A 57,671-nucleotide genomic window follows, 5' to 3' on the forward strand; every position below is an offset into this window, starting at 1 on the left:
CGGCCGTGGATGCCGACGACAAGGTGCAGCTCTATCGCAACTGGCTCGGTCTGATGAACGGCGATCTGACCGAAGAGGTCACGAAGAACGGCAAGACCTTCACGCGCCGACTGAACGAGGACCGCGTGTATGTCGCCGCGAACGGCACGGCGCCGGTCGTGCTGCATGGCCGCTCGCTGCTGTTCATCCGCAACGTCGGCCACCTGATGACCAACCCGGCGGTGCTGACTAAAGACGGTCACGAGATTCCGGAAGGCATTCTCGACGCGGTGATCACCACGTTGTGCGCACTGCGCGACCGCAAGAACCAGTTGAATTCGCGCACCGGCTCGATCTACATCGTCAAGCCGAAGATGCACGGGCCGGCCGAAGTCGCGTTCGCGAGCGAACTGTTCGCGCGCGTCGAAGACCTGCTGAAGCTGCCGCGCAACACCATCAAGATGGGCATCATGGACGAGGAGCGCCGCACCAGCGTGAACCTGCTCGCCTGTATCGCCGAAGCGTCGGAGCGGGTGGCGTTCATCAACACGGGCTTCCTCGACCGCACCGGCGACGAGATGCACTCGGCGATGGAAGCCGGCCCGATGATGCGCAAGGGCGACATGAAGTCGAGCACCTGGATTGCCGCGTATGAGCGCAGCAACGTGCTGGTCGGATTGAGCGCGGGCCTGCGCGGGCGCGCGCAGATCGGCAAGGGGATGTGGGCGATGCCCGACCTGATGCACGCGATGCTCGAACAGAAGATCGCGCATCCGAAGGCCGGCGCGAACACCGCATGGGTGCCCTCGCCGACCGCCGCGGCGCTGCACGCGCTGCACTATCACCAGGTCGACGTGCAGGCGGTCCAGCAGGACCTGGAGCGCACCGACTATGCGAAGGTGCGCGACGAATTGCTCGACGGCCTGCTGACGATTCCGGTGGTCGAATCCGCGAAGTGGAGCGACGACGAGATCCGCAGCGAAATCGACAACAACGCGCAAGGCATTCTCGGCTACGTGGTGCGCTGGATCGACCAGGGTGTCGGCTGCTCGAAGGTGCCGGACATTCATAACGTCGGCTTGATGGAAGACCGCGCGACGCTGCGTATTTCGAGCCAGCACATCGCCAACTGGCTGCATCACGGCGTGGTGAAGCGCGAACTCGTCGAAGAGACGTTCAAGCGGATGGCGCAGGTGGTGGACGAACAGAACGCGGGTGACCCGAACTACACGCCGATGGCGCCGGGCTTCGACACGATCGCGTTCAAGGCCGCGCTGGCGCTGGTGTTCGAAGGCCGCCAGCAGCCGAGTGGCTATACGGAACCGTTGCTGCACAAGTTCCGGCTGGAAGTGAAGACGCAGGGTTGAGGCTGCTTCTTGCCGGACCGCTTCGCGTGTGACGAACGCGCGCAGCGGTTGAAACAAAAAAACGGGCGCCGTGTGTGATACGGCGCCCGTTTCTATTCAGGCGGGGTTTTCGCGCGGTAACTCTACGCTGTGGCTGCGCGCCGCGCTCAATCCCTCACGCCGCTTCAGCCGTATACTGAGCCTGCGCGTTGTTCTGCATATACGCGTGCAGATACGCTTCGAAATCCGCCTTCACTTCCGGATGGCGCAGCGCGAACTCCACCGTCGCCTTCAGATAGCCGAGCTTGCTGCCGCAGTCGAAACGCGTGCCGAAGTAGCGATATGCGAGCACCTGTTCTTCGGTCAGCAGCGATTGCACCGCATCGGTCAGCTGCAGTTCGCCGCCCGCGCCCGGCTTCAACGCGCGGATGTGCTTGAAGATGGTCGGCATCAGCACATAGCGGCCGACCACGCCGAGGTTCGACGGCGCATTGTCCGGCGCCGGCTTCTCGACGATGCCCGACAGCTTGATTACATTGTCTTCCCACTCGCGGCCGTCGACCACGCCGTACGAACGGCTGTCCTCGCGCGCGATGGTTTCGACGCCGATCACCGAGCTGTGATAGTGGTTGAAGGTGTCGACGAGCTGGCTCATCACCGGCTTCGAGCTGTGCAGCAGGTCGTCGGCGAGAATCACGGCGAACGGGCTGTCGCCCACCAGTTTCTCGGCGCACAGGACCGCATGGCCGAGACCCAGCGCTTCGGCCTGGCGCACGTAGAAGCAGTCCACGTTGGCGGGCTTGATGCTGCGTACCAGATCGAGCAGCTTCTGCTTGTTGCGCGCCTCGAGTTCGGCCTCGATCTCATAGGACTTGTCGAAATGATCTTCGATCGCGCGCTTGCTGCGGCCCGTCACGAAGATCATTTCGGTGATGCCGGCGGCGATCGCTTCCTCGACCGCGTACTGGATCAGCGGCTTGTCGACGATCGGCAGCATTTCCTTGGGACTTGCTTTGGTAGCCGGCAGGAATCGTGTCCCGAGGCCCGCTACGGGAAACACGGCTTTGGTGACTTTCAGCATGGTAGGCATTCCCACATCGGTTAGAAATTAGTGTGTCCGCGGACCTGGCGGCCAATGGGTGACTATTGGATATCGCCGCAAAGACTAGCAAAAAAACCCGTTTCTTTCACGCGCGAATTTCTCTCAGCCGAATTAAAAAAATCGATTCGCTTTCGCCATGCCAGATAGTGGAAAATAACAGGCAATAATGACATATTCCAATTGAATTATTTTTCGGCAATTCCGAAAATTTTACGGGCCCCGCTGCCGGTCCGCAAAGGGCGAGAGTTGCCGCGATTATAAATCGGCAGTGTGAATCGTGGCGCGGCGCGGGCACTGCCGCCCCCGCGTCAGTCGTTTTCGTCGACGGGCGGCAGCTTGCCCGGATTCATCCGGTAACGGCGGATAGGCTCGTTGCGCAGCGCCTCCCGGTACGCGGAGGCGGCGACTAGGATCAGCAGCACGGCGATGCCGGCGAGTATATGCAGGTTCATGACTTCACCTCTGGTCAGGAAAATCCGTGCTTTAAATTAGCACGACAAAAGCGGCAAATAATTCAATGCCGCATCTGCTTATGCGAAATTACAATTCGTCACAAAGTCATTATTCAATTCAAATGCGGAGGCCAATTTTTTAGCGTTTTTTTGCGGCTTGCGTGCTCTAGCATGTGATGCATCGCGGGCGCGCACGGCGCCCGGCAATCCGCTTTTTTTCCGTTCAGAATAAGGACCGCGCATGAGCGACTCAGCACTGGATGCCGCCGGCTCATCCCTGCCCCTCTCCCCGCCCCGCCCGCTCGAAGCTTCACGTATGCGAGACGAAGCACGCGCCGACAGCGCCGGCAAGGAGCATGTGATCGACGCGATGCGAGGCTTCGCCGCGCTGCTGGTCGCGTATTTTCATTGCCGCCAGGTCGCCTGGGTCGGCATGCAGGCTTTTCACCAGAGCGAGGGCCATGCGTTCAGTCTGAGCGCGATCGCCGCTTATCTGACGTTCCCGATTGCGTGGGGCTCGGCGGGCGTGCCGATTTTCTTCGTGATCAGCGGCTATTGCATTCATCGCGGCGGCGCGCTGCGTCTTGCCGGCAATCCCGGTTACCGGCTCGACACCGCGAATTTCTGGGTGCGCCGCTTAACCCGCATTTATCCGGTGCTGCTGGCGGCGCTGCTGCTGACTTTCGCGCTCGACCGGTTCAGCCTGCAATTGCCGCCGGTGAGCCACAAGATCCGCGAGATCGGCTTGCACGCGTTCCTCGTCAACCTGTTTTCGCTGCAAGGGGTGGCAGGCAAAACGTATGGTTCGAACGGCGCGCTGTGGACGCTGTCGCTCGAAGTGCAGTTCTACGCGATCTATCCGCTGCTGTTCGCGCTGCGCCGGCGCATCGGCATGACGCCCGTGCTCGCGCTCGTCGCGGTGGTCAACGTGGTGTCCGCGTATGCGCTCGAACGCCACGACATCCAGTTCTTCACGTCGTACTGGTTCTCCTGGACGCTCGGCGCGTGGATCGCGGATGCGAGGGCCCGCAGCACGACGCAAACGGGTTCGTCGCTGTGGCTGTATGTGCTGGCCGGGGGCTTCATCGCGCTTGGCTGCGTGGCGTTTCATTTCGGCCAGTACGGCGCGTTCCAGTTGTGGGCGCTCGGCTTCGCTTTCTATCTGTACAAGGCGCTCGAACGTCCCAGCGGCGCGCGGCGCGAAACCTTCGGGATGCGCGTGCTGTCCCGCTTCGGCGACTTCAGCTTCTCGCTGTACCTGATCCATCTGCCGATCTTCGTGCTGCTGTCGTCGCTGCTGTTCCGCTCGTCGCTGCAGATGTCGATCTGGCCGTCGTTCGGCTACATGCTGGTGGCGGTGCCGGCCGCCTATGTGTTCTACCGGCTGGTCGAATTGCCCGCGATGAAGTGGTCGGCCAGCTTCAAACCCAAGACCGCGCGGGTTTCGCGATGAGCACTTCGCGATAAAAAAAACGGAGCGAAGGTCCGGGGACTTTCGCTCCGCTGCGCCAACGACAAGGACGGCCGTGTCCTTGCCTAACCACGCGTCAAACCTGTATGCGCCGAACTCGCGCCGGTCAGTCTGAGGAGTGCACTTGCATCCCCAGGCTGTCCGGCGCTTTTCAACGCCGCGCCACGCGCTTGAGAATCCGCGCGACACCCTCCACATAGGTCGCCGTGCCGAACCGGCTCAGCGCCGTCTGATAGCCGTTGCTGACCAGCTTGTTGCGCAGCTCGTCGTTCGAGCGCAATTCGGCGAGCGTGTCGGCCAGACCGTGCGCATCGCCCGGCGTGCACAGCATGCCGTTTTCGTGGTCGTCGATGATCTCCAGCACGCCGCCCGCGCGCGCGGCCACCACCGGCCGCTGCGCGAGCATCCCTTCGACGATCACGCGGCCGAACGGCTCCGGCGTGATCGACGTATGGACGACCGCGTCGACCGCGCACATGCAGGCCGGAATGTCATGCTGGAAGCCGAGGAAATGCACCCGGTCGGCCAGATCGTGCGCGGCGACGAACGCGTGCAGTTCGCTCTCGTACTGGTCCTCGCCGAACAGCGGCGCGCCCACCAGCACCGCGTGCATCTGCGGATTTAGCACCATCGCTTCGAGCAGCACGTGCTGCCCTTTCCAGCGCGCGAGGCGGCTGAACGAACCGACCAGGAACGCGTCGCGCGGCAGGTTCAGGCGCTCGCGCAACGTCGCTTGCGGCACCGTGCGCAACGCGTCGAACGGCTCGGCCGAAATGCCGTTGAAAACCACCTCGACGCGCTTGTCCTCGAACTGCGCAAGCTCGGTGAACGCGCGCGCCGACGCAGCCGAATTGGCGATCACATGTGTGAGGCCGAGCCGCGCGCACCACTTGATGATCGCCAGTTGCTTGCCGCCGAAATGCTCGGGGCTCACGATGTCGCGCAGATGCCAGACCACCGGACGCCGCGCCAGCTTGCCGGCAAGCGCGCCGATCACCATCGCGCGCTGGGTGTTCGCGTAGATCACGTCGGCGGCGCGCGCGCGCTTCGCGGTGGCGCGCACGAGCGACAGCAGACCCTTGAGCGCCTGGCCCTTCGGCAACGAGCCGCCCTGCTTGCGCACATGGCGCAGCGCGCCGGCATCCAGCACGTCGACCGTGACGCCGGCGTCGGCCAGCGCGGTGCGGAACGGGCCGTCGTCGAACAGCACGACCTCGACACGCGAGCGCAGCGCCTTGACGATCTCCAGCAGCGACAGCTCGGCGCCGCCCAGCACGCCGCTCTGATCGACGGCGAGAATGCGCGGCGCGCTGGCCGCCGCGCCCGCCTTGTACGGGACGTAGGGCGGCAGCTTCGCCGCGCGCAACGCCGGCACCGCAGCACGCACATGCGCGAAGAAGCGCTCGCGGAAATGCGCGGCGGAAAACTGCTCGGCGTTGGCCCGGCAATCCGCCGCCGACACGCGCGCGATGTGCTCGTCGAAACGGCGCACCGCCGCAATGATCGATTCGGCGTCCTGCTCATCGAAGAACATGCCGGTGGGCCGCGGCTCCGACAGATCGCGCACGGTTTCGAGCGCCCCGCCCTTGCCGTAGGCGATCACCGGCGTGCCGCACGCCTGCGCCTCGACCACCGAGATGCCGAAGTCTTCCTCGGCGGCGAACACGAAGGCCTTCGCGCGGCTCATCCGGTCCTTGAGCACCTTGAACGGCTGGTAGCCCATGATCTCCACGTTCGGGCCCGCCTTCGCGCGGATCTTCTCCATGTCGGGGCCGTCGCCGATCACGACCAGCTTGCGCTCGGGCATGCGCGCGAACGCTTCGACGATCAGGTCGATCTTCTTGTACGGCACCATCCGCGACGCGGTCAGATAGAAGTCTTCCTTCTCGGTGCACAGCGAAAACGCTTCGATATCGACCGGCGGAAAGATCACCTGCGCGTCGCGCTGATAGACCTTCTTGATGCGCCGCGCGATGAAGTCGGAGTTCGCGACGAACCCATCCACCGAGTTCGACGTGCGGATATCCCAGTTGCGGATGTAATGCAGAATCAGCCGCGCGAGCGCCGACTTCGGGCCGTTGGTCAGCTTCGACTGCCGCAGGTACTGGTGCTGCAGATCCCACGCGTAGCGGATCGGCGAATGCACGTAGCTGATATGCACCTGGTCGGGGCCGGTCAGAATGCCCTTCGCCACCGCGTGGCTGCTGGAAATCACCACGTCGTACGCGGACACGTCGAGCTGCTCGATCGCGAGCGGCATCAACGGCAGATACGAGCGGTACTTGCTGCGCGCGAGCGGCAGCTTCTGGATGAACGAGGTCGTCACGGACTTGCCGCGCAGGAAGCTGCGGTCGTCGAGAAAGTCGACAAGACTGAACAGGTCGGCGTCCGGAAAACACGCGACGATCTGCTCGAGCACTTTCTCCGCGCCCGCATAGGTGACGAGCCAGTCATGCACGATCGCGATGCGCACGGTCTTGCCGGCGCGCAACGCCGTGCGGCGCGGCGTGGCCGGCACGCCGGGCACGCTCGTGAGTTCGGCCAGCGCGCTGCGTGTCGCGGGTCGCAGCGCGGGTTCTTCAAGGACTTCCTGGTTCATGCGCTTTTCCTCGGATTCAGTCGCAACAGCAGTGAGCGCGCAAGATTGCGCAAGGCGGGAGTCATCGTGATCGACCAGGCGATGTTCGCGCCGACCATCAGGACGCCGGCGGCGATCGCCAGCGCGAGACCCGGCAGGAAGCCCGCGAGCCACAGGCTCGCGAGCAGGAAGGCGAGATGGGCGAGCATGTCGAGCGCGATCTGGCGCGCGCGGATCGCCGAAAAGTGCAGCAGCACCGCGTAGTCGAACAGCGCGCGGCCAGCCACCGCCACCGCCGCACCGGTCAGGCCGAAGTGCGTGATGCCGAGCCACAACGCCCCTGCAAACAGCGGCAATTCGACGAGGCCGACGCGCGCGGCGGTGGCCGGATTGACCTGCGACTGGATCAGAATCCGCGTGACGTTCGCCTGACCGACCAGCCACACGGCGATGATCATGATGCGGCCCACGGGTGCCGCCACCGTGGCGATCTCATTGCCGACCCACAGATGCAGGAACGGTTCGAGCACCAGCATCGCGACCAGCGCGACCGGCGTGAACACGCCGTTGAGAAATTCGAGCGACTGCTGCGTAATGGTGTCGGCATCCGCGCGGCCGACCGCGGACAAGCGCGGAAACAGCGTGCGCACCAGCGCGGTCGGCACGATGTTCAGACGCGTGACGAGGTTTTGCGGCACCGTGTAGTACGTGACGAAACGCGCGCCGAGGCTCGTGCCGAGCATCACGCGGTCGAGCGAGTCGGCCACCATCGTGGTGATGCTGGCAATCAGCATCCAGCCGCCGAAGTTGAAGAGCCCCTTCGCCACGCCGAACTGCGGCGGCAGAATCCGGCGGATTTCCAGCACCTTCAACGCGGAGCGGCCGAGCAGCAGCGCGGCCAGAATCCGCGCGAACACCGCCGCCGCGAGCACGTTCTGCAACGTCGCCCCCAGCCACAGCGCGGCGCCGAGCGGCAGCAACTGGAACAGGAAGGTGCCGAGCGTCTGATTGGTGTTGTAGACGCCGAAGCGTTCCGCGCCGTTGATCGCGCCGGCGAACACCCACGACACGTTGGCGATCGGAATCGCCACCGCGAGCCACGGCAGCGCCATATACACCTCATGCTGAAGCTCGGGCGACACCTTGGTGAAATACGCGGTGTAGAGAAACGCGCCGAAGTAGATGATCAGGCCGCCGATCACACCGGTCGCGAGATTGAGCCACGTCGCGCTCCAGAACACGCGCGCGCTTTCGTCCTTGTCACCGGATGCGCGCGCCTTCGAGATGTGGTTCTGCGCGGCCATGCTCATGCCGAGATCGAGAATCCCGAAGTAGCCGATCAGCGTCCACACGAGACTGATCACGCCGTAGCGCTCGACGCCGAGCAGCTTGATATACGACGGCACGGTCACGAGCGAGACGAAGGTCGGCAGCACCAGCCCGAAGAAATTGATCGCTACGTTCCTGAGAATGCCTTTGTCCATCGGATGCCTTGGGGTTGACTGCGATTGCGATTGCGTTTGCGTTTGCGGTTTCGCTTGCGATTGCTTTTGCGTTAGGGTTGCCCGGGCTCTGCTTCAATTGGCAATAGTGCGAATGAAGCCTTCACGCCGCCCGCTTCATCAAGGTTTCCAGCGATACATCAGCACCTTGCCGCGCGCGTCTTCCTCGACGAACACCAGGTACTCGCCGTTCGCGCGCTTCGCCGCGCTGATGCCGTTGGGCACATCCACCCAGCCCGACGCACGCCCCACTTCCGGGCCCGGACGGATCACGCCCAGTTCCTTGCCACTGTCCTTGTCCCACACGTGCACCGCGCCGACCGGTTCGACGCCGAAGATGTATTGCCCCTCGACGGTCAGGCCGATGATCGTCGCGATGGGTTTGCTCTGCGTCTGCCACGGCAGCGTGATCGCGTAGCGCTGCACCGGATTGCCGCTCGACCATTTGTCGTAGCGCACCAGCACGCGTCCCACTTCTTTCCAGAAGCCGCGATCGACTGGCGTGTCGGGCGTATAGCCGCTCACGTACAGCGAATCGGTGGCGGGATCGTAGATCGCCCGATGCAGTTCGGAGAACGGTTGCGGCACCGGGTACTGCGTCAGGTCCGAGTACGAATAGACCGGATTGCCCTTCGCATCCAGCCCGCCGAAACGGAAGCGGTAGATGCCCTTGGTGTCGCGCGTGCGCCAGATGTCGCCGTTGGTATCGACCCACCAGCCCCAGCCGCCCGCGAGCTTCGTGCCGCTCGTGTTGAGCGTGAATTCGTCGCTGTTGAAGCGGCCGTCGCCGTTCGTATCGCGCCAGATCCAGTCGCCGCCCGGCGGCGCGTTCGGCACCTTCGCGACCGCGCGCTCGCGGCCCGCGATGAAGCCCGACGGAATCGCCGTTTCGCCGTCATGCTGCGGATCGAAGCGATAGATCTTCAGATGGTCCGCATACATGTCCGTCAGGTACAGGAACGTGCGGCCCTTCAGCTTGCGGGCGATCGGCAGGCCCGGATACTGGTCGGTATGAAAGACCGGGTCGTCGGGATATCTGAAGCGATTCGACAGGAATCCCGCGTATTTCCAGTCCTGTCCGGCGGGCTTCGTCAGATCGAGTTCGAAGCGCTTGTTGCCGGTATAGACGCTGTCCGGCCGCGACGGATCGATCCACGCGCCGTCGACGAACAGCAGCCCCTGCACCTGCCAGTTCTGTCTGCCGTCGCGCGCATAGCTCTCCAGCGTCGCGCCGAGGCCCGCGCCGATTGGCTCGTAGCGCGGACCGATGCCGTTGGTCGACACATAGACGTTGCCGCGCCCATCCACGCCGACGCCCGTCAGTCCGTTAAAGCGCCGCGGTCCCGGCTTGCCCGCGATGCCGCTGAAGATGCCGCCTTTCTCGCCGAGCGTGCCGGACTCCGTGTAGCGGCCATCGCTCTTCGTGAAGAACAGCACCTGCTGGCGCGGGCCGTTGTCGGCGATCAGGATGCGGCCTTGCGCGTCGATGGCGAGATCGACCGCCACCGTGTCCGGCGGCAGCGCGAAGTTTTCGTCGATGCGCTGGCCCGTCGCCGTGTAGTGCTCGACGCGCGGCGCGCGATCGCTGCGCGTGCCGCTCAGCACCCACAGCGAGCCGTCGGGCGCGAGCGCGATGCGGCCGGGTTCGTGCACGCTCCATGCGGCCTTCTTCTGCATCGACTCGGCGTCGTACACCTCGATGCGATCGCGCGCGGTGTTCGACGCGTACAGCGTAGTGTCGTTCGCCGCCAGGCCGCCGATTTCGGCGCTCGTGCCGGTCGGCACTTCGTTCATCATCAGGAAACCCGCCGCCAGTTGCGCGTGCGGGTCCGCGCTTTTCGCGGCCGGCTGGAACGGCGCGGCGCGTTTCGGATCGGCGATCTCGCGGCGCGAAATGCCGAACCATTGCTTGCCCTTCTCCGGCCACACGCCCTGCTCGACGAGCCGCCCCTTTTCGTTGCCGACCGCGATCGCCACGAACGCATACTTGCGATTCAGCGCGATCGCGTTGCCGCCGCTATTGCCCCAGCCATGCGTGCCGCCCGCGAAGCCGAGCATCTTGCCGTTCTGATAGACGCTGGCTTCGGCGCCGCTCTCGTCCCAAGGGGCGTTGGTGTACACCTTGCCGTCGGGCGCCACCGCAATCGCAGTGATGTTGATCTGTGCCCAGGTGCCGTCGCCGAAACCGAAGCTGTTGCCGATCCACGAGGTCTTCGCGTTCAACGCTGTCTGCGCGCAGGCCGTGAAACTGACTGAGCCCGCAGCCAGTCCGGCGGCGCACGCCGATACGGCGAGCCAGCTTTTGAACGTGAAACGGGACAAGGTAGATCCTCCAGTCAGCGCCGCGCTCGGGCACGAGCCCGCGCGGTAATTTCAAATTGATGTAGCGGGCAAGGCCACCGGAAACCACGCAAGAAAAACGTGCGGCTGAGTCGTGCAGGAAGGACGGATGCGTTGCCGCACGGTGAGACGATGTTCGTGGCCGGGGCCGTCATTTCACGGCATGGTCGTGGCCGCGCCACGCATCCCTGCCGGCGCGTGCCGTGCGCTGTCCACGCACGGTCCCGGACATGCCAATCCGCACGGCTCACATTACGCGGGAAAAATGCCGCAACGAAAATCGAAAATAATTCAAAAATATTCGACGCTTTAAGCGTGACGAAAGAAAGTTATTTAAAAATCAATTAAATTGAAAATGCGTTACAGCGCATAATGCGCCGAGCCTGCCATGCACCCGCGTGGCGCGTTTTAACCCATTTTTACCGAGACCGCAGCCTCATGCTGGCAGTTATTACGCATTACGCAAACCTCTACGCACAAGCATATAAATCCATTTCTAATGGATAACGAAACACCCTGTTTCAATCTGATTCACTTCTCTCATTCATTACCGTTTTTTCGCGATTTTCTTTTCCCTAGAATCGACTGCACTTCCGTTGCGACGCGAAGCGCTCACGCGTGTCCCGTGTGGAATCACGCGCGACGCTTCGCCCGACCCATCCGCTTCACACCATGGACGGTTCATGACAGCCAGCGCATTGCCCCTCGCGCCTACCCACTCCCGCATCGTGCAGCTCGACGGCCTGCGCGCCATCGCCGTGCTCGCGGTCTTCGCGCAGCACGCGCTGAAGGCGCCGCTGTGGATGGGCGTCGATCTGTTTTTTGTTTTGAGCGGCTTTCTGATCAGCGGCATCCTGCTTGATCGCAAGGAACGGCAGCTACCGTATTTCAGCTACTTTTACGCGCGCCGCGCACGGCGCATCCTGCCGCCGTATGCGCTGCTGATGGCGGTCTCGTCGCTGCTATTCGGCCTCGCGTGGGCGCAGCACTGGTACTGGTACACGTTCTTCGCGACCAATATCGGCGACGCGCTCAATCAGAGCGGTCACGACAGCCTGAATGTGCTGTGGTCGCTCGCCGTCGAGGAGCAGTTCTATATTTTCTGGCCGTTCGTGATCCTGCTGGTGCCCGAGCGTCTGCTCGGCTACGTGGCGGCCGCGCTGATCGTGCTGGTGCCGGTGCTGCGCGCAGTCGCCACGCCGTGGTTCGATTCGTTCTGGCCGATCTATTACCTGACGCCGTTCCGCATGGACCTGCTCGCGGCCGGCGCGCTGCTGGCGGTCGCGGTGCGGCGCGACCGCGACGCGCTTGAGCCGTTCAAGGGGCTCGCGGTGCTCGGTTTTTTCGCCGCGCTGGCCGTGCTCGCATGGCTGCATCTGCACTTCCCGCGTTTTCGCGCGGCCAATACGCCGCTGTCGAACGCGGGGCTGTATAGCGTTTCGTTGGTGCTGTGTACTTCGGTCGTGGTCATCGCCCTGCAAAGCAAGGGCATTGTCAAACGGCTGCTGTGCAATCCGGTGCTGGTCTATATCGGCACCATCAGCTACACGATTTACCTGATCCATCTGAGCGTGCTTTACATGCTGTGGCCGCTGCATCTGAACCGCTATCTGACGGCGGCGCTCGCACTCGCGATCACGCTCGGCTACGCGAGCATCACGTGGTTCGCGTTCGAGAAGCGGTTGATCTTCGGCGCGCGCGGCAAGGTGCAGGCGCAGACGCACGCGCATGCGCCAGGCGGCGGTGTCGCCGGGGCGCGCGCTGCGCGGCAAGCACCGCAGAGCCGCGCATGAGCCGCCGTGAATGGGTCGGCGCAAGCGTGAACGCGGGGGCGTCGGCGCCTCGTGCGCTTGGGCGGGTGCGTGTGAATCCGCTCGTGGGTGCCTTGATGAGCGCGCTTGTGTTCGCACTAGCGCCTGCGGCGTTCTCCGTCCGTGCCGATGCAGCGCAAAAACCTCAAGCACCGCAGCCGCGAGCACAAACGCAAATCCTGATCGACGCATACGGCGATTCGACCACGCTCGGCATCACGTGCAGCGAAGGCCACTGCGGCCCGCAGCCGCAAAACGCCGTGTCTTATCTGCAAGAGGACTTGCACGCGCATTACGGCGATCGCGTGCGCGTCGCGAACCTCGGCGTGGGCGGCACGATGGCCACGCAACTGCGCGACGGCACCGGCAACCGCCGCGCCGGCCCGAGCGCCGGTCTGCCCTGGCAGGAACGCCTCGCGGCGTCGCCCGCGCAGACCGTGTTGATCAACTACGGCATCAACGAAGTGATGCAGAACCAGACGCCCGAACAGTTCTACGCCGCCGAAACAGCGCTCGTGAAAACCGCTCGCGCGCTCGGCAAGCAGCCGGTTCTGCAGACCTCGAACCCGATGCCCGACAACCGGCTCAACACGCGGCTCGCCGCGATGGTCGCGATGACGCGCCGCGTGGCCGCCGAACAGCAGGTGCCGCTCGTCGACCAGTTCGCCTACATCAGCCGTTTGCCGGACTGGCAGACGCTGATGTCCGACGGCGCGCATCCGAAGCCGGGCCTGTACCGGCTCAAGGCCGAACAGGACTATCAGGTCGTCGGACCGCTGGTGCGGCGGCTGTTGGACGGCTCGCTCTGAAGCGCTTTTTCAAGCGCGCTTCGCGAGATTCCGCTGGCGAGTCCCACCAGCGGCTCTCGCGGATCGCGCTTCTGAAATGCGCTTCCGACGGTACCGATGAAATGCGCCCTGACCGGCGCGAATGCTTCTTCCTTTTTTCTTTTAACAATCTAGAAGGCAAGCTATGAGCCAACCACGCAAAGCGATCATCACCGGCGTATCCGGACAGGACGGCGCCTATCTGACCAAACTGCTGCTCGAAAAGGGCTATCACGTGACCGGCACGTACCGGCGCACCAGTTCGGTCAATTTCTGGCGCATGCGTGAGCTCGGCGTGCTCGATCATCCGAATCTGCGGCTGGTCGAACACGACCTGACCGATCTCGGCTCGACGCTGCGCCTGCTCGAAGGCGCACAGGCCGACGAACTGTACAACCTCGCCGCGCAAAGCTTCGTCGGCGTGTCGTTCGATCAGCCCGTGACCACCGCCGAAGTGACCGGCGTCGGCGCGCTGAATCTGCTCGAGGGCCTGCGCATTCTGAGCCCGAAGACGCGCTTCTACCAGGCGTCGACCTCGGAGATGTTCGGTCTCGTGCAGGCAGTGCCGCAACGCGAGAGCACGCCCTTCTATCCGCGCAGCCCGTATGGCGTCGCCAAGCTGTTCGCGCACTGGTCGACCATCAACTATCGCGAGTCGTACAACCTGTTCGCGAGCAGCGGGATTCTGTTCAATCACGAATCGCCGCTGCGTGGCCGCGAATTCGTCACCCGCAAGATCACCGACACGGTCGCGAAGATCAAGCTCGGCAAGCAGGACGTGCTGGAGTTGGGCAACCTGAGCGCGCAGCGCGACTGGGGCTTCGCCCTCGAATACGTCGAAGGGATGTGGCGCATGCTGCAAGCCGATACGCCGGACACCTTCGTGCTCGCCACTGGCCGCACCGAGACGGTCCGTGATTTCGTGCGCATGGCGTTCGCCGCCGCGGGTTATCAGATCGAATGGTCGGGCAAGGACGAGCGCGAAACCGGCATCGATGTCGCCACCGGCAAGACGCTGGTACGCGTGAATCCGAAGTTCTACCGGCCGGCCGAAGTGGATCTGCTGATCGGCTGCGCGGACAAGGCGCGCGACACGCTCGGCTGGCAGCCGCAAACCACGCTCGAACAGTTGTGCCACATGATGGTTCACGCGGACATCGGTCGCAACGAGCATCACGAGACGTTCTGATTTCGGAGTCCTGCGGGAACAAACGCGGCCGGTTGGCCGCGTTTTTTCGCGCTGCAGGTTGTGCCGCCACACGCGGGCGGCAACCGGCAAACTCAGTGCACCCCACCCGCCGCGATCGCCTCGCTATACACCGACGCGACCCGCTTCGCGATCACCGCGTTGTCGAAGTTCTCACGCGCATAGCGGCGGCACGCGTGCGCATCCGGCAGCTTCAGCGAGCCGTTCAACGCCCCCGCGAGGCCGTCCGCGATCGCCTTCGCGCCCGTCTCCGGCAACACCAGATTCGGCGACAAGCCCGCCACTGCTTCCGGCAGCCCGCCCACGGGCGTCACCAGCACCGGCGTGCCCGACGCGAGCGATTCGACGGTGATGAGGCCGAAGCCTTCGAGCGCGACCGTCGGCACCACACTGATATTCGCCGCGCGATACAACGCCGCCAGATGCTGGTCGGGCACGAAACCCAGCAGCTTCACGTTGTCCTCCAGACCCGCTTCGCTGATGCGCGCCTGCAACTCGCCTTCGAGCCGTCCCTTGCCCGCGATCAGCAACAGCACGTCGGGCGCGCTGCGCTTGAGCAGCTTCACCGCGTCGATCAGATCTTCGAGGCCCATGCGGCGCACCAGACGCCGCACCGCCAGCACGATCGGCCGGTCCTGCGGCAATTGCAGCTTCAGACGCGCCTCGGCCGGCGTGATCGGCAGATTGAACTGCTCGACATCGACACAGCCTGGCACCACGCGCACGCGGTCCGGCGCGATCCGGTAGCGCGAAGTCAGAATCTTGCCGAACGCATCCGACAGCACGATCAGCCGCGACGAGCGCGCATACACCGACTGCTCCAGATAGCGCTTGGCGCGCTGGCCGAGCGAGTCCGCGCCTTCGACGTGGCTCTCGTCGGCCCACGGCCCCTGAAAATGCGAGACCTGCGGGATGCCGCGCGTCACGTCGAGCCCGGGAAACGTGTACAGCGCGAAGTGCGACGAGATCACGTCCGGCCGCGACCTGCTGATTTCCTGGCGCAGCGCGCGGCGTGCCGCCATTAGCCGCAACGGCAGCGATTGCGCGGCCGAACCGAAGCCGTTGATGGCGCCGCCGGTGTCCGCGGCCACTTTCGGCGAGCCGGCTACCACGCCGCGCACCGCGACGCCCGCGCCCGGCAGCGCGCCGACCAGCGAGTAGTACATGCGGTCGAGGCCGCCCGCGCGTTCGGGAAACCAGTGCATCCCGATCTGCAGCGATTTGATTGAGCTCGTCGTCATGGTTGTTGCCCCTGTGCGTTCTGAGAGTTGTGTTGATGAGGCGCCGCGTGAATGCGCGGCGCGGCACGTCGCAGCGAGCTGACGCGCCCTGCGCGTAGCGTCATTCCGCGCTCTTGTGTCCGGCCAGCGTGTTCAGTGTCAGCGCGTCGGTCTTGGCGACCGCCGACGCTTCCGCCTCGCTGCGCCGGCGGTTTTTCTGCTGCCCGGCCAACTGCCGGTACAGCGCGATGTACTGCGCGGCCATCCGCGCCCAGCCGAAGCCGGTGGCGAGCTGATTGGCGGCGATGCCCATCGCGCGGCGCGCGTCGTCGTTGCCCGCGAGGCGCGCGACCGCGCCCGCGAGCGCCTTGGGATCGTCCGGATCGTCGAGCACGATGCCGCACTCCGGCGTGATGATCTCGGCGCCCCCCGCGGTGCGCGCGGTGACCACCGGCAAGCCGGCCGCCATCGCTTCGAGCAGCGACAGGCTCATCGCTTCGTAACGCGACGGGAACACGAACGCGTCGACCGAATGCATCAGCACCGGCATCTCCTTCACCAGCCCGAGAAAATGCACACGATGCGCGATGCCGAGCGCCTTCGCCTCTTCCGGATACGGGCTGCCCGGCAGAAAGCCCGCCACCGCGATCTGCACGTGCTCCGGCAGATGCTTGAGCGCGGCCAGCACGGTGCCGAGATTCTTGCGCGGCGTGCGCAGGTCGCCGACGAACAGCAGCAGGAACGCGTCCTTCGGCAAGCCGAATTTCTCGCGATTGCCCGTGGCCGCCGCGAAGCCTTGCGTGTCCACCCCGTTGTAGATCACGTCCACCCGGTTGTGCGGCGTCAGCCCGATCGCGCGGATTTCGTCGGCGACCTTCTGCGACACCGCCGTGATCACTTTCGAGCGCCGGTAAGCCCAGCGTTCGAGCAGCGCATTGCAGCGCGTATACACCGACTGATACGCGGACCACACGCCCTTGGTCAGCCCGAACGGGTAGTACTTGCTGCCGAGCCAGCCGCTGTGCACGAAGTGCGACGTGTTGACGTCGGCGGGCATCCAGGTGATGAAGCCGTTCACGTGCAGCACGTCGAATTCGCGGCGATGCGCGCGCAGCCACAGCGCGCTCTTGAACGCGAACACCTGCTGGCGCAGCAGATTGGTGGGCCACCAGCGGCCGATTTTCACCGGCGCCCAGCGGACGTTCGGATGCGCGAGCAACTCGGGCGCGACGTGCGAGGCGACCAGCGTGACGCCGATGTTCTCGTCGAGGGCGGCGCGCGCAATCTCGTGGTTGACGCGCCCCTGGCCGTCGTTATGGCGCACTACGTGCGTGACAATGGCAACTCTCAATCAGTGCCTCCGTGGAGAAATAGCGTGCGGCGGCGATTCATCTTGTCGTGATGGACCGCGGAAAGAATCGAAAAAACACCCATGAAAAGCAGCAGCCCGCCGGTGCCCACCAGCGAGTTGGTGAACACCAGCATCGCGAAGGTCGCGAGACTCAGGCTCAGGCACGCGGACACGAATTTGTCGTCGCGCAGTTTGAACGACGCGAGCACCGCGCGCGTGAGCAGCCAGACGATACCCGACATGTACAACAGCGTGCCGGGCCAGCCGAGCACGAACGGGATGTTCATCACGCCGCTGTCGAAGTTGCCGTACTGGCCGAGCTGGCCGCCGTCGTTCGACAGCTTGGTCGAGGTACCGGTCGCGCCCATGCCCTCGCCGGCCACGTCGGTGAACGCGGTCTTCGCGAAGCTCGCGTAGAACTCGTTGCGCGCCGCGTAGCTCTGGTCGTCGTTCAGGTTGACGATGGTGGTGAGGCGCGCCTGCATGCGCTCGGCCACCGGGCCGACCGCCAGCAGCGGCACGCACAGGCCCGCCAGCAGCACCGCGCTGCCGACGATGCGCACGCGCACCTTGTTGTTCGACTTGACGAGCTGGATCAGGAGCGCGATTACCCAGCCGCCCCACGTCGAGCGCACGAGGCTCAGCGCGAACGAGAAGAAGCCGAGCGCCGCGGCGATCCAGCGCACGCGGTGCGTGGCCGCCATCACGAAGACCATCGCGCCCATCATCGCGAACGCGAACGGTCCCGACGAATTCATCGTGCTGAACACGCGCACGCCCATCGGCACGGGGTCGCCTTGCGAATTCATCTGCGAGCCGAGCATCCACAGCACGTCCCACTGCGGCATGATGAAGAACTGGATCAGCCCGTAACCGCCCATCACCAGCATGCCCCAGATGAACGTGTTGACGATGGTGTCGCGGTACTGCGGATACTGGCGCGTGTGCGCCATGATGTGAAAGCCGATCAGGATCGGATAGAGCCAGTTCGCGAGGTCGTAGGTGGCCGCGAGCGGTCCGCTCGACATCACGCCGATCATGAACGCGTAGACGAGGCCGAGCAGGATCAGCAGCACCGGCAGGCCGCGCCGCTGCGCGAGCAGTCGGTAGTAGCGCAGCAGCGACAGCGCGCTGATCATCGTGACCGCGAGCGGCGCGACCTGGATCAGGCTGGTCGGCGTGAACGAGCCTTTGGACCAGTCGGCCAGCCGCCGCACTTCCGGGCTCAGGAACCACAGCCACCACATGAAGCCGATGTAGCGCGCCGGGCTTTTGAAGTAGAGCCATAGGCCCGTGAGGATCGCGAGCACCGGAAACGCGAGCGTGAGCACCGTGCCCTGATGCGCGACGATCAACACCGCCGTGACGAGCCACAAGAGCAGCGGCGGCAGCCAGTCGCGCCGGTTGCCGGAGAGCAGCTTCGCGGGGCCGCTTGCCGCCGAGGCGTCGGGTGCGTGGGAGGCGCCGGCTCGCGGAATCGTCGACATCGTTCAGAGGCCTCCGCTTGATTCGCGCGCGGGCGCGCGTGGGGTTTGCGCGGGCTTGGGCGCGTGCGCGGGTTGCGGGGCGTGGGACTGGGCGGTGGCCGGGGTGCGCGCTTGCGCGTGAGTGCGTGCGGGTGCCTGGGTTTGTGCCTGGGTTTGTGCCTGGGTTTGTGTTTGCGTTCCTGTCTGCGGGTTTGCCGCGCCCTGCGCGCGCGCATGCAGCATCTCCCGCGTGATCCGCACGTGCTGCATCGCGTAGTGCTGCGTGGTCAGATCGCGCGACAGCAAACCGGCCGCCGCCGCCTGCGCCTGGCGCAAGCCGTCGGCCGGCGCAGCGGCGAGCCGGTCGACCGCGTCGCGCAACGCGTGCGAATCGAACGGCGGGATATAGGCCGCCTCGTCGGCCGGAAAATAGTCCTGCAGCGCGCCGACGTTCGTCACCACCATCGGCTTGCCGACCGCCGCCGCTTCGAGCATCACGGTGATGCCCGAAGCGTGCGAATTCGGCCGCAGCGGCACGACGATCAGATCGGCCCAGTCGTACAGTTCGTGCTGCTTCCTGATGCCCGAGAACAGCGCGATCTCGACGTTCGGCGCGCGCAGCGACGCGGGTATGCGCCGCCGCGTCGCGAGCTTCACCGTGTAGCGCGAATCGTTGCCGAACGCCTTGATGAGCGTTTCCCAGTCGCGGTCGCGGTCGTTGCCGATCGCGGCGATCCGCAGCGGCGTATGCGGCGTCCATTGCGCCGGCGAGTTGACCGGGAAGTCGCGTGTATTCAGGCCGTACAGCAGCGGCTGCGCGTCACGGCCGAAGTACCGCTGGCACAGTTCGGCGTTGGCGCTGGCGAGCGTGGTCAGCTGATCAGCGCGGCGCATCAGCCTGCGATACAGCCAGCTGCGCACGATCCCATACGAAGGCCATTTGTCGAGCAGCCAGACGCTTTGCGCGAGCAGCAGCGGCGTGGCGCCCGCGCCCGCCTTGCGGCCGCTCAACAGCAGCATGAGCGCGGCGGACAGCCATTCCTGTTCGGTGTGCGTCCAGATCACGTCCGAGCGCAGCATCTCGGCGCGATTGCGCCACGTGTGGATGAAATCGAACCCAAGCAGCGCCTTCAGCGCGCGGCGCAGCAGACGCACCGGTTTGCCTTCGCGGGCGTCCTGCGAATAGGTCAGCCTGAACTCGTCGGACTCGGCGTGGTGATAGCCGTACAGGCAGCCGATGTTATCGCCCGGCCGGTAAAAGCGCGGGTCGGCGCCGTAAAACAGATGAACGTGAACTTTCGTACTCATGCAGACACTCCGCTCTGCCGGGGGAAAGAGGCATCGGCGGCCCTGGCGGGGGCCGCGTGCCGATGCGCGAACGTGGGGGTTGCGGCGGGGCTCAAGCGGCTCAAGCGGCTCACGTCACTCACGACAGCGCGCGGCGCGCCTCGTGCGCGCCGCTGCGCACCGCGCGCCAACGCGAGAGCTTGAGCCCCGCCTGCTTCGACACAAGCGCGAGCGCCGCATGCGTGAGCCCCGGATAGACCCGCGTGCCGACCAGCGTCCACCACCACCACGCGGTTTCGCGGCGCAGCGGCGGCAACTGGTCGCGCAGGATCAGATGGAAGTTGAACGCGGCGTTGCGCAATGCCGTCATGGTTTGCGCGTCGCGGCGGTCGTCGTCGAAACGCTCGGCGGGAAAGTGATCGACCGCCACGCGCGGGTCGTACATCAGCTTCCAGCCGGCGTTCTTGACCGCGAGGCTGAACGCCATGTCGTTGTGGACCTGCGCGCCCGCGCCGCGCAGACGCGCGTCGAAGCGGATCGTGCGTACCGCGTCGCGCCGGTAGCTCATGTTGGCGCCCTTCAGGATGTCGACTTCGCGCGCGCTGCCCACCCCGAGATGATGATTGCCGATGATCTTGCCGTGCGCGGTCACCTTGCCCACCAGCGGCTGCTCGCCGTCCAGCACGCGGCCCTTCTCGTGCACCCAGTCGCGCCCGCCGAGCGCGCCCAGACGCGCATCACCGGCGAACGCGGCGGCGATCCGCTCGACCCAGTCGGCGTGCGGCGCGGCGTCGTCGTCGGTGATCGCGATCACGTCGCCGCTGGCGGCATCGAGCCCGCGATTGAGCGCGGCGACCTGGCCGGGCACGCCGACCGGCGCGACCACCAGCGGCAGCTTGCCCGGCACGGCCGGGTCGCGCAGACACGCGTGCGTCGCGTCGTCGTCGGCGCGCGCCACCACCACCACTTCGTCCGGCGCGCGCGACTGCCGTTGCAGCGCCGCGAGGCAGCGCGCCAGATCGGCCGGGCGGCGGTAGGTCGGAATCAGTACCGTCACTTTCATCGTGATGTCCTCTTTTATCGTCGTTGCGCTGGAATCCGCACGTTCAGAGCGCGCGCGGCGCTCAGGTGCTCAGATATTCCTGAACCGCCGCATAGCCGCGGTTGTAGCCGCCGCGCGAGCGCGCCGGCATGCCGTTGAAGATGCCGCCCTGCACGTGCACGCCGGCCGCGCGCAGACGCTTGAGCGCATCGGTGATCTCGCCTTCGCTGTGCATGCCCGAGCGCATCACGAAGAAGGTCGAGCCGGCATACGCGCCGATGATCGACGCGTCGGTCACGGCCAGCACCGGCGGCGTATCGATCAGGATCACGTCGTAGCGCCTCGCGAGCCCGTCGAGGTATTGCGGCAGACGCGGCGACATCAGCAGCTCCGACGGATTGGGCGGTCGGCGGCCGCACGCGATGAAGCTGAGGCCTTCCACGTTCGCATTGCGAATCGCCTCTTCCAGCGAGATCTGGCCGCTCAGCAGTTCGGACAGGCCGTTGTCCTGCGGGCCGCCGAGGTAGCGTTCGAGCACGCCGCGCCGCATGTCGCCGTCGATCAGCAGCACGCGCTTGCCCGAATTAGCGAGCAGCACCGCGAGGTTGGCCGTCAGGAAGCTCTTGCCGACGCCGGCCATCGGGCCGGTCAGCATGACGATGCAGTTCTTCGCGTCCATCATCGTGAACTGCATCGAGGTGCGCAGGCTGCGCAGACTTTCGATCGTCACGTCCTTCGGACGCGCGTTGGCCAGCACCGAGCGCAGCCGTTCGCCGCCGCGCTGGAACGCGCTTTCGAGCTGCGCCTGCTCGGCGCTTTGCGGCACGAGGCCGAACACCGGCAGATGGAACGCGCGCTCGATGTGATCGGGGTCGTCGATGCCCTTGAACATATTGCGGCGCAGGAACACGAAACCGGTGCCCGCGATCAGCCCGAGAATCACCGCCGCCGACAGGATCAGCATCTTCTTCGGCTTGACCGGCGCGCCCGGACGCAGCGCGGCGTCGACGATGTGCACGTTGCCGCCCGTGCCCGCCTTCTGCACCGACAGCTCCTGCACGCGGTTGAGCAGCAGCACGTAGATGTCTTCGGCGACCTTCGCGTCGCGCTGCAACTGCACGGCCTTCACTTCGGTGGCGGGCAGATCGCGGAAGCGGTCCGCGTATTTGGCGCGCTGCGCCTGCAACTCGGCCATCTGTTCACGGGCGGCCTTGAGCAGCGGATGATCGTCGCCGTAGCGCTCGGTGAGCTGCGCCATCTGCAGGCGCAGGCCGGCGATCTGCTGCTCGTACTGCACGCTGCCTTCGAGGTACACCTTCGCTTCGTCGCTCGCGTTGATCGAGCCGGACTGGCGCTGATACGCGGTCAACGCGGCTTCGGAACGTTCGAGGTCGGCCTTCAGGCGCGGCTCTTCGCTCTTCAGGAAGTCGAGCATCCTGATCGCGTCTTCCTGCTTGTTCGATACGTGCTGGCGCACATACGATTGCGCAAGCGCATTGGCGACCAGCGCCGCGTGCTCGGCGCTCTTGTCCTCCAGCGAAATCTGGATCACGCCGGTCTGCTTGCCCTGCTCCTGCACGGTGATGGCCGACTGGAACGCGGTGATCGCGTCGAGGTCGTTGGCGCGCACCACCGTGAACTCCTGGCCGGGACGCGCGACCAGCGTGTTGACGAGCATCGTCACGCCGCCGCCTTGCGCCTGCTGGCCGACCTGGCCGCGCAGCAGCAGCGCGCCGTTCTCCGCATACAGTTCGTAGTGCTGGTCGTCGCTCGCCCGCAGTCTCAGCTTCTGGCCTTCGAGCGCGGGCGTCACGTCGATCGAACCCACTTCGACGTTCTCGCCGCCCCATGCATACGAGGTCAGTCCCAGCCACGCCCGCGCCGGCTGCCCGGGCGTCGCCATGCGCGCGGCGATGCTGCCGAGCAACGGAATGGTCTTCGGCGTGACGCTGAAGTTCAGCTTCAGCTGCTGCACCACCGGGCCGACCACGCCGCGGCTCTTGATGATTTCGATTTCGGCGTCGGTCGGCAGCGTGCTGGAGCCGGTGGTGATCGCGGCGCCGGTCTGCGTCTGCGTGAGCGCCTGCGACGTGTTGTCGGATTGCTCGACGCGCACGTGCGCGTCGGCCGAATAGATCGGCTTGGCGAGGTAGCAGTAGGCGGCGGCCATCGCGACGATCACGCCGGCGATCGCGAGCAGCCACCAGATGTCGTCGAGGATCACCTGCACCAGTTGTCCGAGGACGACGTCCTCTTCTTCGGTCTTGATCGGACCAGCCATGTGTGGAGAGATTTGATTGCTCACAATTCGATCCCGTATCGGTTGCTTCGGCGTTTGCGCTTGCATTGCTTCGGCGTTTTTGCTTCGGTCCCGCGCCGCGTCCCAAGGGGGCGGCGCGGCGCGGGCCTGTCTACGGCTCAGACGTTCAGCGCGTCAGCTGCTTCAGGTAGAACAGCGTCTGCACGCTCGGCAGGACCTGCTGCAACACACGGTTGAAGGTGGTCGAAGCGGCGGTGCCGACATACACGACATCGAGCGGCTGCAACTGGAACTGCGAGGACAGCATGATCGAGTCCGGCTGCGTCATGTCGAGGCGGAATACCTCCGGCGTGGTCGGATGGTCGCGCATGCCGCGCATCACGAAGATCTGACGCGGATTGGCATCGGTGTCGAGGATGCCGCCGCCCTGCGTCAGCGCGTCGGCGATCGTCATCCGGCCGCGGATGATCGGCAGCTGGATCGGCGTCTTCACTTCGCCCATCACGAAGATGCGGGCGTCGGTGCGATCCGGCACGTTGATCATGTCGCCGTTTTGCAGCATCACGTTCTGCGTGGTGTCGCCGCGATCGAGCATGCGGTCGGCGTCGAGCACGTAGAGCCTGTTGTTGCGCGTGAGGCGCACGCGCTGGATATCGGCGTCCGGGTTGGTACCGCCCGAGCGCGTGATGGCGTCGACCAGCGTGAGCGGCACGTCGCTGATAGCGAGCGGTCCCGGCGTCTTCACTTCGCCGGTCACCTGGACTTTCTGGCCGCGATACGACAGCACGCGCACGTCGACCTGCGGGTTGCGGATATAGCGCACCAGTCCTGTTGCGAGCTGATCGCGCAGCTCGCTGGTGGTTTTGCCGGCGGCCTTGATGCGGCCGACAAACGGGAAAAAGATCGTGCCGTCGGCGGCGATGGTCTGGCCGTACGGATCGGCCTGGCCCGGCAGCGCCGCCGTATACGGCTGCTGCAAAGCGCCGCCGATCGATTGCGTGGTGTTGCCGCCCGCCGACAGCGTGCTGCCTTGCGGCGTGGTCAATTCAGGGTGGTCCCACACGGTGATGCCGAGAATGTCCTGCGGCGAAAGCCGGTACACGTACTGCGACGGGTCGGTCAGATTCGAGGTCGGCAGCACCTGGGTCTTCGCGGCGGCGGCTTGCGCCTGCGAGACGATCAGGCTGGCGTCGATCAGATGGACCGGATACGTTTCGGTGGGCGCGCTCTGACCGTCTTCCTTCAGGCGCGACGTGTCGAGAAAGTTGCCCGGTGCGGTGGCGCAGGCCGACAGAAAGGACGTCAGCAAAAGCGAAGCGGCGAATTTCGCGCGGAAACTCGCGAGTGAGTTTGCAGTGAGTTTTTTCATCAGCATATTTTTTTCAGCCATCCCATGACCAGATGTTCGATGAGCACGAGACTCTCCCTGTATGCGGTTTCGGCGCCACCATGCGGATCGGCGACGTCGGAATCGTCTTCCCACTTGCCGAGCGGATAGACCTTGCCGCGCGAAGCCGGATCGAGCGCTTCGACGGCGCTCACCTGGACGCGTTCGGTGACCAGCACCAGATCGGCGGCGCGCACGAGCTGGCGGTCAAGACGCCGCGAGTAGTGGATGCCGGACGCGACGCCGCGCTCGGCGAGCAGGCGCCGCATGACCGGGTCCATGCCGTGGCCGTTCATCGCCCGCAGGCCCGCCGAATGAAACGCGATCGGCGCGCCCGCGCGCTGCTTCGCCTTGAACAGCATTTCGGCGGCGGGCGAACGGCACACGTTGGCATGGCAGACAATCAGAACGTTGGCGAACATGGCGGACTCCCTCGCAGCGTGCGCTGACCTGGTGGCTCGGTGGCCTTGCGGCCTAGTGATGCGCGGCGGCGGTTGCATGCACCGCATCCGCGTCGGCTTCGCCAAGCGGCAGCGGGTGCGCGCCGACTCTCGCCGGCGCATTGCGCAACGCGTGCTGCCGCCCGATCGCGTGATACTCGATGCCGAGTTCAAGCAGCGCATCCGGTTCGTACAGATTGCGGCCGTCGAAGATCAGCGGCTTCTTCAGCATCTCCTTGAGCGAAGCGAAGTCCGGGCTCTTGAAGACCTTCCATTCGGTGAGAATCACCAGCGCGTCGACGCCCTCGGCCGCTTCCATCTCTTCCTTCACGAACGACAAGCGCGCGTGCTGCTGCGGCACGTCCTTCAGATCGAGCGCGAACACGCGCTTCGATTCGTCGATCGCGACCGGGTCGTAGGCCTTCACGCGCGCGCCACGGCGCAGCAGTTCGGCGATCAGCGGACGGCTCGGCGCTTCGCGCATGTCGTCGGTGTTCGGCTTGAACGCGAGGCCCCACACGCCGAACGCGCGGTCCGACAGGTCCTCGCCGAGACGCGCGACGATCTTCTGCGCGAGGATGCGCTTTTGCGTGTCGTTGACCGCTTCCACCGCTTCGAGAATGCGCAAGTTCGCCTTGTGGTCGGCCGCCGTGCGGATCAGCGCCTGCACGTCCTTCGGGAAGCACGAGCCGCCGTAGCCGCAGCCGGCATACAGGAAGTCGTAGCCGATGCGCGGATCGGAACCGATGCCGCGGCGCACCGCCTCGATATCCGCGCCGACGCGGTCGGCCAGATTGGCCAGCTCGTTCATGTACGAGATGCGCGTGGCGAGCATCGCGTTGGCCGCGTACTTGGTGAATTCGGCCGAGCGCACGTCCATGTACAGCGTGCGTTCGCGATTGCGGTTGAACGGCGCGTAGAGGCGCTTCATCAGTTCGCGCGCCTTTTCGCCGGGCACGTCCTCGTCGCAGCCGAGCACGATGCGATCGGGCCGCGTGAAGTCCTCGACTGCCGCGCCCTCTTTCAGGAACTCCGGATTCGACACCACCGAGAACATGTGATCGAGCTGGCGCGCGGCCAGCTCGGCGGCGACCATCTCGCGCACGCGCGAGGCCGTGCCGACGGGCACCGTCGACTTGTCGACGATCACCTTGAAGCCCGTCATATGCCGCCCGATATTGCGCGCGGCCGCCAGCACGTATTGCAGGTCGGCGGAGCCGTCCTCGTCGGACGGCGTGCCGACCGCGATGAACTGGATGTCGCCGTGCGCGACCGCGGCCTCGATGTCGGTCGAGAACTTCAGGCGGCCTGCCTTGCGATTGCGCGCGATGATCTCCTGCAGACCCGGTTCATGGATCGGCACGCCGCCGTTGTTGAGCACGTCGATCTTGCGCTGATCGACGTCGAGACAGAACACGTCGTGGCCGATGTCGGCCAGACATGCGCCCGTCACGAGGCCTACGTAGCCACTACCGATGATCGTCAGGTTCATGTATTACACCTCGGAAAATGGAGTTGATTCAGGAGTGCGCTCACGCGGCGAGCCGTATGACCCGCGCGCGTTCGCGGGACTCAATATGCGTTGCTGCCCGCGAAGCCCTTCCACAGCGTCAGCACGACGATCTTGATGTCGAGCCAGAAGGTCCAGTGCTGCATGTAGTACAGATCGAGCTTGACGCGGCCCATCATCTTTTCGATGCGGTCGGTTTCGCCGCGATAGCCGTTGATCTGCGCCCATCCGGTGATACCCGGCTTGATCCGGTAGCGGTGCATGTAGCCCTTCACCAGATCCTTGTAGATGTCGTCGTGTTCGAGCGCGTGCGGGCGCGGGCCGACCACCGACATCTCGCCGCGCAGCACGTTGATGAATTGCGGCAGCTCGTCGAGGCTGGTGCGCCGCAGGAACGCGCCGACCGCGGTGATGCGCGGGTCGCGCCGCGTGGCCTGGGTGATCTTGCCGGCCTCTTCCTTGTGCAGCTTCATCGAGCGGAACTTGTAGATCTCGAACTCGTTGCCGTCGATACCCTTGCGCTTCTGGCGGAAGAACACCGGGCCGGGCGAGCTCAGCTTCACCATCGCCGCGATCCCCAGCATCAGAGGCGCCAGCGCGGTCAGCGCGGCGAGCGCGAACAGGCGGTCGAACACGCGCTTGGGCAGCACGCGCAGATCGGTGATCGGCGACGCGGCCAGGTTGATCGCCGGCACGCCGAGCAATTCGACCATCGGCTGATTGAACAGCGTCAGGCTGCGCACGTCCGGAATGAAGCGGATGTTCACGAAGTCGTTGCGCAGGTCCATCACGAAGCGATGGATCGCCTTTTCCTTCGAGATCGGCAGCGCCAGCCACAACTCGCGGATCGCGCGCTGGCGCACCAGTTGGATCATCCGCTGATAGTCGCGCTCGACCGGCACGCCTTCGATCGCGTCGGCCGCGTCCGGGTCTTCGTAGGGATTGATCGTGCCGTCCTCGTCGAACACCACGACGGGGCTGAAGCCCGCTTCCGGGCGGCTGCGCATCTGCTCGATCAGAAAGCGCCCATACGGCGCACCGCCGACGATCGCCACCGCGCGCTGATTGAAGCCTTCGCGGCGCAGCCCGCGCAGGATCGAATAGACGATCATCTTGGTGATGATCAGCAGGCCGATGGTGGCCACCGCCCAATACACGAGCCACAAGCGCGACAGGTTGTCCGAGCGGTGCAGGCTGAAGCTGATCAGCACGCCGGTGATTTCCACCATCACCCAGCCGCCCGCGACGCGCGACAGCAGGTCGTAGAGCGGCTTGCCGCGCCATGATTGATAGATGCCCAGCGCCGGGAAGAACACCACCACCAGCAGGCAGCCGAACGCGAGCGACACGCTTTGCATATCGTCGAGCCACACTACTTTCCCGCTGTGCACGGCCGCCGCGATGGCGGCGCCGAGCGCGACCATGGCGATGTCGATGATTCTCGATAGAACGCTCAGCATGAGCTGCCCCTCAGTTCGTCAGTCAAGTGCCATCCGTTGGTTGATCAGGTCCGTCGCATTCCGCTGCAACAGGCGGGCGCACCACGCCGGCAACCGCGTCCCGCCATACACCGCGCGACGCGAAAATGATTGACCCGAAGCGATTGCCCTTTATTTCCCGATCCATGATCCGGCTAACTCTCGCCTGAATCGCGCCTGAATGGCCGGATTGGAAAATCTGTGCCGGAATGAGTGAATACCCTTGTACAGGTATAGATAAGGCGGTATTAAAATTCCGACTGCAAGACCGCAAAAAATCTCAAATTGTATCGGTCAATTTTCGGCATTTTTTCTGGATTTTATTCGGTAACTGTTACCGGAAATGGATGCTCTTGCGGTGCTGCACAGACCTATCTGTAAGGCAATGCAGCCCGCGCTGCGCTCCGATCGGCGAAACTTGCGGCTGGCCTTCCGGCGCTATTCTCACGCAGAACTCGCGATAAAAAAATTGCCGCCGATTTTTTTCGGGTAATTTTTCTTTTTCATAAATCGGCCGGACATTTTTCCTTCATCGAATGGATAATTTTATCCGGCCGATTTATATCGTTTGCATTTAACGCGCTTTTATTGATTCCCGACTTCATGATAAAACTCGACGCATTCACCCAGCCTCGAGGAGTTCATCATGACAGCTCCGGTCACGGCCACGCCCGCCGACACCCGGTCCAAGCAAGCTACGCCCCTGAACGTCAAGCTCAAGGTTCATCCTGTGATTCTCGCGGGGGGCTCCGGTACAAGGCTGTGGCCGATGTCGCGCGAGCAGCATCCGAAACAGCTGATCGGCCTGCTCGGCGAAGACTCGCTGCTGCAATCCACCACGCGCCGTCTCGACGGACTCGAATCCGGCTACCCGCTCAGCGGGCAACTCGTCGTGGTGGCCAATGAAGAGCAGCGCTTCACCACCGCCGAGCAATTGCGCACGAGCGGCAAGGCGACCCGGCTGATTCTCGAACCAGTGGGCCGCGACACGGCGCCGGCGTTGACGGTCGCCGCGCTGTCGATCGCCGCGCAGGACGAGGACGGCATCATGGTCGTGATGCCCGCCGATCACGCGGTCACCGACAGCGACGGATTCCATGCGGCAGTGGCCGCCGGCGTGCAGCACGCGGCGGCCGGGCGCATCGTCACGATGGGCATCGTGCCGACTCGCGCCGAAACCGGCTACGGCTACATTCGCATCGGCGCGGCGCTGGATTCGACGGCGCCTCGTGCGGCCGGTCACGCAGATGCTACGGATAACGAAGCATCAAGCAGGATCATCGCGCACCAGCTCGACCGCTTCGTCGAAAAACCGCATCTGGAACTGGCTCAGCGCTACGTCGAGTCGCGCGAGTACTGGTGGAACAGCGGCATCTTCATCATGCGCGCGTCGACCTGGCTGAAAGCGATCCGCCATTTCCAGCCGGCCATTTCCGAAGCGTGTGCAGCGGCCTTCACGGGCGGGAAGGCGGACGGCGACTTCTTCCGGCTGCAACGCGACGCGTTCGGCGCATCGCCGTCGAACTCGATCGACTACGCGGTGATGGAAAAGCTCGGCGCGGATCAAAGCGTCGCGGCCGGCGTCGTGGTGCCGTTGCAGGCGGGCTGGTCGGACGTGGGTTCGTGGGACGCGATCTGGGACATCTCGGAGAAGGACGCCGATCACAACGTGGGCCGGGGCCGTGTGATGTTCGAAGGCGCATCGTCGACCTTCGCGCATTCCGAAGGACGCCTGATTGCCTGCGTGGGCACGCAGGAGCTCGTGGTGGTCGAAACGGCGGACGCAATTCTCGTCGCCGACAAGTCGCGTGTGCAGGACGTCAAGAAGATCGTCGGCCGGATTCGCGCCGAGGGCGGCCTCGAAGCGGCCAATCATCGCAAGGTGCATCGCCCGTGGGGCAACTACGATTCCGTCGACACCGGCGAGCGCTTCCAGGTCAAACGCATCGTCGTCAAACCCGGTGCGCGGCTCTCGCTGCAAATGCACCATCATCGCGCCGAACATTGGATCGTCGTGCGCGGCACGGCGCTCGTCACGCGCGGTGAAGAGCGCTTCATCGTCTCCGAGAACGAATCGGCTTATATTCCGCTGGGGGTCACGCACCGCCTCGAGAATCCGGGCAAGATGCCGCTCGAAATGATCGAGGTTCAGTCGGGCTCGTATCTCGGCGAAGACGATATCGTGCGCTTCGACGACACCTACGGACGCCAGTGATCGGCCAAGCCAGGTGACACAACTGAACCACAACGAATGAAGCGGGAACCTGCGGCGGTTGCTCCTACCAGCCGCGGGGAACTGCTGTTCCGACGACGATGTTTTCAAGCGTGCCGACAGTCATGCTGATAGCCGTGCCTACTGGCGTGCTCATCCCGCGTGGGAGATCAGTTCTGTATACGACGAAGGAAAACGATCCGCTGCGCTATTGCTGTCGGGCGAAGCTGTGGCGGCGGCCGCGTCACCGGGGTAACGGCGCAGCGGTCCACGAAATGCATTGAGTGGACCATGCAACGGCGCACCATGATTCACCGCGACGGGCTCCGGCACGTGACGCTTGGGCAACGGACGAGCCGACTGCCTCGGCGCATACGACGCCGACGGCGCACGCGTGCTGTCGATGGATTCGCCCGCGGCCTGCGTCAAGCGTTCGCGGTCGATCCACTGCCGCGCCCATTCGAGCGCGTATTGCTCTGCCGCGTGCGCATCGGCAAAGCGCGGGCCGACGAGGCCGGAACGCTCGACGCGTTGGCCGTCCTTCATGATTTCCGCCCACGCGCGATACATCGCGTTGGGCACCTGCTCGGCCACGACGTAGATCAGATACCCGTGCGGGCCGGCGATCTGCGTGCCGCGCGGCGCGAGACTCATCGACAGCGGCGTGCGTTGATCGTCCGGCGCTTGCGGGTGGCGTGCCGATGCGATCGCCGCATCGAGGCGCTCCATCGCCGCGCCGACCGCGACCGCTTCACTACTGCTGCCGAAAGGCACGGCGGCACGCGTCGCGGGCCATGTGCCGGATGCCGTGGACGAAGCGGATGGTGCCGGCGCACGCGTGACCGGCGCCGCATCCGCGGCCCCGGACAACTGCCGCGTGATGTCGGCGATCGGATCGGCCGAACGACAGTGGCTCAGCGTGCTCGACACGCCGGGCGCCTGCCACGACTCGGGACTTTTCCACGACACGCCACGCAGACCTTCGTCGCGCATGCTGGGCGCTTGCGCCGCAACCGGAGCGGGTTTGACCGCCGGTTTGGCCCCGACCGGCGGCGCCGGCTGCGGGATGTAGGCGAAGGTACGCCCGGTTTGCGACAACAGCCGGACCATTTCGAGCAGCGTGCCGTTCAGTTGCCATTCTTCGAACCGCCGCCGGCATGTGGGCCCCGACGGATAGCGGCCCGGCAGCTTCGACCAGGGTTCGCCGGTAGTCAGAATCCACAACACGGCATTGGCCACGATACGCGGTTCGGCGCGGGGCCGGCCGCGTCGATTCAGACGGACGGCCGGCTCATCGGAGACAAGCGCTGCCAGCAGCGCCCATTCGTCATTGCTTAGCTCATCGAAAAACATTGGTTTTCTCCACGCGGCTCGGCCTGGCCGCGGCGTTGAACCTGCCACGGATTCAGCGTTCACGATCCGTGTGCGGTCCTCGGTTGCACAAATATGTTTTGTACGTTCTGTTGGCTGGTCAATACCGCTCTGGTGTAGTGCGGCTTGTCCCTATTGCGGAGCACAAAACGTGGTCTCACTCGTGCATGGGAGAATTTGTGCACGAAGCATACCATCCCAGGGTTTCCATGAATACCATTGAGACAAGTGTTACGGATAGAAACAATCTTGTCCTTTTCGCAGCGTGATTTCACGCATTGTCGTCACGGAACTCATGTGCGGCGCGCGCGGTACGGAGCGTGAATCGTCAGCACTACGATACACGATCACGGCGAATTGGATTTACGAATCGCTCGCCTGATTGAGACGGTATTTCAATGCATTTTGGCAAGTTGAAAGTCGATCGGACGGCGCCCGACCCAGCGCCGCTATAGCACAGCGATCTGATCGGCACCGCGCGCCGATAGAGCCGCATGCGGTCACTGCGCAGGCGCGCTCCCGGGCGCTTCATGTGCTTCTCGACGCAGTTGCGTTGGACCCGCTGTTAGCGCACCGGGTTCGCCGCGCGCTCGCCCACCACCGTCGTCCATTCACGCACGCGCCAGCGCACCACGAGTCCGGAAAGTACGTAGGGATCCGCTCTGGCAAAGGCTTCGGCGGCTGCGGGAGAATCGCCCTCGAATAGCAGCACAGCGCCGTCCGTGGGTTCGGCCAACGCGCCCGCGAGCAGCAACTCGCCGCGCTCCGCCGCGGCCCACGCGAGTTTCAGATGCGCTTCGCGATACTCGGCGCGTCTTTCCAGATAGTCGGACACGAGGTCGTACATCAACAGATAGTGCATGGCGAGCCTCCTATGGCTTGCATCAGAGACGGGCACCAGGAGACGAACATTGGCCCGGCTGAAGTCAATATTACCACTTTGAACCAGCGGGGAATTTTGTGCCGATTATTTATTCATTTTTATTTGAATCGATGCATCCGGCATTTAAATTTTTATCCGGCAATTACAATAGCGATCAATTCAATTCACATTGAAACCGGTCGATTAATTGATCTGGATTGCATAGCATTATTCGATATCACGGTCATTCGGCTGTTTCAAACGGACGGTCCGGCCGTCACCCCTTCAGTAGGGGAAAACGAGCGGGCGCGCCTGTCAACCGATTGCGGTTTTTGTCCGTTCTCGCAGACAGCATTCGCCATAGTCAACGCGCAAGGGGCCCATGGATGCCGTTTGACGCCCGCGCGCATCAACGACCAAAAACGTTTTCACCACCGATGGAGTGTCACATGAAAATCCAATCCGCAATCGCTGCGCTGGTGCTCGGCGCTGTTCTCGTTACGCCGGTGTTCGCAGAGAACAGCCAGCAGACAAAGATGGCCGATTGCAACAAGCAGGCCGCCGACAAGAAAGGCGATGACCGCAAGGCGTTCATGCAAACCTGCCTGTCCGCGAAGCCGGCCGCCGCGCCGATGACCCAGCAGGAGAAGATGAAGGTGTGCAACACGCAAGCCGCCGACAAGAAGGGCGACGATCGCAAGGCGTTCATGAAGACCTGCCTGTCGTCCGCGCCCGCCAACTGAACGCAAGCCCTGCTCTCTTCACGCGTCGTGCTGAGAACACGGCGCCTGAGCGCTGATTGTTCGAACAGGGCCGCGCGGGTTTCCGGCGTGGCCCTTTCCTCATCTGCTTCGTCCTCCGCTGCACCGTCCCCCTCTCGCCCTGCGCAGTCCGCCCGCCGCAGCGCGCGGTTTTCTTCTATGATGGCTGCGGAGACGGCCCACCCCCCTATACAAGATTAGACGGGCCGCCATCTTGTCGTTGGTGCTGCTGAGCATCGATTGGAGGCAAGGATGGTATCGAAGCATAAAAACCGCTGGTTGAGGCGGTGGCTGGTCGTCATCGTATTCTGGGCGGTGCCCGTGGCGATCGTTGCGGTCAACGAGATCCGCGAGGAAATGGCATACAACGCCGTCGACCTCGACCGCGCGTTGACCAGCTGGAATTTCACCGCTGCACAGCGCGCCGCCGGCGCGCCCGCGCGCTGCCGCGGCAAGCCCGACGAGGCACAAGCCGCCGGCTGTCCGGCCGACGTGCTGGCCGCCAATGCACCGCGCCAGCAGGACGCGCGCAATGAATACAGCGTGCGCCGCACCACCTTGATGGCTTATCTGTGGCACGCGTTCGTCGGCTATTGGGTCGTGCCGGCGGCCGTGCTGTTTCTGCTCGGCCTGCTGATCGGCATGGTGCGCCGCGCGCTGCGGCGCCCGCCGCCGGTGAAGAGCCCGAATCATGGATGAGGCAGCGCGTGGCCGTCAGGCGAAGCCTTCAAGAAGCGCTCTGCGTCACAATCGAAGCCATGCTGCTCGCTGCGATTCGCAGTCCACACGTCGCCGGACTGCGGCATCCGGGCAACACTTTCAATTAGATCTCAACGTTGAGCACCGGCGCGAATAATCGGTAAAAACGCGCCTTCCGCCCGGGCCCAGGTCCGCGAGCGCCACGCAGCTTCGCTCGGAGCAGAAATCCACACCCCCCGTCAAAACCACGCGGCGCGCGACGCCCGCGGCGTTGCGCCGGGCCGGTCAAATTTACAGCGCGACGTCTTGCGATTAGCCGCAAAGCCCCGCCGCACAAGGCTTCTCGCGAAACGGTGAAGGGCGCTTTTTATGCTTGCGTGTGATATAACTCAAAGGCACCGCGGCGATATCGCCTCAGGTTGCGCCCCGGAACCATACGGAGAAAAACGATGCAAAGACGAAACTTCATGTTGAAGACGACCGCTGCGCTCGCTTTCGGAGGCCTTGCACTCGCGGGCTGCACAACCACCTCGTCCAGCAGCAACAACCCGACGGCTACCACCGATGCATCCAAGCGCCACTCGATCGATGCCGCCGTCGACGGCACGATGTCGCGGCTCTTCACGACCGTGCCGGGTTCGCGCGAACTGGTCTCGAAGGCGCGCGGCGTACTCGTGTTCCCGTCGGTTATCCAAGCGGGCCTCGTGGTCGGCGGCCAGTATGGCGAAGGCGCGCTGCGCGTCGGCGGCGCCTCGGTCGGCTACTACAGCACGGCGTCGGGCTCGTTCGGGCTGCAGGCGGGCGCGCAGTCGAAGGCCATCATCTTTCTGTTCATGACGCAGGACTCGCTGGACAAATTCCGCAACGCGGATGGCTGGTCGGTCGGCGGCGACGCATCCGTGGCCCTCGTGAAGGTCGGCGCGAACGGCGCAATCGACACGAACACCGCCACCGCACCGGTCCAGGTGTTCGTGCTGACCAACGCCGGCCTGATGGGCGACCTGTCGCTGCAAGGCACCAAGGTCTCGCGGTTGAAGATCTGAGCGGCTTATCCGCTTGCTGGTCAGTGGGTGTGCGTCTGACCCGCCCGGTTCCGTGAGCAGCGGTGGCCGGGGCAGACGCAAGCCTGCGCAGGCTGCGGTCGTTTCATCGGGCATTTGCATCCGCGACTGCATCGTCGCGGGCGCCACGGCGAACGGGCTGTCTTTCGAGCTGCCGGTCGCGCCGCGCAACCCAGCCACCGCGCACTGCCTCGACCGCCCTCCACCCGCGCTCTACACCATTGCCGCCGCAATCGGGCAGTAGCGCAATTCATCCGTCAATCGTGAAGGACAGTAAAGAACGGCGGTGCGCATCGCACACCGCCGTTCTTTTTCACCCTGCCGCGCCTTGCAATACGCTGCCTGCTTTCAGCGCATGAACGGGCAATGCAGCATCAAACGCACCCTCAACTCCCCGCCGACGTATCAATCACCTTGAAGCGCGAGCGCTTCTGCGCCCGGATCACCGACTGATACACATCCACGTACTGCTGCGCCATCCGGTGCGACGTGAAGCGCTCCTCGAAGCGCTGCCGCACACCTGCGCGCGGCATCCTGTGCAGACGGTTGACCGCCGCTACCGCGCCGATCTCGTCCTCGACGATAAACCCGGTCACGCCGTCTTCCAGCACCTCGGGCACCGAACCGCGGTTGAACGCGATCACCGGCGTGCCGCACGCCATCGCCTCGATCATCACCAGACCGAACGGCTCCGGCCAGTCGATCGGGAACAGCAACGCGTGCGCCCCCGACAGGAATTCGGCTTTCTGGTTATCCGCGATCTCACCGATGAACTCGACGTGCGGCAAGTCCAGCAACGGCCGGATGTCGCGCTCGAAATACTCGCGGTCGGCGGCGTCCACTTTCGCGGCGATGCGAATCTGCATGCCGCACCGGCCGGCGATCCGGATCGCCGTGTCGACGCGCTTTTCCGGCGAGATACGGCCGAGAAACGCGAGGTACTTCTGCTCGACCGGTTGCGGCGTGTACAGCTGCTCGGGCAAGCCGTGATAGACGGTGGCGAGCCAGCGCGCCTGGGGCAGAGGATGACGCTGCGCGTTCGAGATCGAAATCACCGGCGCGGTGTTGAAGGTATCGAATACCGGCTGCTGCTCGGGCAGATCGAGACGCCCGTGCATCGTCGTGACGAACGGCGTCTCCTGGCGCTTGAAGACCGAGAACGAATAGTAGTCGAGGTGAAAATGCAGCACGTCGAACTCTTCGGCCTGGCGGCGCACCAGTTCCATCAACAGCATATGCGGCGCGATGCGGTCGCGAATGCCCGGATCCAGGCGCAGCGCGCGTGGCCAGACCGGTTCGAGCTTCGCGCTGGTGACGGAGTCGCCGCTTGCGAACAGCGTCACGTCATGGCCAAGCTCGACCAGCGCTTCAGTGATATACGACACGACGCGCTCCGTGCCGCCATACAGCTTGGGCGGCACCGATTCGGTCAAGGGGGCGATCTGCGCAATCTTCATATTGTGTGTCTCCATGCTCCATGAACTGATGGCTCGCGCCTCGTGACGGTGCGCATCAGCGACGCCGACCGAGTATGACAGCGCCGTCACCTCCATTCAATGCCGGCGGTGTCGCAAGATCGCGTGCACCAGCGGCATCGAAGCATTATTCCCCGGTGTCCGGCAAAAATCCCCCAGTCTTGCATTTGCTGTGCGCTGTTACAGTCGGCTTACATCCGGCGACGCGCCGCTCGTGCACGGACTACCGCGCCGGCCATTTCCACGCGGGCAGTTCGCGCTCGTCGGCGTCGGCGATACGCGTGGCGCCGAAGTGCTTCTCCAGCACGATCGACTGGCTCGCCTCCTCCCGTTCGAGCGCCGCGATCAGCCGCGCCGCGTGCGACACCACCAGCACTTGCGAATGCGCGGACGCCCGCGCGATCAGCCGTGCGAGCGCCGGCAGCAGGTCCGGGTGCAGACTCGTCTCCGGTTCGTTCAGGACCAGCAGCGCGGGCGGACGCGGCGTCAGCAACGCGGCGGTCAGCAGCAGATAGCGCAAGGTGCCGTCCGACAGTTCCGCGCCCTTCAGCGGCCGCAGCAACCCGTGCTGGCGCATCTGGACTTCGAAACGGCCGTCGTGGGTGGCGACGTCCAGTTGCGAGCCGGCAAACGCGTCGTCGATCGCGGCGTCGAGCGCGGTCGGGTCGCCGATCTCGCGGATGGTTTGCAAGGCCGCAGCGAGATCCGCGCCGTCGTTGGACAGCACCGGCGTATGCGTGCCGATCTGCGGCAGACGCGCGGCCGCTTCGGCGTCGGTGCGGAAATGGTCGTAGAAGCGCCACGACCGGATCTGTTCGCGCACCGTGATCATTTCGGGCGCGCTGCGCGGGTCGGAGAACTCCGTCATCATGCTGTCGAAGCTCGCGACCGGTTGCGGCACGGTCTGCCAGTCGCCGTCTCCGTCGCGCGTGCGCAAGGCGACGCCGTTACGGTCGACCAGCAAGGCCGAAGGCCGCAGCACCGGCCCGCTCCAGATGCACTCGCGCTTGATCACCGGGTCGAGCGTGAATTGGCTGGGCATCGGCGGCGGCAAGCCCAGGTCGATCGCATAGCCGAATTCATCGCCGGAAAAGCCGAGCCTGAGACTGACCGGGTCCTTGCGGCGCGTGCCCTCGACCGGCGCGTCACCCGCCAGCATCGCGCGCGAAAACCGCTCGGGACCGGCCCAGAGCGTCGACGGCAAGCCGCCTTCGCGCGCGAGCGACGTGATCACGCCGCCGCGCGCGGTTTCCGCGAGCAGGCGCAGCGAGCGATACACGCTCGACTTGCCGCTGCCGTTCGCGCCGGTGATCACGTTCAGGCGTCCGAGCGGCACGATCAACTCGCGCAGCGACCGGTATCCCGCGACCGCCAACGTGGTCAGCATGCGGCCGCCGAGCGTTCGAACGCGAGCGGCGGCACGCCCGCTACCCGTGCCGCATGGGCGCGTTGCCTCACTTGTGGCCGCCATCCACGCCTGGCTTCTGCACGGGCACGCTGCGCAAATCGTTGAGGAAGGTGTCGCGCCACACGCCCAGGTCGTTCTTGCGCAAGGCCGCCATGTTGATCTCGTGACGCCGCTGACGCGCGTCGAGCGGCATCTGCAGCGCACGCTGCAGTGCTTCGCACATGCCGATCGCGTCATGCGGATTGACCAGCAGCGCGCCGGACAACTCCGCCGCCGCGCCCGCGAAGATCGACAGCACCAGCACGCCGGGATCGTCGGGGTTTTGCGCGGCGACGTATTCCTTCGCAACGAGGTTCATGCCGTCGTGCAACGGCGTCACGAAGCCGATCTGCGATTCGCGAAACAGCGACATCAGCTTCCAGCGGTCGTACTGCTGGTTCAGATAGCGAATCGGCGTGTAGTCGAGGCCCGAATAGCGGCCATTGATTCGTCCTGCTTCGTATTCGAGGTCCTGGCGGATCTTCTGGTAGGTGGCGACGTCTGAACGAGTCGGCGGTGCGATCTGCACCAGCGTGACGTTGCCGCGCCATTCGGGCGAGCGCTCCAGCAGATGTTCGAACGCACGGAAGCGCTCGACCAGTCCCTTCGAATAGTCGAGCCGATCGACGCTCATGATCAGCTTGCGCCCTTCCAGGCTCTGCTTCAGATCCAGCACGTGCTGCCGGCTTTCGTAGCGCTTGGCCTGTTCGGCGATTTCGTCGGGGAACACGCCGATCCGGTAGACCCCCGTGCGCAGCTTGCGCCCGAACGCCTCGACGACGCCGCCCGCGTGCACCGTGCCGCGCGCGTGGCGCGTCACGTAATCGTGGAACGCCTGTTCGTCGGTGGCGGTCTGGAAGCCCAGCAAGTCGTAGCACGACAGCGACTTGACCAGTTCTTCGTGCGGCGGAATGTTGAGCAGGATTTGCGGCGCGGGAAACGGGATATGCAGGAAGAAGCCGATGCGGTTCGTGACGCCCTCGTTGCGCAGCGCTTCGGCGAACGGGATCAGATGGTAGTCGTGAATCCAGATGACGTCGTCGGGTTCGAGCAGTTTGATGAGCTTGTGCGCGAGCCACGCATTGACCCGCCGGTAGCCGGCGTACTCCTCGCGCTCGTAGCGGGCGAGGTCGTTGCGGTAGTGGAACACCGGCCAGAGCGTCGCGTTCGAGAAGCCGCGATAGTACTGGTCGTAGTCCTTGCGCGTGAGGCCGACGGTCGCGAAGGTCACCGCGCCGTCCTGCTCCAGCGTCGGACCGGCGTTGGCGACGGTCTCGCTGACCACGTCGCCGCTCCAGCCGAACCACACGCCTCCCGCATCCTTCAGCGCGCCGAACACGCCGACCGCGAGGCCGCCGGCCGATCCCTTGGTTTCCGTCGGCGTTGCGACGCGATTCGACACGACGATCAGTCGGCCCATGTTGGATGTCCTCCTTGGTTCGCACGGCGCGCACCCGTGTGCGTCGGGGCTCGCGGCTTCGGGCTTGGCGAGCTTCTCGCGAGCGCTGCGATGCCGGAGCACCATGATGCGGGTTCGTGCCGCGCCAGGTTCGTGAGTGAGTGGACGGTTCGACCACGCGCAGACGCGATCGGTTCGATGCGTTGTGTGATGCGGCGCTGATTGCGCGCCGCGCGGCGCCGCTTGGGTTCAGGTGATGACGTGCTCGCGCATCGATCTACCAACGGAGCCATGCGCTCACCTGCGCACGCATCCACGTCAGTATGCGCCCCACCCTCTATACCCTCTCCTTCGATTTCTGCGAAGCTTCCGCCGCGCCCGGCCGACCGACCCGGCTCGCCACCGGGTCCGCCTCGGTATGCGCGGCGGTGCTGCCGGCGGGCGCCTGCGCACTGCGCGGCACCCAGTCGAGCGGCTCGCTGACCGTGGTTTCCAGTTCCGCCGACACGTCGGCGCGCGTGCGCGGCAAATATTGCGGATAGTGTTGCTGGATGAAGCCGAGCAGGCCTTCGCGCACGCGGCATCGCAAGTCCCAGTTCAGGCCGGAGTCGGGCGAGCTGACGAGCGCGCGCAATTGCATCGAGCGCTCGGTGCCGTCGGTGACCTGCAGCACCTGCACGCGCCGGTCCCATTCGGGCGCGCTCTCGACGATCCGCGCCAGTTCTTCGCGCAGCGGCGCGAGCGGCATCCGGTAATCGACGAACAGAAACACCGTGCCGATGATCTGCGAGCTGCTGCGGGTCCAGTTGGTGAACGGATTCTCGATGAACCATTGCAGCGGCACGATCAGCCGGCGCTGGTCCCACAGACGCACCGACACATACGTGCCGGTGATTTCCTCGATACGCCCCCACTCGCCCTGGATCACGACGACGTCGTCGAGGCGGATCGGCTGGGACAACGCGATCTGCAAACCGGCGATCAGATTGCCGAGCACCGGCCGCGCCGCGATACCGGCAACCAGACCGGCGACACCGGCCGAGGCCAGCAGGCTCGCGCCGACCTGCCGGACATTCGGGAAGGTCATCAGCGCGCCGCCCGTGCCGACGATCACGATCAGGATCATCACCGAGCGCGCCAGCACCCGCGCCTGCGTGTGGATGCGGCGCGCCTGCAGGTTGTCGGCGCTATCGAGCGGATGGGCGCGGATGATTGCCTCGCCGATGGCCGCCGCCGAGCGCACCGACAGCCACGTGAGCGCGGCGATGAGCGCGATCGCGGCGACGTCGCGGACCGGCTCGATGTGGTTGAGCGTGTAGGGCGCCTCGGACACCACGCCTTCGAGCACCAGAATCACGAGGGCGAACAGCGACGGTTTGTCGATGTAGCGCAGCACCACGCTGGTCAGCGGATGCGGCCGCGCGATGCGCATCACGATGCGCGCGCCGAACCGGTGAACGCCGACGGTCACCACCACCAGGATGGCCGACACGACCAGAACGCCGAACCAGGTGTGCAGCGGCGCCTCGGCGGCGAGGCTGAGATCGTCGAAAGTAGGCATGAGGGGCATTGTCCTCCTCGCTTGAGTGTAGACAGGACCGCGGTGCCTGACACGCGGGCGCGCCGCGCAGCGGCGCGGGGCGAGATGCGGCGCCGCGTCGTGCCGGTCAGGAGCCGTGTGGCGCAGCCACGAAACTACCGACATCCTGGTATTCACCCCCGCGAAGGGAGAGCCGGCCCAGCGCCCCGCCATGCGCAAGCAACCTGAATTTTCAACCAGGTTTGACGCGTTCGTCCCGGGGCGGGTTTTCAGACTCGCGACAGTCCGAGCCGCACACAAAAGCACACGCAGACCAGAACACGCGTGTCTCTCCAGTCTGCTATCACATCGACTAACAGCTCAACTTCCAGATCAACTTCCGCTCTTGCAGGGAAACGCTTTGCCGAGTCCCAGCGATATCGCCGTGCTGGCGTTGTAGCCGGCTACGTTCGGATTTTCCGCAATGTATTGGCGCACCGCGTCGGTCAACTGCGCCGAGCGCGCGTCGGCCGGCAGGCAGAAGTACTGGCCGACCCGCGGGCCGGTCGTGCCGCCGATCGCGTCGATGGTATTGAAGATGCCGTCGGCGGCGCCCTCGATATAGGCCGCGCATGCACTGCGTGATGCCACATCGGTCTTGGTGCACAGCTTGTTGAGGTCGCCTCCCGTAAACGCGGCTGCCGATAGCGGGACGGCAAACGCGCTGGCGAAAATCAAAGCCCGCAGCATGGTGTTCCTTTCCAGGGTCGTTTATCAGGCGGTCTTACGCCGCATCCAGAGGGCGCGCCGCGCGGCGCGCCAAGTCGTCATTCTGCACTGTTTTACGACGCGGCAGCAGCCAGACTGCCGCGATCTTCAGGCCGAAGCTCGCGCCAACGCATGGTGAAGCCGCGCCGAAGTCGAGGTCACAGGTGCGCCTCGCCACGTCTCACCGGCCGTTCACTTCTGCTGCATCTGCTGCAGGCGCGCGCTCAGGCCTTCGACCACGTCCGGCTCCTTGTAGGTCTTCGCGAAATCGAGCGCCGTCATGCCGATCTGGTTTTTCACCGTCAGATCCGCGCCATTGTCGAGCAGCAGCTTGACCGTCGACACATGGCCGCCGCGCGCCGCCATCATCAGCGGCGTGGTGCCGTTCGGCGAACCGGCGTCGACGTAGGCCGAATGGTCGAGCAGCACCTTGACGATATCGTCGTGCCCGTTCGCGGCCGCGTAGTGCAGCGGCGCCCAGCCCTTCTTGTTGACCTCGGCATCTTTCGCGATCAGCAGGTTGACGAAGTCCAGGTCGCCGCCCAGCGCGGCCATCATCATCGCGTTCTCGCCGGCCTTGTCCTCGATCTCGATGTTGGTCTTCGGATTGGCGAGCAGCGCCGCGCCCACCTTGTCGGACTTCTCGCGCGCGGCGAGCACCAGCAGCGGGATGCCCTGGTTATCGACGCTGTTCGGGTCCATGCCCTTGGCGAGCAGCTTGTTCACGCCGTCGACGTCGTCGAACTTGACCGACTTGATCAGCGAATCGATCGGCGCGGCTTGCACCGGCGCTGCGCTCAGCGCCGTCAGCACCGCGCACGCGACGGTGGCCGCGAGCGCCCCGCGCGAGACGCGGCGCCGCGCCGAAGCCAGTGCGCCGCGCAGGGTGGAAGTCTGTTGAAGTGCAACGGTCGACATCGAAATGATTTTCATAACTTACTTTAGGATACTTCCCTATCCTTTTGATATTGCAAGTTTTTAAGACTCAAGCACCAGCAGGCGCGGGGATCTTGAAAAGACGGAAGAAGTTCTGCGTGGTGGCGGCGGCCAGCGCCTCGTCCGGCATCTCGCGTTGTTGCGCGATGAAGCGTCCGACATAACTTACGTACGCAGGTTCATTAGGCTTGCCGCGATACGGCACCGGTGCGAGGTACGGCGAGTCGGTTTCGATCAGCAGGCGCTCGAGCGGCACGCGGCGCGCGACGTCCTGCACGTCGGTCGCGCTCTTGAACGTGACGATGCCCGACAGCGAGATATGAAAATTCTGCGCGAGCGCCTGCTCGGCGACCGACCACGGCTCGGTGAAGCAGTGCATCACACCGCCCGGCACGCTCGCGCGTTCCTCGGCCATGATGCGCAGCGTATCTTCCGCCGACGCCCGCGTGTGGATGATCAGCGGTTTGCCGGTCGCATGCGCGGCGCGGATGTGGGTGCGAAAGCGCTCGCGCTGCCATTCCATGTCGGCGATCGTGCGGCCTTCCAGACGGTAGTAGTCGAGCCCCGTCTCGCCGATCGCCACCACCTTCGGATGCTCGGCCAGTTCGATCAGCTCGGCCACGCTCGGCTCGCGCATTTCCTCGTGATCGGGATGCACGCCGACCGACGCGTACACGTTCTCGTGCCGGCTGGCGATCTCCAGCACGGACGGCAGCGTCTCCAGATCGACCGAGACGCACAGCGCATGCGTGACCGAATGGCTGCGCATGTTCTCGAGCACCTGCGGCAAGCGGTCGGCGAGGCCTTCGAAGTTGATGTGACAGTGCGAGTCGACAAACATGATGAGGTCCTGCGAAAAATGGCTTGGGGGTGATCAGGCGGCGGTGTGGGCTGGATCGAGACGCTTGCCGAGAATCACCAGATCGCGCTCCACACCGTCCAGCACGGCCACGCGCGGCAGCGTGCCCCACGCGTCGAAGCCGAAGCCGCGGAACAGCCGCAGGCTCGCGTCGTTGTGGCCGAACACGAAGCCCAGCACGGTGTCGATGCCGAGCGTCGGCGCCGCCGCCAGCGAGGCCGTCAACAATTGCTTGCCGAGCCCCTGGCCGCGCGCGCTTTCGTCGAGGTAGATGCTGACCTCGGCGGTGCGCTGATAGGCCGGGCGGCCGTAGAAATCCGAAAAGCTCAGCCACGCGATCACGCGGCCGGGCTGCCGCGGGTCTTCCACCACCCACAGCGGGCGCTTTTGCGGACCATGCGCGTGAAACCACCCGAAGCGGCTTTCGACGCTGACCGGTTCGAGATCGGCGGTGACTTGCCGCGACGGTACCGTCGAGTTGTAGATGGCGACGATCGCGGGCAGATCGTCGAGGGTCGCATCGCGGTAGGCAAGACTCATGGTGCTTTTATTCGAAATGAAAGACGGATTACGGGGCGCATGGCAGGGCTTGGCGCGCAGCAGAAAACCCGGCCAGCCTGGACGGCGCGGCCAGGCTTACGCGAACAGCTCGCGGTAGCTGATAAACAGTTCCTCGAACACCAGCCGCGCGTTCAACGGATGGTTCTCGACCGCGCGCTGGCGCGTCACGGCGCGCATGAAACGCGCGAACGCGCTGGCGTCCGCTTGCGATGCGCAGCGCGTCAACGCCGCCGTCGCCTGCGGAAAATAACGCGGCGCGCCGGCAGTGCGCTGCGCCAGCAGATCGTACATCCAGCGCTGCAGCCAGCCCAGCACCAGCGGCACCGGCAGCTTTTGCAGCGCGTCGCCGCAGGCGAAGGCGTCGCAGTCGGGCCCGGCGGCCAGTTGCTTGAGGGTCCAGTCGCGCAGCGTGCGGTTCTCGTCGCTGGCGAGCGCGAGCGCCGCGAGCGGCGCGCCGCCGGCTTCGGCGAGCAGCGCGGGCGCTTCGGCGACGCCTTGCGCGGCCAGCCACCGCGCCGCCACCTCCGGCGCGGGCACGCTCAGCGGCCATTGGCGGCAGCGGCTGATGATGGTGGGCAGCAAACGGTCGATGCGCGCCGACACCATCAGGAACACGACGCCCGCGGGCGGCTCTTCCAGCGTCTTGAGCAGCGCATTGGCCGCCGCGAGGTTCAGCGCTTCGGCCGGATACAGCACGACCACGCGCGCGCCGCCCCGGTGCGAACCCACGCCGACGAAGTCGAGCAGACCGCGAATCTGCTCGATCTTGATTTCCTTGCTGGGCGTGCGGGTCTTCTTGCCTTCGTCGGCGTCGGCTTTCTCGGCCTTGTCGTCGGCCGCGGCGCCCACGCCGGCTGCCGCGGCGAGCGCCTCGGGCACGACGATCCGGTAGTCCGGATGATTGCCCTGCGCGAACCAGTTGCAGGCCACGCACGCGCCGCACGGCTCGCCATTGGACTGCTGCGCCTCGCACAGCAGTCCTTGCGCGAGATGCTGCGCGAAGCGCAGCTTGCCGATGCCCACCTGCCCATGCAGCAACAACGCGTGCGGCCAGTGGCCGCGCAGCTGTTGCAGGCGGTTCCAGTCATCGGCTTGCCACGGATAGATCATCGTTTCTCTTTGAAATCAATCGGTTAAAAGCGTTATTTGAGCCACAACATCAGAATAGCCCGAAGTTTTTCCTGCTGTTATAACGGCGATTTATATTTTTTTAAAATCAAAGAACTGTGATTAATTCTTCAAGCTGTTTCTGAATCCGCGCAATGCTCTGCGAAGAGTCGATGATAGCGAACCGGTATGGCGCCTCTTCTGCTCGGCGCAGATACTCGGTGCGGGTGCGCCCGAAAAATGCCGCCGACTCGCTCTCGAAGCGATCCGGATCGCGCGCCGCGCTGCGCCGTTCGTTGGCGATCTCGGGCGGCAGGTCGAACAGCACCGTCAGGTCCGGCTGGAAGCCGCCCTGCACCCAGCGCTCCAGCGTTTCCAGCTTGTCGCGCGGCAGGCCGCGGCCGCCGCCCTGATATGCAAAGGTCGCGTCGGTGAAACGGTCCGACAGCACCCAGTCGCCGCGCGCGAGCGCCGGCTCGATCACTTCGGCCAGATGCTGGCGGCGCAGCGCGAACATCAGCAGCGCCTCGGTTTCGAGGTCCATCTTCTGGTGCAGCACGATCTCGCGGATCTGTTCGCCGAGTGCCGTGCCGCCGGGCTCACGCGTCATGACGACCGAGCGGCCGGCGCTCGCCACCTTCGCTTCGAGCCGTTCGCGAAACCAGCCGAGATGGGTCGTCTTGCCAGCGCCGTCGATGCCCTCAAACGTGATGAATTTGCCCCGCGCCATCATTGCCCTCGAATGTATTTGTCCACGGCCTTGTTGTGATCGCCGAGGGTGTCAGAAAAGATGCTGCTGCCATCGCCGCGTGACACGAAGTACAGCGCGGAGTTTTGCGCCGGGTTCAGCGCCGCCTGCAGCGACGCGACCCCCGGCAACGAGATGGGAGTCGGCGGCAAGCCCATCCGGGTGTAGGTATTGTAGGGAGTGTCGGTTTGCAGGTCTTTCTTTCTGATGTGGCCGGCGTAGCCGTCACCCATGCCGTAGATCACGGTCGGGTCGGTTTGCAGCGGCATGCCCGCACGCAGCCGGTTCGCGAACACCGCCGCCACCATCGGCCGGTCCGACGTCTTGCCGGTTTCCTTTTCGATGATCGAGGCCATCGTCAATGCGTCGTACGGCGTCTTGTACGGCAGGTTCGGCGCGCGCGCGAGCCACGCCTCGTCGAGCCGCACGCGCATCAGCCGGTAGGCGCGGCGGTAGATGTCGAGATCGCTGGTGTTCTTGTCGAACAGATAGGTGTCCGGGAAAAACAGCCCCTCGCCGTTGCCGATCGACGCCTCCGGCGCGCCGATCGCGGTCATCAGGTCAGCGTCGCTCAAGCCGGCCGTGTCGTGTTTGAGCGCCGGATTGGCGTCCAACTCGGCGCGCATGCGCTTGAAAGTCCACCCTTCGATGATGGTCGCCACGTACTCGTTGACGTCGCCGCGGGCGATTTTCTGCAGCACCTCGTAGGGCGTCACACCGGTCTTGAACTCGTAGTTGCCTGATTTCAGCTCGGTTTGCAAACCCAGCAGCCGCGTCATGACGATGAACAGCTCCGGCTCGACCGGCACACCGCCGCGATTGAGCTGCAGCGCGACGCTGCGCAGGCTGCTGTGCGGTTTGACGGTGACGTCGAGTTGCGCGGGGGTCAGGTCGAGCGGCTTGGTGGCCCAATGGTATCCGCCAGCTATTGCGACTGCGGCCAGCACAACGACAATCGCGCCGGCGACGAAACATTTCTTCAGGAGGGACACGACGAGGAATGGTTAAATTTTGAACCGCAAGCGGTTGAATTAAATCACGAATGTCTCGCACGGTCAGCATTGGGACTCTGCCCGTTGGTAGCCTTTTTGGCCCATTTCGACCAGTATTGTATAGGTGTGGGCACGATGTGCGCACAAACAGCAAAGCTGCCCGCAGGCGGGTTTCTCACGATCACTCGCTATTCTGCGGTGTCGGGCACCCGCTGCTTCGTGCGCAATGATCTGGCGCTTCGTCCAGCGAGGGCGAGCGGGTTGATGCGCCAAACCCAACCTGGACGACGGGTGTGATCGCGCTCAGCCCGAGGGTCGACTGCCGCTTACGGCAATCTGCCGTTCGATGGCCAACCGTGACAGGTCGCGGGAAGCCTCTTGCCTGTCGCTCTCGACATCATCGCGGCGGACGTCGGCTTGCGGGCAAGGCAAACGTGTACTGCAGTCGCGGACCTTCAGAACACCGTTAGGATGACTACAAAAAATCGAACTCGCGCCGACGGCCCTGCTTTAGCACGCGGGGTTTTGCGACACTGCTTTACGGGAGGCCCGGGGCGTTTTTTAATTGGCTCACGCTATTCTGCAATGCGTTTGAAACTGACGTAGTAATCGTCGGTGTAGTAGCAGTCATTGGTCTGCCTGCGCGGCCCACCACAGACGATGCGGCGCTGCCCGCGATCCGCCGAACCAGGCGTGCGAACGGTGTATGTGTGGTAATAGCCGCGCGGATGCTGCGGCAGCAATGCCGCGCTGTTGCGGAACAACACGCCGTCCTCGCCAAAAGGGAAAGGGCCGCCCGCTTTGATCAGACGCAGTGTTTCGGCTGCTTCCCCCGGCAACTGCGCCTTGGTGACGGCGGCCAGCGCGCCCGATGCGGCGGGTGTGCCGCTCGCGGCCTGCCCAGGCTGATCCGGCGCCTGACTCGCAGATGCGCCCGATTCCTGAGTCGCGTTTCGCGATCCATCCTTGCCGCATCCGCCGAGGATCGTGCTCAGGATGAGGATGCAGGAGAAAGCCCATGCTCGCTTCACGAACGGTTGTCTCCGGGTTGACTGGCATTCGACGACCACGAACGATTTAAGGGTATCGCTAATGGCAGAGTGAATCAATGTTCGGCAGGAAATAGGAATTTTTTAGTCGACCACCAGGCCGATGCGCGGTTCTCGGCGTTCGAGAAGAAGGCCAATCCAGCGGATTGCGGTGGGGCTCGTTTTATCGTGTCGTTGGAGACCGAACGACCTGCATAGGCGCACAACCGGGTGTGGCGACATTGCCAGCGCTGACGAAGCGTTGCGCGCAAACCGGAATCGGGAGGCCGACGGTCCGCAAGAGCTAGAAACTCATCGCAAACCCGAACGACACGCCGTGCACGTTGTGTCCGAATACGTACCGCACCATCGCGCGCGTGCGGGCGATGAGGATGGGATACTTGCTGCTATCGAGTTCAAGCCCGACTCCCAACGACGTCAGGTCGTTGAACCCCAGCACGCCGGCGCTGTCGCCAAAATAGTGTGAATAAGCGGCTTCGAGCACATAGCGGACCGGCCGGTCCAGTGCGTGCCAGCCGGTAGGTGCTCGCCAGCGTGTCCACAGGCTCACTTGCTGCGCCATGGCCGAACCCTGAACGGCCTCCGACGAACCCCCGAAGCTGCGCAGGTAGATGTCGGTGGCCCGCAATTCGGCATCGATTTCGTAGTTTTCGCGGTAGTGCTCATAGTCGAGCATGAGTGAGCCACCGTACCCGTACGCGTCCAGCGAGCCATTCTCGAGGAACTGCAGGTTGCTGTCGGTGACGTGATTGAAGAGCGTCTGCCCCACCTTCAGATCGCTCGAGACACGTCCGATCGTACCGTTCAGGATTGGACGGAACACCAGTTCATCCGTGATCCGGAAGTCCCAGCCGACGCCGACCGTACCACTGAAAGTGTTCCATTTTGTGGGGACCGCACGCTGCTCGGCGCCATCCGTAGCGATAAAGATCGGATCGTAACGGCTGTAGGCGAGCGTGCCCTCCAGGTACAAAGGGAAGGATTTACTGAGGGTGAAGCCGCCGCCAAACTGGGTCTGACCGAAACTGGGATTGCCGGTGGTGCCGCTATTGACCGACAGGTTACTGGTCGTCACGTCGGGGACTGTCGTGTAGGTCATGATCGCGAGCACGGCGTTGGCATGCTGCTTGACGTTGCCGCCGATCACCGTATTGTTCGTCAATTGACCCGGCGCGGTCTGCGCATCCGACAGGCAAGGCAGCACGGTGAAGACCAGCGCGGCGCACGCCCATGATGCGCGACAGGACCGACGTGCCTGCAGCGCGGGCATTGTCAAGCGACCTCGCCATTTGTCCGCGCGACTGGAGGCTGCCGCACAGCGTACCGAACGCACATGACTCACTCCTGTCAGTCAGGTCGTTTCGTTTAACTTCCACGAGACCGACATTCCCGGCCGGCACAACGGTTCCACACAGCCGGCCTGGCGCGTAACCACCGTTCTACCGTTCGCAGCACCCGGAGTGGGCAGCATCAAAGCCCGCCCAATTGTATCGCTGAACGAGCCGATGGATTTCGGCGCAGACCTACGGCAGCCGTTGAAGAGGCTAGCTGTTCGGATGCCTGCGCCTGAAGCGCTCACCTTCATCGCGCCCGTGCGGCAAGACGCGCAATGATCCGATCAGCCATCGCCCGGTCGATGATTTCGAATGAGCGGCTCGTGCGCAGGTAGGCATACATGTCGCCGGTCGCGATGTCGAACCACCAGCCGCTCAGCACCAGCGCCCCGGCAGTGACCTGCTGGCGCACGATCGGGTAAGTCATGAGATGCTCGAGTTGCACAAGTACGTTCAGTTGCGACAACTGATCGTGCGGTTTCAGCCTGTCATCGAGTGGACCTTCGTTTTCGAGGCGAAACGCTGCGTTGTTGGCGTGGCACAGCCATTTATCGAGGTTCGGCGTTTTCAGCCTGGCGTTGCGTGTCGACACGGCCTTCATCGCACCACATTCGGAATGCCCGCATACAACAATATTCGCGACCTTCAACATCAGCACTGCGTACTCGATCGCGCTCGCCTCGGAGAGGTCCCCGGTGGAAACGCCCTCTGCGGTCGCCGGCGGTATCAGGTTGCCGACGTTGCGCATCGTGAACAGATCGCCCGGATGGGTCGAGGCAAGCAGGTCGGGTACAACCCGGCTGTCCGAGCACGTGATGAAGAGCGCGTCAGGCGCCTGCGAAAGTGCCAGTTTGCTGAACTGCTTCGCGTATTGCGGCAGCATCTTCTCGCGGAATTCGACGATGCCCATGATGAGTTTGCGCATGGCTTGCCTCCGAAAGGGCTAGTTGTTCGCCGTCGCGGCCGCCGAACCTCCAAGCCCTTGCGAGTCAGGGATGCGGGCCAACGCCAGGTCCTCCGGAAACGGATGCTCCGAGGCGATCGCGCGATCGAGCAGTATCAACTCGATGCGCAATGCTTCATGACGATGCTCCGGCAGGCTTTGGATGAGGTTCTCTATCGCCGCGCGCAGACGCCCCGCGATTTGAATGCTGCCCGCGCCGCACTGTCGTATCTCGCGGAAACTGATGTGCACGAAGTTTTCCCACTTGGGCGTGCGCAAGATCACGCGCACCCGTCCCGACCCGTCCACCCTCTCTTCGATGTGCAAAGACCGTTTGCCCACCAGGCGCAATAGCCGGTGCAACTGGTCGATCGCCAGCACCGCTGTGGTGGGATCGTTGATCGCTGCCGACAGCGCTTTCAGCGCAATATCCACCAGGATGCGAAACGCGAACATGGGGTCCTGCTCCATCGTGCGCTCCGTTCCGAAGGCGACAAGCGTGCGCAGCCTGCTGTCGTCGATTGCGGCGGAGTTCCCATACAAATAAAACAACGGTTCGTCCACCGCGACGAAATCACCGACTTGCGGCACGAATTCGATGACGATGTCGGCACGCCGCGCCTTGGCCACCAGCCTTTCCAGATTCACGGCCAGAACAATGCGGGATTTGCCGCGCTGACGAATAATGCGATCAGGTGCGCCTCGCTTTCTGCCGCGTTCCGTCGGGGTTGCTACACCCGTAGCCGGCGCGGGATAAACGTCCTCGATGACCGCGATCCCCTGCTCCCCAACGCGAGCCACGAGGCTGACGGGACGCAAAAATTTCGCGGCGTAGTCAATGAGGAAAAGGAAAGCAACGACGGAGGCGAATCCGAATAGCGCTGTGATGAACACCTGAAGCTGGTGTACCTCATTCTCACCCATCCAGCTCTGCGTTCTGTCGGCGAACAGCAGGGTGAAAACGAATAGTCCCGAGATGCCACGGATGATGTTATCGCGCAGCAGTGTCGTCGCGATGATCCGCGGGGTGTATTGCCCGCCTGCGATCTGGATTGCGACGAGCAGTGAACCGAACGTAAATACCAGAAACGCCATGTCTGCGGAAACGATGTCGCCGAGCAACGACCGCGCCCCAGTCATGGACAGCCCAAGAAAGCCGGTTTTCGGATCAAGGGTTCCCTGCCTGATCATCCACCTGCCCACCATTTCGGTCACAGGCTTCACCACGGCATAGATCGCGACTGCGATGAGCGGCACAGTCCACAGCGAAGATCTGAGGTAGCTCTTCAAGCTGTACCAGCGATTCCAGTCCATGCCTGCTTTCTCCCTGCGATGCATATTGCAGCGGACGCCCAAGACATCCGCGGTTCGCCAGCCGGCGGGCAGAGGGGGCTTTCCGGCCGGGCGCGCGCATTGCTATCACTGCCTCACGGCCTCGTCGGTCGTCGGCTTGATGACCCGTCGGTGTTCAGACCACCTCCGCCGGGACTTCCAAACCTCTGCTTTTTCCGCGATGCACGATCTGCGGACAGGGTGAACCCTCTCAATACAATATGACCCCCGGAGTTCAGGCCGGTCAATGAGACCTTAGGCCGACAGACTAGAGACGCGTGCGCCACGCGACGGGCTCGGTCGCTCCCAAAATATACGTTGGCGAGCTAGCCGATTCGGATGTGTGGAATGGCGGTTAAACATCTCATGGCGGCGGTCGATGTCTGTGCGATGGTGCCAGCGAATGACGCTTCATGGCCCGTATCCGGCCCGGCGCGGTCGGCCCCACCTCGTCCGAGAAACTATGCCACGCCTGCAAACTGGCATGAAGTAAGCGCCCCTCCCACTCTGGTCTTGGCAATCTCGGATGTTGCCCACGCTGGGCGGACACCGTTGTCGACGCGATACGGATAATCCGGGCATACTTGTCCACACCACTGCTTCGGGTCGCAGGAGCGAACCATGGCGCTCACGCTCGTGAGCTTTCCGGTCTTGGCGACGATGTTGGGCGTGGCGCTCAACGCGTTGACCGGCTGCGGGGGGAACGCGGTCGCGCCCTCGCCTTCCGCGAGCATCGCTGCGCCTGCGATCCCCACCGGCGCAACTCCCTCCGGATTCTTCAAGATCGGCAAGGGGCAGACGTACGCGCTTTGCGCGACCGCCAGCTGTACGGTGCTGAACCAAGTGGCCTACTGCCAATGCGACTTCAAAGAGGGGGACAGCATCAGCTTGCCGCTGCGGGTAGACGGCCAGGACGTCTGCTCGATAAATGCCAACGGCGTCGACAATGGGTACATGGTGAGCACGTTCAGCTTGCCGGAGTCCGTGGTCGCGCCATCCGGCCATCGCGCGCTCTATACCTGCCCAGCAGGGTCCACCGGCGGCTACGCGCAATGCGACGGCGGAATCTGCTTCACCAGCAGCAACGGCAGCTCGTTCCCCGGGTTCGACAAGCCGCTCGGCAGCGCGGGCATCATCTGCGCGTGCCCGGTAACCCAGACCCCGGGCTCACCCGTCGGCTACCAGATCGCCGGGCCTTATCCTTGCGTCGATTCGTATTTCCGCTACTGCAACAGCCAGACCGCCAACGCCAGCACGGGCTCGACGGTCAAGGTCGGCGCCCCGACCGGCACGGCCAGGTTCCTTGCCCTGCAACTTAACGGAAGCGCGCCGAAGTTGAACGAGTGCCGTGCCCCGTCTCAGTAGGCGCGAGAGCGCAGAGCCAGGCCACGCTCGCTCGCCTGTCGCAAGAGCGCCTGCGATCGGCTCTCGAGCATGACCGCTCCTGGCTGGACTTAGAGGAATGGCCACCGTCGCAATTCGACCCATCTGTCGCCCTGCCGCGCATCCAGGTGAATAAAGCGTTGTGATGGAGCAAGCGTTGGTTTCCTCGCAACGGACAAACCCGGTTCGGGCATCCAGCGTTTTTGCCAGGGGAGCGCGTTCCGGCTGCAACTCATTCTCCCATTCAGCTTACTTGCCTGGCGAGCGGTGACAGTCTTTTGTCCGCCGCCCGCGGGAGCACGGCGCACCATTGAATCATCTGCGGCGTCAAAACCGACGATTCACGTGTGGTGCGTGGCGCTGCCTCGCGGTTCGATCCGTGCGGGAGGATAAAGTGTCGCGCTATATGCAAAAGTGGTTAAGCCAAAGCCGCGTAATCGCCGCGCTGGCACTGCTGCTGACGTTACCGTTTTTGACCGATCCGGCGCACGCGGTTCCCCCGGATGCTGTCGTACCCAATGCCGCGGCTGTTGGGAAGTCGGTTAGGTGCCAACCCACTTCCATCACCAGCCCGCAACCGACCCTCCCAAATGGTTTTACCGAGCAGATTTTGTACAGTGGCTGCCTTAATCAGCCGACCGCGATAAGTTTCAACGGAAATGAGAACAAGGTCTTCGTTGCCGAAAAAGGGGGCAAGGTTTGGAAATGTGATTTGGCGACCCCTACCTGCACGTTATTTGCCGACCTTGGCAGTGAAATCTGCAACGATGGCGACCGTGGTCTTCTCGGACTTGCAGTCGATCCTAAGAATGATGGCAAGGTCTACGTGCTTTACACTACGCCTCCTGCTACGGGAGCGTGTAGCGGAAACGTTCTTACCCACGGCCAACTTTCGCTTTTGACTCGGTCGGGCGAAGCGAAGATCCTTCCCTCCGCCGGGTCCACCAATCAGACGTGGTGCTTTTACTACCAGTCTCACAGTATCGGGGGCTTGGCGTTTGGAACCGATAACAGAACTCTATATGTTAGTGCCGGCGACGGCGCAAGCTTCAACCAGGTGGATTACGGGCAGTTAGATAACGCTTGTGGCGATGGTACAAATCTGCCGCAGGGGGCGTTTCGCAGTCAGGGCGTTTCGCCTTACAGCGACGGGGTCATTCTCCGGATAACGAACCTAGGTACCAGAAGCCAAAGCGCTGCCGTTGTCGCAAGCGGCTTGCGCAATCCTTTCCGTTTCGCCCGTATGCCCGACACGGATGACCTGTATGTCGGCAATGTGGGTTGGAACACCTGGGAGGCCATCGATCGCATCAGCGTCGACGGGAAGAACTTTGGCTGGCCTTGCTACGAAGGATGGGATCCCAATAACAACTTCGGTCCGGCTCCTCAGACCGAGTACCAGAGCACTGCTTATTGCGGGAGCGTGGGGGGTGTCACTCCACCGTACTTTGCGTATGCGCATCAGAGTTACGTAACACCCGAGGACAGCACAGGAAGGACCTGCGGCGCCGAGCCGTCCGCCGGGGGCCCGGATTAGAACGGTAGTGTGATCTCCGCCATCGGATTCACTGACAAGACCCGCACAACCTATCCTCCCCCGTTTAACAATGCTCTGTACTTTGGCGATCTTCTCCGGAAATGCATCTGGACAATAGACGTGGCCGCGCAGCCTCCGAATAACACCCCTCGGACGTTTGCAAAGGGTCTGCAGGGAGGGCCAGTGGATTTGAAAGCCGGTCAGAACGGGGACCTTTTCTACGTAGACCTGGTTACCAGTACGGTGAGGCGAATTACGCACAAATCGTCCGAGCGAGGGTCGGACGAATGACGGCTCGTGGTCGATCGCCGCCCGACACGGAAGGCCGCACCCGTTAAGGTTTATTCGATGCCTGCCATCGGCCGCAGGAATGTGCATGCCTGCGCGCATGTCGGCAGGCGTCGAATAAACCCGATGGAGGAAACCGCGGAGTGCCCCAATGCGGTTGGAGGCTTCGCGGCTATGGCGATTGATAGGCCGGGATGGTCAGTGGTGTCGGATCCGCTACGGTCAGGCGGGGTGCCGGACGGGCGCTGACGCCGTAGCGAAGCGGTGTGGTCGTGCATTCGCGATGATGTAGTGGGCGGCCGTATCGCTTCGTGAAGCGACCGGGCAAACGTCCACCCCTGGGCCGCGTTGCCGCAGCGCCAACGTTTGACAGGCAGATCGGGGAACCGTGGCGTTCGTGTCTGATGCCGACGCATTGGCGGTGCGCGGATCGGGGCGCTGCGCGCGAGGATGTCAACGACGATCATCGGGGCCCCGCAGTGCCGACAACGGTAGCGAATTCTCAGGTCGCCTGCTCGACATGTGGGCGTATCACTACCGGGTGCAGATCGACTTCAGCCGGCCGGGCAAGCCCACCGATAACAGCTTCATCGAGACGTTCAATGGATCGTTCAGGGACGAATGTCTGAACCTGCACTGGTTCGCATCGCTTGCCGAGGCCAGACGCGAGATCGAAGCATGGCGCCGCGACTACAATGAGAGCCGGCCTCACATGGCGCTCTACGAGCTGACGCCGGGCGAATTCGCCCGGCAGTTCCGCCTTCAACCTGAAATCGGAGGCGGTCTAAACGTGGAACACTAACTCCGGGACCTGTCCAGGAAATCCGAGCAGTTCAAACTCACGCACCATGTGCAGATAGATGTCCTGCGTCCTGGGGGCAAGCTGGCGCATGCGCATGTCGTCGATCATGCGCTGGCGCAATGGGCTGGCGTTTGCCGGTAAGGAGGTCATGATTTGGCTCCTGCTGGAGAACGAGGCGGATTGCCTCATTCGCCAACATAAAGCCGCGTGACCGACCTCTCCCTGACCTCCAGCGTCAGACCGTAGCCCCTACCGCGCGAGCGGTTTAGTCCACCGACCTGTTTTGGTCGTTGGACCTGGCGCGACGTGAACGGCAGCTTTCAAGTGCATCGGACATTCGCACGCTGCGTCGAAGCGAAAAATCAGACGAAGAAGTGGACAACTGCTGCCGAAGAGTGCCGATCTACGTTAGGCCTTTCGACGGTTCGCCCGCTTCGCGCAAACAACTTTCGCGCGCTCGGATAGAGACACAGACCCAGAAAAGGCTAAAACCCCGCGTCGATACGCATGCTGAAACGCATGAACCGACCCATTACTTCGTCCGACGCGTTGACTCACCGATGTTTAGGGAAGGATTTTTTCGCTGTGCCAGTGTCATTTTGGCAAAAACTGAATTGACCCAAACAGCAAAGATGATCATAAGATCCGCGCCTGGACAGTCGAATCCTTCTCAGCCTGCAGTGAAGGGATTGGCGGCATTAGCGAACCTGATCACGTGCCATGGTTGCGCAAAAATTTCGCGTCCAACAGCGCGGGTAGAAAGGCAATTGAAGCGTTACTGTCTCGCCGCAGTCATGCTCTGTAAGTAAGTTTGTGAAAGATGGCCAACCTTACTAACGGAGCAGAAATGAAAAAGCAGCGAGCGTCGGAGCGACGCTATGTTTCAAAAGTCCCAGCCGTTCTCGCGGCATGCGCTGGATTCGCCGCGCTTGCGTTCGCGGCATCTCCCGGCACCGCCGCGGCAACAGATCAAGACAACGAATCTTCCACGCAAACGCCAATCAAACATGTGATTGTGATCGTCGGGGAAAACCGCACGTTCGATCACGTATTCGGCACCTACAAGCCGGCGAACGGGCAGTCGGTACAAAACCTCCTGTCGCAAGGCATCGTTAACGCGGATGGCTCGCCAGGCCCGAACTTCGCAAAGGCGCGCCAGTACCAGGCCACAGTGACGGGAACGACGCAGTTCGCGCTGGCGCCATCGATCAAGAGCCCCTACAGCACGCTGCCTTCGCCGAACATCGGTGGCACGGCCACTGCGGCGAGCGACACGACCGGTTCTCCATACGCAACGTACAACGCGGCCGCAAAGGCCGAGGGCGGAGCGCTCGAAGCGTCCGACATCGGCCAGCTGCTGACAGGTGCGTCCGGCTTACCAACAGGCGCAAAGGATGCGCGAGTCGCCAACTACAACGCACTGCAAAGTGGCCCTTATCCACTGCAATCGCCGCAGCAGTCATCGCTGTATGACTCGTACATGGGCGGTCCGGTGCACCGCTTCTACCAGAATTGGCAGCAGTCCGACTGCGACGTGTCCCACGCCACCCGCGAAAATCCGAGCGGCTGCCTGATGGATCTGTTCGCGTGGGTCGAGACCACCATCGGTGCGGGCAGCAACGGCAGCGCGCAACCCGCGGCGTTCAGCGACCAGACCACGAAGGAAGGTTCAAACGCGCTGGGCTTCTACAACGCGAGCAAGGGCGACATGCCGTATTTCACCCAGCTCGCACGCACCTATACGATCAGCGACAACTATCATCAGCCGGTGATGGGCGGTACGGGCGCGAATAGCATCATGGTCGGCGCCGCCGATGCCTACTACTACACCGACGGCAGCGGCAATGCGACGGTCCCGCCGTCGAATCAGATCGAAAATCCGAACCCGCTGACGGGTACGAACAACTGGTACACGCAGGACGGCTATTCGGGCGGTAGCTATAGCGACTGCTCGGACACGAGCCAGGCGGGTGTCGGGCCGATCAGCAAGTATCTCGCGTCGCTCTCCTACCATCCGAAGATGAACTGCGCGCCGCAACATTACTACCTGCTGAACAACTACAACCCGGGCTACAACGGAGACGGTACGGTGCTCGACAGGACGAAGTCGCCGTTCACAATCCCGCCGTCACCGGTACGCACGATCGGCGACACGTTGCTCGAACGTCAC

General features: G+C 64.0%; 45 protein-coding genes and 2 pseudogenes (2 of these 47 cut by a window edge). 14 read left to right on the forward strand and 33 right to left on the reverse strand.

The features are described from left to right. A protein-coding gene (locus PQR02_RS07240; protein ID WP_408227610.1) for a malate synthase G crosses the window boundary here: on the forward strand, positions 1-1,346 show its 3' portion. 829 nt of this gene lie to the left of the window's left edge; 1,346 of the gene's 2,175 nt are visible here — the last part of the coding sequence; its start codon lies off the left edge, out of view; its stop codon occupies positions 1,344-1,346. Between the two features lie 154 nt (positions 1,347-1,500). Here the strand turns inward: PQR02_RS07240 and galU are convergent, their stop codons facing one another. Together galU and PQR02_RS07250 are read right to left on the reverse strand one after the other, a co-directional pair. Continuing rightward, positions 1,501-2,406, reverse strand: coding sequence for a UTP--glucose-1-phosphate uridylyltransferase GalU (gene galU / locus PQR02_RS07245; RefSeq protein WP_408227613.1), 906 nt, complete (start codon positions 2,404-2,406; stop codon positions 1,501-1,503). 329 nt (positions 2,407-2,735) lie between these two features. Next, on the reverse strand, positions 2,736-2,879 hold the full coding sequence (locus PQR02_RS07250) for a hypothetical protein (RefSeq protein WP_408227616.1): 144 nt from the start codon (positions 2,877-2,879) through the stop codon (positions 2,736-2,738). A 241-nt stretch (positions 2,880-3,120) separates the two neighbouring features. Between PQR02_RS07250 and PQR02_RS07255 the strand changes: the two genes are divergently transcribed. Then, positions 3,121-4,332, forward strand: a complete 1,212-nt coding sequence (locus PQR02_RS07255; protein ID WP_408227619.1) for an acyltransferase family protein — start codon at positions 3,121-3,123, stop codon at positions 4,330-4,332. A 169-nt stretch (positions 4,333-4,501) separates the two neighbouring features. On the opposite strand, the gene PQR02_RS07260 is transcribed toward PQR02_RS07255, so the two are convergent. From PQR02_RS07260 to PQR02_RS07270, 3 genes are all read right to left on the reverse strand, one after another. Next, complete coding sequence (locus PQR02_RS07260) at positions 4,502-6,949, reverse strand: glycosyltransferase family 4 protein (RefSeq protein WP_408227622.1); 2,448 nt, start codon at positions 6,947-6,949, stop codon at positions 4,502-4,504. Then, complete coding sequence (locus PQR02_RS07265; protein WP_408227625.1) at positions 6,946-8,412, reverse strand: flippase; 1,467 nt, start codon at positions 8,410-8,412, stop codon at positions 6,946-6,948. The genes PQR02_RS07260 and PQR02_RS07265 overlap by 4 nt, the downstream gene beginning before the upstream one ends. Before the next feature lie 138 nt (positions 8,413-8,550). Then, positions 8,551-10,752: an NHL repeat-containing protein gene (locus PQR02_RS07270; protein WP_408227628.1), complete on the reverse strand. Its 2,202-nt coding sequence runs from the start codon at positions 10,750-10,752 to the stop codon at positions 8,551-8,553. Between the two features lie 701 nt (positions 10,753-11,453). Between PQR02_RS07270 and PQR02_RS07275 the strand changes: the two genes are divergently transcribed. From PQR02_RS07275 to gmd, 3 genes are all read left to right on the forward strand, one after another. Beyond that, positions 11,454-12,563: an acyltransferase family protein gene (locus PQR02_RS07275; RefSeq protein ID WP_408227631.1), complete on the forward strand. Its 1,110-nt coding sequence runs from the start codon at positions 11,454-11,456 to the stop codon at positions 12,561-12,563. A gap of 95 nt (positions 12,564-12,658) precedes the next feature. Then, positions 12,659-13,390, forward strand: coding sequence for an SGNH/GDSL hydrolase family protein (locus tag PQR02_RS07280; protein ID WP_408227922.1), 732 nt, complete (start codon positions 12,659-12,661; stop codon positions 13,388-13,390). Positions 13,391-13,553: 163 nt separating this feature from the next. After that, positions 13,554-14,597, forward strand: coding sequence for a GDP-mannose 4,6-dehydratase (gene gmd / locus PQR02_RS07285; RefSeq protein ID WP_149670384.1), 1,044 nt, complete (start codon positions 13,554-13,556; stop codon positions 14,595-14,597). 92 nt (positions 14,598-14,689) lie between these two features. On the opposite strand, the gene PQR02_RS07290 is transcribed toward gmd, so the two are convergent. From PQR02_RS07290 to PQR02_RS07335, 10 genes are all read right to left on the reverse strand, one after another. Next, positions 14,690-15,856, reverse strand: coding sequence for a glycosyltransferase family 4 protein (locus PQR02_RS07290; RefSeq protein WP_408227635.1), 1,167 nt, complete (start codon positions 15,854-15,856; stop codon positions 14,690-14,692). A 100-nt stretch (positions 15,857-15,956) separates the two neighbouring features. After that, the gene (locus tag PQR02_RS07295; RefSeq protein WP_408227638.1) at positions 15,957-17,186 is read right to left on the reverse strand and encodes a glycosyltransferase family 4 protein; all 1,230 of its coding nucleotides are present in this window, start codon (positions 17,184-17,186) and stop codon (positions 15,957-15,959) included. After that, the gene (locus PQR02_RS07300) at positions 17,183-18,673 is read right to left on the reverse strand and encodes a glucose-6-phosphate isomerase (protein ID WP_408227641.1); all 1,491 of its coding nucleotides are present in this window, start codon (positions 18,671-18,673) and stop codon (positions 17,183-17,185) included. The genes PQR02_RS07295 and PQR02_RS07300 overlap by 4 nt, the downstream gene beginning before the upstream one ends. Positions 18,674-18,676: 3 nt before the next feature. Next, positions 18,677-19,960, reverse strand: a complete 1,284-nt coding sequence (locus PQR02_RS07305) for a glycosyltransferase (RefSeq protein ID WP_408227644.1) — start codon at positions 19,958-19,960, stop codon at positions 18,677-18,679. A 118-nt stretch (positions 19,961-20,078) separates the two neighbouring features. Next, a complete protein-coding gene (locus tag PQR02_RS07310) occupies positions 20,079-21,002 on the reverse strand; it encodes a glycosyltransferase family 2 protein (protein WP_408227647.1) in 924 nt (307 codons plus the stop codon). A 61-nt stretch (positions 21,003-21,063) separates the two neighbouring features. Further along, the gene (locus tag PQR02_RS07315; RefSeq protein ID WP_408227925.1) at positions 21,064-23,262 is read right to left on the reverse strand and encodes a polysaccharide biosynthesis tyrosine autokinase; all 2,199 of its coding nucleotides are present in this window, start codon (positions 23,260-23,262) and stop codon (positions 21,064-21,066) included. A 145-nt stretch (positions 23,263-23,407) separates the two neighbouring features. Next, a complete protein-coding gene (locus PQR02_RS07320) occupies positions 23,408-24,616 on the reverse strand; it encodes a polysaccharide biosynthesis/export family protein (RefSeq protein ID WP_408227650.1) in 1,209 nt (402 codons plus the stop codon). Next, on the reverse strand, positions 24,610-25,050 hold the full coding sequence (locus tag PQR02_RS07325; RefSeq protein WP_408227653.1) for an arsenate reductase/protein-tyrosine-phosphatase family protein: 441 nt from the start codon (positions 25,048-25,050) through the stop codon (positions 24,610-24,612). Before PQR02_RS07325 ends, PQR02_RS07320 begins: the two co-directional genes overlap by 7 nt. Before the next feature lie 52 nt (positions 25,051-25,102). After that, the gene (locus PQR02_RS07330) at positions 25,103-26,560 is read right to left on the reverse strand and encodes a UDP-glucose dehydrogenase family protein (protein ID WP_408227656.1); all 1,458 of its coding nucleotides are present in this window, start codon (positions 26,558-26,560) and stop codon (positions 25,103-25,105) included. An 80-nt stretch (positions 26,561-26,640) separates the two neighbouring features. Then, the gene (locus PQR02_RS07335) at positions 26,641-28,038 is read right to left on the reverse strand and encodes an undecaprenyl-phosphate glucose phosphotransferase (protein WP_408227659.1); all 1,398 of its coding nucleotides are present in this window, start codon (positions 28,036-28,038) and stop codon (positions 26,641-26,643) included. A 664-nt stretch (positions 28,039-28,702) separates the two neighbouring features. On the opposite strand from PQR02_RS07335, the gene PQR02_RS07340 reads away from it, so the two are divergent. Next, a complete protein-coding gene (locus PQR02_RS07340) occupies positions 28,703-30,271 on the forward strand; it encodes a mannose-1-phosphate guanylyltransferase/mannose-6-phosphate isomerase (RefSeq protein ID WP_408227662.1) in 1,569 nt (522 codons plus the stop codon). A 150-nt stretch (positions 30,272-30,421) separates the two neighbouring features. On the opposite strand, the gene PQR02_RS07345 is transcribed toward PQR02_RS07340, so the two are convergent. Then, a complete protein-coding gene (locus tag PQR02_RS07345; protein WP_408227665.1) occupies positions 30,422-31,621 on the reverse strand; it encodes a DUF6566 family protein in 1,200 nt (399 codons plus the stop codon). Between the two features lie 583 nt (positions 31,622-32,204). Continuing rightward, positions 32,205-32,501 carry a YciI-like protein gene (locus PQR02_RS07350; protein ID WP_408227668.1) on the reverse strand — a complete coding sequence of 99 codons (297 nt, stop codon included), beginning with the start codon at positions 32,499-32,501 and terminating at the stop codon, positions 32,205-32,207. A gap of 12 nt (positions 32,502-32,513) precedes the next feature. Here PQR02_RS07350 and PQR02_RS07355 point away from each other — a divergent pair, with 12 nt between their 5' ends. The 4 genes from PQR02_RS07355 (at position 32,514) to PQR02_RS07370 (ending at position 35,004) form a co-directional block, all read left to right on the forward strand. Next, complete coding sequence (locus PQR02_RS07355; protein ID WP_408227671.1) at positions 32,514-32,954, forward strand: hypothetical protein; 441 nt, start codon at positions 32,514-32,516, stop codon at positions 32,952-32,954. After that, complete coding sequence (locus tag PQR02_RS07360; protein ID WP_408227674.1) at positions 32,951-33,244, forward strand: PsiF family protein; 294 nt, start codon at positions 32,951-32,953, stop codon at positions 33,242-33,244. Before PQR02_RS07355 ends, PQR02_RS07360 begins: the two co-directional genes overlap by 4 nt. Positions 33,245-33,514: 270 nt before the next feature. Then, positions 33,515-33,961 (forward strand): hypothetical protein, encoded by a 447-nt coding sequence (locus PQR02_RS07365; protein WP_408227677.1) that lies wholly within the window; start codon positions 33,515-33,517, stop codon positions 33,959-33,961. 449 nt (positions 33,962-34,410) lie between these two features. Further along, positions 34,411-35,004, forward strand: coding sequence for a BPSL1445 family SYLF domain-containing lipoprotein (locus PQR02_RS07370; RefSeq protein ID WP_408227680.1), 594 nt, complete (start codon positions 34,411-34,413; stop codon positions 35,002-35,004). Between the two features lie 404 nt (positions 35,005-35,408). On the opposite strand, the gene PQR02_RS07375 is transcribed toward PQR02_RS07370, so the two are convergent. The 15 genes from PQR02_RS07375 to PQR02_RS07445 form a co-directional block, all read right to left on the reverse strand. Continuing rightward, positions 35,409-36,479: a glycosyltransferase family 4 protein gene (locus tag PQR02_RS07375; RefSeq protein WP_408227683.1), complete on the reverse strand. Its 1,071-nt coding sequence runs from the start codon at positions 36,477-36,479 to the stop codon at positions 35,409-35,411. 241 nt (positions 36,480-36,720) lie between these two features. Further along, entirely contained in the window at positions 36,721-37,884 is a 1,164-nt protein-coding gene (locus PQR02_RS07380) for an AAA family ATPase (protein ID WP_408227686.1), read from the reverse strand. Between the two features lie 67 nt (positions 37,885-37,951). Then, the gene (gene otsA, locus PQR02_RS07385) at positions 37,952-39,364 is read right to left on the reverse strand and encodes an alpha,alpha-trehalose-phosphate synthase (UDP-forming) (protein ID WP_408227689.1); all 1,413 of its coding nucleotides are present in this window, start codon (positions 39,362-39,364) and stop codon (positions 37,952-37,954) included. 316 nt (positions 39,365-39,680) lie between these two features. Further along, complete coding sequence (locus PQR02_RS07390) at positions 39,681-40,904, reverse strand: mechanosensitive ion channel family protein (protein WP_408227692.1); 1,224 nt, start codon at positions 40,902-40,904, stop codon at positions 39,681-39,683. A gap of 351 nt (positions 40,905-41,255) precedes the next feature. Beyond that, positions 41,256-41,612 (reverse strand): Rap1a/Tai family immunity protein, encoded by a 357-nt coding sequence (locus PQR02_RS07395; RefSeq protein ID WP_149670404.1) that lies wholly within the window; start codon positions 41,610-41,612, stop codon positions 41,256-41,258. Positions 41,613-41,822: 210 nt separating this feature from the next. Continuing rightward, positions 41,823-42,563: an ankyrin repeat domain-containing protein gene (locus PQR02_RS07400; RefSeq protein ID WP_408227696.1), complete on the reverse strand. Its 741-nt coding sequence runs from the start codon at positions 42,561-42,563 to the stop codon at positions 41,823-41,825. A gap of 52 nt (positions 42,564-42,615) precedes the next feature. Further along, complete coding sequence (locus PQR02_RS07405; protein ID WP_408227699.1) at positions 42,616-43,407, reverse strand: TatD family hydrolase; 792 nt, start codon at positions 43,405-43,407, stop codon at positions 42,616-42,618. Between the two features lie 33 nt (positions 43,408-43,440). Continuing rightward, the gene (locus PQR02_RS07410) at positions 43,441-43,965 is read right to left on the reverse strand and encodes a GNAT family N-acetyltransferase (RefSeq protein WP_408227702.1); all 525 of its coding nucleotides are present in this window, start codon (positions 43,963-43,965) and stop codon (positions 43,441-43,443) included. Between the two features lie 96 nt (positions 43,966-44,061). Then, on the reverse strand, positions 44,062-45,096 hold the full coding sequence (locus tag PQR02_RS07415) for a DNA polymerase III subunit delta' (RefSeq protein ID WP_408227705.1): 1,035 nt from the start codon (positions 45,094-45,096) through the stop codon (positions 44,062-44,064). Between the two features lie 106 nt (positions 45,097-45,202). Further along, positions 45,203-45,823 (reverse strand): dTMP kinase, encoded by a 621-nt coding sequence (gene tmk / locus PQR02_RS07420; protein WP_408227708.1) that lies wholly within the window; start codon positions 45,821-45,823, stop codon positions 45,203-45,205. Beyond that, on the reverse strand, positions 45,823-46,833 hold the full coding sequence (gene mltG, locus PQR02_RS07425; protein ID WP_408227711.1) for an endolytic transglycosylase MltG: 1,011 nt from the start codon (positions 46,831-46,833) through the stop codon (positions 45,823-45,825). Before mltG ends, tmk begins: the two co-directional genes overlap by 1 nt. A 575-nt stretch (positions 46,834-47,408) precedes the next feature. Next, positions 47,409-47,864: a ribonuclease gene (locus PQR02_RS07430; RefSeq protein WP_408227714.1), complete on the reverse strand. Its 456-nt coding sequence runs from the start codon at positions 47,862-47,864 to the stop codon at positions 47,409-47,411. A 301-nt stretch (positions 47,865-48,165) separates the two neighbouring features. Then, the gene (locus PQR02_RS07435; protein ID WP_408227717.1) at positions 48,166-49,152 is read right to left on the reverse strand and encodes a hypothetical protein; all 987 of its coding nucleotides are present in this window, start codon (positions 49,150-49,152) and stop codon (positions 48,166-48,168) included. A 311-nt stretch (positions 49,153-49,463) separates the two neighbouring features. Beyond that, positions 49,464-50,141, reverse strand: a complete 678-nt coding sequence (locus tag PQR02_RS07440; RefSeq protein WP_408227720.1) for a carbonic anhydrase — start codon at positions 50,139-50,141, stop codon at positions 49,464-49,466. Between the two features lie 18 nt (positions 50,142-50,159). Continuing rightward, positions 50,160-51,473: a DUF2254 domain-containing protein gene (locus tag PQR02_RS07445; RefSeq protein ID WP_408227723.1), complete on the reverse strand. Its 1,314-nt coding sequence runs from the start codon at positions 51,471-51,473 to the stop codon at positions 50,160-50,162. A 639-nt stretch (positions 51,474-52,112) separates the two neighbouring features. Between PQR02_RS07445 and PQR02_RS07450 the strand changes: the two genes are divergently transcribed. The 3 genes and pseudogenes from PQR02_RS07450 to PQR02_RS07460 all read left to right on the forward strand — a co-directional run. After that, complete coding sequence (locus PQR02_RS07450) at positions 52,113-52,856, forward strand: hypothetical protein (protein WP_408227726.1); 744 nt, start codon at positions 52,113-52,115, stop codon at positions 52,854-52,856. Between the two features lie 412 nt (positions 52,857-53,268). Next, positions 53,269-54,411 carry a PQQ-dependent sugar dehydrogenase gene (locus tag PQR02_RS07455; protein ID WP_408227729.1) on the forward strand — a complete coding sequence of 381 codons (1,143 nt, stop codon included), beginning with the start codon at positions 53,269-53,271 and terminating at the stop codon, positions 54,409-54,411. Positions 54,412-55,180: 769 nt separating this feature from the next. Beyond that, positions 55,181-55,501: pseudogene (locus PQR02_RS07460) on the forward strand (integrase core domain-containing protein); the annotation flags it as partial. Between the two features lie 33 nt (positions 55,502-55,534). On the opposite strand, the pseudogene PQR02_RS07465 reads toward PQR02_RS07460, so the two are convergent. Continuing rightward, a pseudogene (locus PQR02_RS07465) lies at positions 55,535-55,651 on the reverse strand (integrase); the annotation flags it as partial. Between the two features lie 697 nt (positions 55,652-56,348). On the opposite strand from PQR02_RS07465, the gene PQR02_RS07470 reads away from it, so the two are divergent. Next, on the forward strand, positions 56,349-57,671 hold the 5' portion of the coding sequence (locus PQR02_RS07470) for an alkaline phosphatase family protein (protein WP_408227732.1). Its footprint extends 720 nt past the window's final position; only the first 1,323 of its 2,043 coding nucleotides appear in the window; its start codon is at positions 56,349-56,351; its stop codon lies off the right edge, out of view.

It is taken from the genome of Paraburkholderia sediminicola (assembly GCF_046026895.1).
Taxonomy (GTDB): domain Bacteria; phylum Pseudomonadota; class Gammaproteobacteria; order Burkholderiales; family Burkholderiaceae; genus Paraburkholderia; species Paraburkholderia sediminicola_C.

What these genes read in the sequence shown, in the direction of transcription:
- galU (WP_408227613.1), bottom strand. Translation starts at nt 2,406, where the DNA reads ATGCTGAAAGTCACCAAAGCCGTGTTTCCCGTAGCGGGCCTCGGGACA.
- PQR02_RS07405 (WP_408227699.1), bottom strand. Translation starts at nt 43,407, where the DNA reads ATGTTTGTCGACTCGCACTGTCACATCAACTTCGAAGGCCTCGCCGAC.
- PQR02_RS07315 (WP_408227925.1), bottom strand. Translation starts at nt 23,262, where the DNA reads ATGGCTGGTCCGATCAAGACCGAAGAAGAGGACGTCGTCCTCGGACAA.
- PQR02_RS07435 (WP_408227717.1), bottom strand. Translation starts at nt 49,152, where the DNA reads ATGCCCGCGCTGCAGGCACGTCGGTCCTGTCGCGCATCATGGGCGTGC.
- PQR02_RS07280 (WP_408227922.1), top strand. Translation starts at nt 12,659, where the DNA reads ATGAGCGCGCTTGTGTTCGCACTAGCGCCTGCGGCGTTCTCCGTCCGT.
- PQR02_RS07325 (WP_408227653.1), bottom strand. Translation starts at nt 25,050, where the DNA reads ATGTTCGCCAACGTTCTGATTGTCTGCCATGCCAACGTGTGCCGTTCG.
- PQR02_RS07260 (WP_408227622.1), bottom strand. Translation starts at nt 6,949, where the DNA reads ATGAACCAGGAAGTCCTTGAAGAACCCGCGCTGCGACCCGCGACACGC.
- PQR02_RS07390 (WP_408227692.1), bottom strand. Translation starts at nt 40,904, where the DNA reads ATGCCTACTTTCGACGATCTCAGCCTCGCCGCCGAGGCGCCGCTGCAC.
- PQR02_RS07265 (WP_408227625.1), bottom strand. Translation starts at nt 8,412, where the DNA reads ATGGACAAAGGCATTCTCAGGAACGTAGCGATCAATTTCTTCGGGCTG.
- PQR02_RS07355 (WP_408227671.1), top strand. Translation starts at nt 32,514, where the DNA reads ATGGCTTGCATCAGAGACGGGCACCAGGAGACGAACATTGGCCCGGCT.
- PQR02_RS07300 (WP_408227641.1), bottom strand. Translation starts at nt 18,673, where the DNA reads ATGTCGACGATTCCGCGAGCCGGCGCCTCCCACGCACCCGACGCCTCG.
- PQR02_RS07375 (WP_408227683.1), bottom strand. Translation starts at nt 36,479, where the DNA reads ATGAAGATTGCGCAGATCGCCCCCTTGACCGAATCGGTGCCGCCCAAG.
- PQR02_RS07310 (WP_408227647.1), bottom strand. Translation starts at nt 21,002, where the DNA reads ATGAAAGTGACGGTACTGATTCCGACCTACCGCCGCCCGGCCGATCTG.
- PQR02_RS07360 (WP_408227674.1), top strand. Translation starts at nt 32,951, where the DNA reads ATGAAAATCCAATCCGCAATCGCTGCGCTGGTGCTCGGCGCTGTTCTC.
- PQR02_RS07370 (WP_408227680.1), top strand. Translation starts at nt 34,411, where the DNA reads ATGCAAAGACGAAACTTCATGTTGAAGACGACCGCTGCGCTCGCTTTC.
- PQR02_RS07255 (WP_408227619.1), top strand. Translation starts at nt 3,121, where the DNA reads ATGAGCGACTCAGCACTGGATGCCGCCGGCTCATCCCTGCCCCTCTCC.
- PQR02_RS07290 (WP_408227635.1), bottom strand. Translation starts at nt 15,856, where the DNA reads ATGACGACGAGCTCAATCAAATCGCTGCAGATCGGGATGCACTGGTTT.
- PQR02_RS07365 (WP_408227677.1), top strand. Translation starts at nt 33,515, where the DNA reads ATGGTATCGAAGCATAAAAACCGCTGGTTGAGGCGGTGGCTGGTCGTC.
- PQR02_RS07395 (WP_149670404.1), bottom strand. Translation starts at nt 41,612, where the DNA reads ATGCTGCGGGCTTTGATTTTCGCCAGCGCGTTTGCCGTCCCGCTATCG.
- PQR02_RS07340 (WP_408227662.1), top strand. Translation starts at nt 28,703, where the DNA reads ATGACAGCTCCGGTCACGGCCACGCCCGCCGACACCCGGTCCAAGCAA.
- PQR02_RS07380 (WP_408227686.1), bottom strand. Translation starts at nt 37,884, where the DNA reads ATGCTGACCACGTTGGCGGTCGCGGGATACCGGTCGCTGCGCGAGTTG.
- gmd (WP_149670384.1), top strand. Translation starts at nt 13,554, where the DNA reads ATGAGCCAACCACGCAAAGCGATCATCACCGGCGTATCCGGACAGGAC.
- PQR02_RS07305 (WP_408227644.1), bottom strand. Translation starts at nt 19,960, where the DNA reads ATGAGTACGAAAGTTCACGTTCATCTGTTTTACGGCGCCGACCCGCGC.
- PQR02_RS07445 (WP_408227723.1), bottom strand. Translation starts at nt 51,473, where the DNA reads ATGGACTGGAATCGCTGGTACAGCTTGAAGAGCTACCTCAGATCTTCG.
- PQR02_RS07350 (WP_408227668.1), bottom strand. Translation starts at nt 32,501, where the DNA reads ATGCACTATCTGTTGATGTACGACCTCGTGTCCGACTATCTGGAAAGA.
- PQR02_RS07345 (WP_408227665.1), bottom strand. Translation starts at nt 31,621, where the DNA reads ATGTTTTTCGATGAGCTAAGCAATGACGAATGGGCGCTGCTGGCAGCG.
- PQR02_RS07320 (WP_408227650.1), bottom strand. Translation starts at nt 24,616, where the DNA reads ATGCTGATGAAAAAACTCACTGCAAACTCACTCGCGAGTTTCCGCGCG.
- otsA (WP_408227689.1), bottom strand. Translation starts at nt 39,364, where the DNA reads ATGGGCCGACTGATCGTCGTGTCGAATCGCGTCGCAACGCCGACGGAA.
- PQR02_RS07415 (WP_408227705.1), bottom strand. Translation starts at nt 45,096, where the DNA reads ATGATCTATCCGTGGCAAGCCGATGACTGGAACCGCCTGCAACAGCTG.
- tmk (WP_408227708.1), bottom strand. Translation starts at nt 45,823, where the DNA reads ATGGCGCGGGGCAAATTCATCACGTTTGAGGGCATCGACGGCGCTGGC.
- PQR02_RS07335 (WP_408227659.1), bottom strand. Translation starts at nt 28,038, where the DNA reads ATGCTGAGCGTTCTATCGAGAATCATCGACATCGCCATGGTCGCGCTC.
- PQR02_RS07250 (WP_408227616.1), bottom strand. Translation starts at nt 2,879, where the DNA reads ATGAACCTGCATATACTCGCCGGCATCGCCGTGCTGCTGATCCTAGTC.
- PQR02_RS07275 (WP_408227631.1), top strand. Translation starts at nt 11,454, where the DNA reads ATGACAGCCAGCGCATTGCCCCTCGCGCCTACCCACTCCCGCATCGTG.
- PQR02_RS07410 (WP_408227702.1), bottom strand. Translation starts at nt 43,965, where the DNA reads ATGAGTCTTGCCTACCGCGATGCGACCCTCGACGATCTGCCCGCGATC.
- PQR02_RS07450 (WP_408227726.1), top strand. Translation starts at nt 52,113, where the DNA reads ATGGCGCTCACGCTCGTGAGCTTTCCGGTCTTGGCGACGATGTTGGGC.
- PQR02_RS07330 (WP_408227656.1), bottom strand. Translation starts at nt 26,560, where the DNA reads ATGAACCTGACGATCATCGGTAGTGGCTACGTAGGCCTCGTGACGGGC.
- PQR02_RS07400 (WP_408227696.1), bottom strand. Translation starts at nt 42,563, where the DNA reads ATGAAAATCATTTCGATGTCGACCGTTGCACTTCAACAGACTTCCACC.
- PQR02_RS07440 (WP_408227720.1), bottom strand. Translation starts at nt 50,141, where the DNA reads ATGCGCAAACTCATCATGGGCATCGTCGAATTCCGCGAGAAGATGCTG.